34 protein-coding genes, 1 tRNA gene and 1 pseudogene (1 of these 36 cut by a window edge) are annotated in these 42,233 nt (G+C 65.4%); 12 read left to right on the top strand and 24 right to left on the bottom strand.

Translation table 11 applies throughout. From position 1 onward, the window contains the following. Nucleotides 1-77 precede the first annotated feature (77 nt). Nucleotides 78-200, top strand: a pseudogene (locus tag CFP68_RS18435) (hypothetical protein); the annotation flags it as partial. 243 nt (nucleotides 201-443) lie between these two features. Then, complete coding sequence (locus CFP68_RS08875) at nucleotides 444-2,009, top strand: type I restriction enzyme endonuclease domain-containing protein (protein WP_241524009.1); 1,566 nt, start codon at nucleotides 444-446, stop codon at nucleotides 2,007-2,009. A 279-nt stretch (nucleotides 2,010-2,288) separates the two neighbouring features. On the opposite strand, the gene CFP68_RS08870 is transcribed toward CFP68_RS08875, so the two are convergent. The 11 genes from CFP68_RS08870 to CFP68_RS08820 all read right to left on the bottom strand — a co-directional run bounded on the left by CFP68_RS08870 (nucleotide 2,289) and on the right by CFP68_RS08820 (nucleotide 14,456). After that, a tRNA-Ser gene (locus CFP68_RS08870) sits at nucleotides 2,289-2,378 on the bottom strand. A 189-nt stretch (nucleotides 2,379-2,567) separates the two neighbouring features. Continuing rightward, nucleotides 2,568-5,003, bottom strand: a complete 2,436-nt coding sequence (locus CFP68_RS08865; protein ID WP_099826546.1) for a DUF3772 domain-containing protein — start codon at nucleotides 5,001-5,003, stop codon at nucleotides 2,568-2,570. An 8-nt stretch (nucleotides 5,004-5,011) separates the two neighbouring features. Beyond that, nucleotides 5,012-6,037 (bottom strand): cysteine synthase A, encoded by a 1,026-nt coding sequence (locus CFP68_RS08860; RefSeq protein WP_099826545.1) that lies wholly within the window; start codon nucleotides 6,035-6,037, stop codon nucleotides 5,012-5,014. 57 nt (nucleotides 6,038-6,094) lie between these two features. Then, nucleotides 6,095-7,213 carry an NUDIX domain-containing protein gene (locus CFP68_RS08855; RefSeq protein WP_099826544.1) on the bottom strand — a complete coding sequence of 373 codons (1,119 nt, stop codon included), beginning with the start codon at nucleotides 7,211-7,213 and terminating at the stop codon, nucleotides 6,095-6,097. An 8-nt stretch (nucleotides 7,214-7,221) separates the two neighbouring features. Next, nucleotides 7,222-7,677: a TrgA family protein gene (locus CFP68_RS08850; protein WP_099826543.1), complete on the bottom strand. Its 456-nt coding sequence runs from the start codon at nucleotides 7,675-7,677 to the stop codon at nucleotides 7,222-7,224. A gap of 3 nt (nucleotides 7,678-7,680) precedes the next feature. Beyond that, nucleotides 7,681-8,895: an SAM-dependent methyltransferase gene (locus CFP68_RS08845; protein ID WP_099826542.1), complete on the bottom strand. Its 1,215-nt coding sequence runs from the start codon at nucleotides 8,893-8,895 to the stop codon at nucleotides 7,681-7,683. 160 nt (nucleotides 8,896-9,055) lie between these two features. Beyond that, nucleotides 9,056-10,477 carry a cryptochrome/photolyase family protein gene (locus CFP68_RS08840; protein ID WP_099826541.1) on the bottom strand — a complete coding sequence of 474 codons (1,422 nt, stop codon included), beginning with the start codon at nucleotides 10,475-10,477 and terminating at the stop codon, nucleotides 9,056-9,058. A gap of 133 nt (nucleotides 10,478-10,610) precedes the next feature. Further along, nucleotides 10,611-12,251 carry a BCCT family transporter gene (locus CFP68_RS08835; RefSeq protein WP_099826540.1) on the bottom strand — a complete coding sequence of 547 codons (1,641 nt, stop codon included), beginning with the start codon at nucleotides 12,249-12,251 and terminating at the stop codon, nucleotides 10,611-10,613. Between the two features lie 32 nt (nucleotides 12,252-12,283). After that, nucleotides 12,284-12,709 (bottom strand): universal stress protein, encoded by a 426-nt coding sequence (locus tag CFP68_RS08830; protein WP_099826539.1) that lies wholly within the window; start codon nucleotides 12,707-12,709, stop codon nucleotides 12,284-12,286. Nucleotides 12,710-12,871: 162 nt separating this feature from the next. Next, on the bottom strand, nucleotides 12,872-13,861 hold the full coding sequence (gene acuI / locus CFP68_RS08825; RefSeq protein WP_099826538.1) for an acrylyl-CoA reductase (NADPH): 990 nt from the start codon (nucleotides 13,859-13,861) through the stop codon (nucleotides 12,872-12,874). Nucleotides 13,862-13,934: 73 nt separating this feature from the next. Continuing rightward, a complete protein-coding gene (locus CFP68_RS08820) occupies nucleotides 13,935-14,456 on the bottom strand; it encodes a DinB family protein (RefSeq protein ID WP_099826537.1) in 522 nt (173 codons plus the stop codon). A gap of 422 nt (nucleotides 14,457-14,878) precedes the next feature. On the opposite strand from CFP68_RS08820, the gene CFP68_RS08815 reads away from it, so the two are divergent. Beyond that, nucleotides 14,879-15,928 carry a type 2 periplasmic-binding domain-containing protein gene (locus tag CFP68_RS08815; RefSeq protein ID WP_241524008.1) on the top strand — a complete coding sequence of 350 codons (1,050 nt, stop codon included), beginning with the start codon at nucleotides 14,879-14,881 and terminating at the stop codon, nucleotides 15,926-15,928. A gap of 103 nt (nucleotides 15,929-16,031) precedes the next feature. On the opposite strand, the gene yczE is transcribed toward CFP68_RS08815, so the two are convergent. Continuing rightward, nucleotides 16,032-16,649 carry a membrane protein YczE gene (gene yczE, locus CFP68_RS08810; protein WP_241524007.1) on the bottom strand — a complete coding sequence of 206 codons (618 nt, stop codon included), beginning with the start codon at nucleotides 16,647-16,649 and terminating at the stop codon, nucleotides 16,032-16,034. A 274-nt stretch (nucleotides 16,650-16,923) separates the two neighbouring features. On the opposite strand from yczE, the gene CFP68_RS08805 reads away from it, so the two are divergent. Continuing rightward, a complete protein-coding gene (locus tag CFP68_RS08805; RefSeq protein WP_099826534.1) occupies nucleotides 16,924-18,135 on the top strand; it encodes an MFS transporter in 1,212 nt (403 codons plus the stop codon). Here CFP68_RS08805 and CFP68_RS08800 read toward each other — a convergent pair. The 3 genes from CFP68_RS08800 to cysS form a co-directional block, all read right to left on the bottom strand. After that, entirely contained in the window at nucleotides 18,132-18,893 is a 762-nt protein-coding gene (locus CFP68_RS08800) for a squalene/phytoene synthase family protein (RefSeq protein WP_099826533.1), read from the bottom strand. The genes CFP68_RS08805 and CFP68_RS08800 overlap by 4 nt on opposite strands. After that, complete coding sequence (gene cimA / locus CFP68_RS08795) at nucleotides 18,890-20,509, bottom strand: citramalate synthase (protein ID WP_099826532.1); 1,620 nt, start codon at nucleotides 20,507-20,509, stop codon at nucleotides 18,890-18,892. The genes CFP68_RS08800 and cimA overlap by 4 nt, the downstream gene beginning before the upstream one ends. A 95-nt stretch (nucleotides 20,510-20,604) precedes the next feature. Continuing rightward, nucleotides 20,605-22,041, bottom strand: a complete 1,437-nt coding sequence (gene cysS / locus CFP68_RS08790) for a cysteine--tRNA ligase (RefSeq protein ID WP_099826531.1) — start codon at nucleotides 22,039-22,041, stop codon at nucleotides 20,605-20,607. Nucleotides 22,042-22,261: 220 nt separating this feature from the next. On the opposite strand from cysS, the gene CFP68_RS08785 reads away from it, so the two are divergent. The 4 genes from CFP68_RS08785 to CFP68_RS08770 all read left to right on the top strand — a co-directional run bounded on the left by CFP68_RS08785 (nucleotide 22,262) and on the right by CFP68_RS08770 (nucleotide 26,077). Continuing rightward, a complete protein-coding gene (locus tag CFP68_RS08785) occupies nucleotides 22,262-22,600 on the top strand; it encodes an MmcQ/YjbR family DNA-binding protein (RefSeq protein WP_099826530.1) in 339 nt (112 codons plus the stop codon). Nucleotides 22,601-22,706: 106 nt separating this feature from the next. Beyond that, nucleotides 22,707-23,876: a pyridoxal phosphate-dependent aminotransferase gene (locus CFP68_RS08780; protein ID WP_099826529.1), complete on the top strand. Its 1,170-nt coding sequence runs from the start codon at nucleotides 22,707-22,709 to the stop codon at nucleotides 23,874-23,876. After that, nucleotides 23,873-24,679 carry an isocitrate lyase/PEP mutase family protein gene (locus tag CFP68_RS08775; RefSeq protein WP_241524006.1) on the top strand — a complete coding sequence of 269 codons (807 nt, stop codon included), beginning with the start codon at nucleotides 23,873-23,875 and terminating at the stop codon, nucleotides 24,677-24,679. The genes CFP68_RS08780 and CFP68_RS08775 overlap by 4 nt, the downstream gene beginning before the upstream one ends. Before the next feature lie 9 nt (nucleotides 24,680-24,688). Next, nucleotides 24,689-26,077 (top strand): pyridoxal phosphate-dependent decarboxylase family protein, encoded by a 1,389-nt coding sequence (locus CFP68_RS08770; protein ID WP_099826527.1) that lies wholly within the window; start codon nucleotides 24,689-24,691, stop codon nucleotides 26,075-26,077. Nucleotides 26,078-26,152: 75 nt separating this feature from the next. Here the strand turns inward: CFP68_RS08770 and CFP68_RS08765 are convergent, their stop codons facing one another. Then, nucleotides 26,153-26,779, bottom strand: a complete 627-nt coding sequence (locus CFP68_RS08765; RefSeq protein ID WP_099826526.1) for an outer membrane protein — start codon at nucleotides 26,777-26,779, stop codon at nucleotides 26,153-26,155. A 247-nt stretch (nucleotides 26,780-27,026) separates the two neighbouring features. Between CFP68_RS08765 and CFP68_RS08760 the strand changes: the two genes are divergently transcribed. Further along, a complete protein-coding gene (locus tag CFP68_RS08760) occupies nucleotides 27,027-27,947 on the top strand; it encodes a DMT family transporter (protein WP_099826525.1) in 921 nt (306 codons plus the stop codon). A gap of 70 nt (nucleotides 27,948-28,017) precedes the next feature. Here CFP68_RS08760 and CFP68_RS08755 read toward each other — a convergent pair whose 3' ends face one another. Then, complete coding sequence (locus CFP68_RS08755; protein ID WP_099826524.1) at nucleotides 28,018-28,680, bottom strand: thiamine diphosphokinase; 663 nt, start codon at nucleotides 28,678-28,680, stop codon at nucleotides 28,018-28,020. Between the two features lie 141 nt (nucleotides 28,681-28,821). Between CFP68_RS08755 and CFP68_RS08750 the strand changes: the two genes are divergently transcribed. Then, nucleotides 28,822-31,152: a hypothetical protein gene (locus tag CFP68_RS08750; protein ID WP_145953421.1), complete on the top strand. Its 2,331-nt coding sequence runs from the start codon at nucleotides 28,822-28,824 to the stop codon at nucleotides 31,150-31,152. Nucleotides 31,153-31,257: 105 nt separating this feature from the next. Here the strand turns inward: CFP68_RS08750 and CFP68_RS08745 are convergent, their stop codons facing one another. Both CFP68_RS08745 and CFP68_RS08740 read right to left on the bottom strand, forming a co-directional pair. Next, complete coding sequence (locus tag CFP68_RS08745) at nucleotides 31,258-31,485, bottom strand: DUF2842 domain-containing protein (protein ID WP_099826522.1); 228 nt, start codon at nucleotides 31,483-31,485, stop codon at nucleotides 31,258-31,260. Between the two features lie 17 nt (nucleotides 31,486-31,502). Beyond that, nucleotides 31,503-32,795, bottom strand: coding sequence for an adenylosuccinate synthase (locus tag CFP68_RS08740; RefSeq protein WP_099826521.1), 1,293 nt, complete (start codon nucleotides 32,793-32,795; stop codon nucleotides 31,503-31,505). A 276-nt stretch (nucleotides 32,796-33,071) separates the two neighbouring features. Between CFP68_RS08740 and secG the strand changes: the two genes are divergently transcribed. Together secG and CFP68_RS08730 are read left to right on the top strand one after the other, a co-directional pair. After that, nucleotides 33,072-33,422 carry a preprotein translocase subunit SecG gene (gene secG, locus CFP68_RS08735; RefSeq protein WP_099826520.1) on the top strand — a complete coding sequence of 117 codons (351 nt, stop codon included), beginning with the start codon at nucleotides 33,072-33,074 and terminating at the stop codon, nucleotides 33,420-33,422. A gap of 169 nt (nucleotides 33,423-33,591) precedes the next feature. Next, nucleotides 33,592-35,235 carry a CTP synthase gene (locus tag CFP68_RS08730; RefSeq protein WP_099826519.1) on the top strand — a complete coding sequence of 548 codons (1,644 nt, stop codon included), beginning with the start codon at nucleotides 33,592-33,594 and terminating at the stop codon, nucleotides 35,233-35,235. A 6-nt stretch (nucleotides 35,236-35,241) separates the two neighbouring features. On the opposite strand, the gene CFP68_RS08725 is transcribed toward CFP68_RS08730, so the two are convergent. The 5 genes from CFP68_RS08725 to CFP68_RS08705 all read right to left on the bottom strand — a co-directional run. Then, a complete protein-coding gene (locus tag CFP68_RS08725) occupies nucleotides 35,242-35,931 on the bottom strand; it encodes an endonuclease/exonuclease/phosphatase family protein (RefSeq protein ID WP_099826518.1) in 690 nt (229 codons plus the stop codon). A gap of 207 nt (nucleotides 35,932-36,138) precedes the next feature. Then, nucleotides 36,139-39,273, bottom strand: coding sequence for an efflux RND transporter permease subunit (locus tag CFP68_RS08720; protein WP_099826517.1), 3,135 nt, complete (start codon nucleotides 39,271-39,273; stop codon nucleotides 36,139-36,141). Nucleotides 39,274-39,321: 48 nt separating this feature from the next. Then, nucleotides 39,322-40,503: an efflux RND transporter periplasmic adaptor subunit gene (locus CFP68_RS08715; RefSeq protein ID WP_420915818.1), complete on the bottom strand. Its 1,182-nt coding sequence runs from the start codon at nucleotides 40,501-40,503 to the stop codon at nucleotides 39,322-39,324. 161 nt (nucleotides 40,504-40,664) lie between these two features. After that, nucleotides 40,665-41,942, bottom strand: a complete 1,278-nt coding sequence (locus CFP68_RS08710; RefSeq protein WP_099826515.1) for a multidrug effflux MFS transporter — start codon at nucleotides 41,940-41,942, stop codon at nucleotides 40,665-40,667. Then, nucleotides 41,939-42,233: the 3' portion of a MarR family winged helix-turn-helix transcriptional regulator gene (locus CFP68_RS08705; protein ID WP_099826514.1), read on the bottom strand. The gene runs 179 nt beyond the window's last position; the window shows 295 of its 474 coding nt (coding positions 180-474); its start codon lies beyond the right edge, outside the window; it ends in the stop codon at nucleotides 41,939-41,941. The genes CFP68_RS08710 and CFP68_RS08705 overlap by 4 nt, the downstream gene beginning before the upstream one ends.

The following is a 42,233-nucleotide window of genomic DNA, read 5'->3' as shown; positions in this document are numbered from 1 at the left end:
GAACCCAACCCGATCACCAGGTGCAACGAGTAGCTTAATTTATGCCAGATCCTGTCCAATGATCGGGGAGTAGCTCACTGTTCAAACAGGACCAAATCACCAAGCGCATCTTCGGCGAATACGTCTCGCGCTACGACTTCAAGCGGTCCGAGGAGGACGGGGCCACCGTCAAGCTGGTCTACGAGAACCGAGGCGAGAAGCTGGGTGTCGCCAAGACGGATCTGAACGACCGGATCGCCGAGAAGATCGAGGAGGCGGAACTCGACCCGGATCAGGCGGCGCTCCTCGATAAGCTGCTCGGGAAGGACTACGAGGTCATCACCGCCGACGAGCGGCTCGACAAGATCGCAGCCGATTTCGTGGATCACTGCGCAACAAGGTGGGAATCCGGAAAATCCCTGTTTGTTTGCATCGACAAGATCACCTGCGCCCGGATGCACCAGATGATCGTCCCGCGATGGAGGGCGAAAGCCGCAGAAGTCAGGGCGGCGGCCGATGCCAAGAAATCCCAGGCGGATACCACGGCCGACAAAAGCATGCGCGCTGTCCTCGAGGAGGAAGCGCAAGAATTGGATGCGCAGGCAACGTGGCTCGAGGAAACCATAGTCGAGATCATTATCAGCGAAGCGCAGAACGAGGTCGCGGACTTCAAGAAGTGGGGATTCGACATCATCCCGCACCGTGCCCTGATGAAGCAGGGCTTCGATACTGGGAATGCCGAGCGCATCGATGTCGAGACGGCCTTCAAGAACCCCAAGCACCCGTTCCGCGTCGCAATCGTCTGTGCGATGTGGCTGACCGGCTTCGACGTGGAAAGTCTGTCGACGCTCTATATCGACAAGCCGATGAAGGCGCACACGCTGATGCAGGCCATAGCGCGTGCGAACAGGGTGTATCCTGGCAAGGACTTCGGCCTGATTGTCGACTACAATGGGATGCTCGCCAGCCTGCGAGCCGCGCTGGCTCAGTACGCGCTGGGCGATGATGGCACAGGCGGAGAAGAGATCATCGCCCCCATCGAAGAGAGGGTGCAGGCCCTGCTTGAAGCTATCGAGGCGACCGAGGCGCATTTGCGCGGCATCGGCTTCGATCCAAGTGTGCTACTCGGTTCGAAGGGCTTTGTGCGCATCAAGGGTTTGAAGGACGCCGTGGAAGCCGTTTATTCGACGGACGAGGCCAAGCGGCGCTTCGAGATTCTCGCACGGCAGGTGTTCATCCGCTTCAAGGCGCTGCTGATGGAGCCCAGCGCTTGGGCATACGCCGAACGACACGACAATATTGAGGCAATCTACAAAAAACTGACCGAGCGGCGCGACACGGCTGACGTTACCGAGCTGCTGAAGGAGTTGCACCGGATCGTCAACGAGGCCATCCGGACGCAGGCGCCAGGAGACGACCAAGCCGAGGGACTTACCTTCGACCTCAGTCAGATCGACCTTGAGAAGCTACGCGATGAATTCGCAAAGAAGGTCAGACGCAAAGCGACCGCGCTTCAGGACATCCGAGAAATCGTTGAACAGAAACTTGCCGAGATGCTGGCGCGCAATCCCGCAAGGATGGATTATCAGGTGAAGTACGAGGCAATCATCGCCGATTACAATCGGGAGAAAGACCGAACCACCATCGAGGAGACCTTCCGCCGACTGGTCGAGCTCGTGAACAGTCTGGACGAGGAACAGAAGCGCGCAACGAAGGAGGGGCTTGGTGAGGATGAGCTCGCGCTCTTCGACCTGCTGCTCAAGGATAACCTGGACAAGACGTCCCGTGAGCGGGTGAAGCAGGCAAGCCGTGACCTCCTGGCTTCCATAAAGACGCGCTTGGCTGAACTCGATCGCTTCTGGGAGAAGGAACAGACCAAGGCAGACGTCGAGGTCTTCATCTTGGACGAGGTCTTTGCAAGTCTACCGTCACCGCCGTTCACGCCCGATGAAAAGAAAGCACTTGCGGCAAGCGTCTACGCCCATGTGTGGCAACAGGCCGTGAATGGTGGCTTCGCGCAGGCGGCATAGGCTCGTTCGCTGATAGTTCGATCCAGGTTCCGGCAGCTTGGCGAACAGTACTGCAAACTGTGCGCAGTATTGGTGCAATTTAAATCTCATGATTTCAATAACATGGCGCTCTGAACCGGATTGCGTGCGGTTAACAGGTCCGGAGAATATCGGCCCTGAGAGACCGCTTCCGGGGCACTTGGCACCGGGGCCGGTTAGCGGCCCCTCCCGCATAACCCTCGAAAACAACGAGAAAATCCGGCCGCTGCCGGATGGGGAGAACGCTTTCGCTGGGGCAAGTGGCGGACAGACAGGGATTCGAACCCTGGAGACGGTCTCCCGCCTACACACTTTCCAGGCGTGCGCCTTCGACCACTCGGCCACCTGTCCGTGGGGTGTGATCTAGCAAGGAACGACCGGGGGGTGCAAGACGTCAATCGCGAATTGTCCTGAATTGCGGGTGCAAAGGGGTATGAGCGAGGGCAGAGCCGCCGTTCCCTCGCCTTTGTTGATCCGGAAAGGCGCGCCCTGCTCGATTACCACTGTGTTTTCGGCCGGAATATGCGTCCGTGGCCGCGGTCAGCGCCCGGCGCCATCAGCGTCGCCGTCGCCGTCACCTTCTGCATCGCCGATTTCACGGTGGCGGTTGGGTTCGGGCGTTTCCGGGGCCGGGCCCGGACCTTCGGCGACCGGCGCATCGGGGCGCAGCATTTCCGGATTGCGCAACCACAGATCGCGTTGCGGGAACGGCATTGCGATCCCCTCTTGGGCGAAGGCGGCCGTGATTGCGTGGTTCATGTCGGATTTCACCGACAGCACGAAGTTCACATCCCGCAGGATGGCGCGGATCTCGAAGTTCATGCGGTCGTGATCGAACCCCATGAAGATAATCCCGGGTTCGGGGTTCAGCACGACCATCGGATGATCCTCGGCGATGCGCATCAGCACCTTCTCGACCAGGCGCGTGTCGGTTCCGAAGGCCACCGACACCGGCACGATGACCCGCCCGACAAGGTTGCCGCGGGTCCAGTTGGTCACGACGCCGCTGACGAAATCGGCGTTCGGCACGATCACATCGGTGCGGTCGAAGGTCTCGATCCGGGTCGAACGCACAGAGATGTCGCGCACGTATCCCATCTGGCCCCCGACCTCGATCCAGTCGCCTTCGGAAATCGGCCGCTCGATCAGCAGGATGATCCCGGCGACGAAGTTCGACACGATGTTCTGAAGGCCAAAGCCGATACCGACCGACAACGCACCGGCAACCAGGGCAACGGACGACAGATCGATACCGGCTGATGAAATGGCCACGACACCGGCCAGGAAGATGCCGATATAGCCGACGCCCGAGGTGATCGCCGTGCGGCCGCCCACGTCGATCTTGGTGCGCGGCAGGACCGAGGATCTCAGCGTGCCCTGCAACAGGCGCGTCAGACCGAACAGCAGGGCGAACACCAGCGCGAAGGTCAGGAAATCCGTGGGCGAGATGCGGCTGTCGCCGATGGGAATGCCTTCCTGGAATCGCGCCCAGATCTCGACCAGGTCGGTGACCCGCATCCCCCAGATCAGCGCGAACAGCGGGATGGACGCGACATACAGCACGAACAGGATCAGCACCGGCGTCAGTGCCTCGCCAACCTCCTGGTCCGACTTCCGCGTGATCAGGCCATAGATGTCGCGCACGACGATGCGCAGCACGGCCAACAGCGCCAGCAAGCCAAGTGTCGCGGCACTGGGAAAGATCAGTTGCTGACCGGCGTTGCCGTATCCGATCGCGGCCACCAAGGGCGCGATCATACCGATCAGGATGTAAAGCTGACCCACCAGCCGCAGCAGGTTGTTGCCATAGCTGCCTTCGCTGGCATCGGTTTGCTCCTCGGCCTGGGCATCGTACAGGCGCAGCCGGTGCATCATCCGGCCAAGCCGCCACAACACCAAACCGCCGACCAGGGTCAGGGGAAAGAACAGCACGGCAACCGTCGCTTCGTCATAGCGGTCGAAGGCCGCGACCCGCGTGAGCAAGCCATGGGCGGCAATCAACAGCCCCATCAGGCCGAAGTAATACCGCCCCTCGCGGCGTTTTTCGGCCGCAATCTGAAACGGACCGACGATATGATCGCGCCACGGGAACACCCGCGATCCCAACCACAGCGACGCGAAGACGATGAAGCCCATGCGCGGCAAGGTTTCGGCAAAGATCTGACCGCGCAGCCCCAGGATGCCGCTGCTGTACAGCGCCTCGCGCAGCGCAAATAGGCCCAGCACCGGCACGACGACCTGCCCGATCGAGACGATGAAGGCGACGACCGGGTTCCCCTGGCCCGCGCTGCCGGTGTAGATCCGCAGCGTCAGCCACTCCATCCAGCTGCGTCCGCGCACCAGCAACGCCAGCGCAAGGGACAGATACAACAGGGTCGCCGGCAGGTTTTCGCGCAGATGCGCCCGTTCGCCCGGCCGCCCCAACCCGTCCCTCACCTCTTCGCCGGCACGCACCAGGCTTTCGGCAAGCGATGTCACCGCCTTGGGCCAGAGCGCGGGGTTCAGCGGCGTCGGCCCGAGTTTCAGGAACTCCTGGGTTTGGCGCTCGCGCAGAGTCGTGTCGATTTCCGAGATCAGCCCGTTGGCGCGGTTGAACGCCTCCTCGGCGCTGCGTCGCGGCGCGAGAATGGTCTGCAACTGCGTCGTCAGCTCGCTTCGCCGTGCGGCGATTTCCTCGGGTTCGGTTTCGCCTTCGGCGGGCGCCGGGCCAAGCGCGTCGATCTGCGCCTGGATGGTATCCACCCGCGCCTGTCCGGTGTTCTGCGCCCCGAGAAACTTCTCACGGTAACCGGCGATTTCGCTGCGCAACTGTTCCAGCGCCAGATCAGTCGCCTCGCCGTCGCTCAGCATGACCTCGGCGCGCGACGCCAGACGTTCCCAATCCTGGCTGGGCACCGTGCCCTGCGCCAGCGCGCCCAGCGCCAACGCCAGGACAACGACCAGCCCCAGGGCGGCCGCGCGGCAGATGCGAAGCATGCTCACCTTCAGCCCTCGAACACCGTCGGCAGGACGCGCCCCTGCTGATCAAGCCATTCCGGAACCGGCAGGCCCTTTTCGCGCAGAAAGGCCGGGTTGTAGATCTTCGACTGATAGCGCGTGCCGTAATCGCACAGGATGGTCACGATGGTGTGTCCCGGCCCCATCTTGCGGGCCATCCGGATGGCCCCGGCGACGTTGACACCGGTTGAGCCGCCCATGCACAGCCCTTCGTCGGTCAGCAGGTCGAACACGACCGGCAATGCCTCGGCGTCGGGAATGCGGAACGCCATGTCCGGCGTGAAACCTTCGAGGTTGGCCGTGATGCGCCCCTGCCCGATCCCTTCCGAAATCGAGTTTCCGGGATTTTCATCGCCGGTATAGATCTTGAACATGCCCGCGCCTTCGGGATCGGCCAGTGCCACCTTGACCCCCTTGGGTTGCAGCACGGCGCCGACACCGGCCAGCGTGCCGCCCGAGCCGACGGCGCAGATGAAGCCGTCGATCTTGCCGTCGGTCTGCGCCCAGATTTCGGGCCCGGTGCCGTCGATATGGGCCTGGCGGTTCGCCACGTTGTCGAACTGGTTCGCCCAGATCGCGCCATTCGGTTCGGTTTTGGCCAATTCTTCGGCCAACCGCCCGGAATAGCGGACATAATTGTTGGGGTTCTTGTAGGGCGCGGCCGGCACCTGGACCAACTCGGCCCCCGCCAGGCGCAGCATGTCCTTCTTTTCCTGGCTCTGGGTTTCCGGGATCACGATGACCGTGCGAAACCCCATCGAGGCGCCGACCAGCGCCAGACCGATGCCGGTATTGCCGGCCGTCCCTTCAACAATGGTGCCGCCGGGTTTCAGCAGGCCCTTTTCAACCGCGTCGCGGATGATGAACAGGGCCGCGCGGTCCTTGACCGACTGGCCGGGGTTCATGAATTCGGCCTTGCCCAGGATTTCACAACCCGTCGCATCGGACGGGCCGTTCAGCCGGATCAGGGGCGTGTTGCCGATGGCCGAGGCCAGATCACCGTGAATGGTCATGTGCTTGTCCTTTTCGCGCGGCTTTGGCCTTCTACCTAGGCCCCGGCGCGCGCGAACTCAAGCGGGGGCGAACGCGCCGCGCTCGCGCTGACGCTGCAACCAGAACACCGTCATCAGCAGCGGCGTATCGTCCGCCTCGCCGCTGTCCACCAGATCCATCAGCGTCGCGAAGGAAATGACATGGGTGCGGATATCCTCGCCCTCGCTGTCCAGCCCACCCCGCCCTTCGGACAGGTCGGGCAGATCGCACAATCCCACATAGCTGAACAGGTATTCGCTGACCGCGCCGGGGCTGGGATAGCTGTTGGCGACATGCAACAGGCGATGCAGGGTCAGTCCCGCCTCTTCGACAGTTTCACGGCGCGCGCAGGCTTCGGGGGATTCGCCGGGGTCGATCCGCCCGGCGACCGGCTCCAGGCTCCACGGCATCGGATCGCCGCGCATGAACGGGCCATAGCGGAACTGTTCGACCAACAGCACCCGGTCGCGCACCGGATCATAGGGCAGAACCGTCACCGCGTCGCCGCTGATCAGCCCGGCGCGGTTCAACACCTCCGAGCGTCCACCGTCGAACCGGGTATGGGTCAGGTCGGTTTCGGCCAAGGCGAAATAGTTGGTATAGGGCCGGCGCGCGTTGATCACCTGAACGTCGTCGCGGGTATGACGATGGCGCAACGACACCGGCGCCGGACAGGCCGCCGCCCGCACCCGCCCGTCGGCCCGCACCCGGATCATCGGCATGGCCCCCCGCAGTTCCTCACCGTCCAGCTTTCCGAACAGCGCCATGGCCTCCTGCGCCGCGAAGCGTGTCATCGCCGCCCAGTCGCGCTGCCAATCGGCCAACGACCATTCATCGTCCGACGGCGCCGCGGGTGTGCCCGGACGATACACCATCGCTTGCGTGCGCCCCTCGGGCGTCTCGACCTCGCAGTGATCGACGACATATCCAAAGCCCTGCTCGTAGAAATGCAGCCGCTTCAGCACGCCCTCGGGCAGATCGCGCAGCAGCAGGCCCGAGGCGGAACCACCGGCGGCGAGAACCGGGAAATCACCGTCGGCGGCACGCCGGACGCAGTGATCGGTCAGAAACGCCTCGGTTCCGTCGAACCGACCGCCGGTGACGATGGCGCGCAGCGCATCATCCATCAGGGTTCCGAACAGGAAAAGGTTGGTCATATCAAAGGTCAATCGAGCCTGTGTGCGGTTTTCTGCGCGACAAGTTCGGTCAGCGCACCACAGAACATCGCACCGATCGCCAGCGTCGGCAGAACGTTGTTGCCCAACAGGTAGGTGGAAAAATCGACCATGAGCCGGATCATCTCCTCAAGCGCCTCGGTCGGGTCACTGTAATAGAGATCCAGCGAACGTTCCAGCATCTCGCGCCCGGCCCAGAACAGCAGGCACCAGAACACGATCAGCACCGCCGCCGTGATCCCGTAGGTGACGCCGAAGGCATATCCCTCGCCGGCACGCCGCCCCACAAGGCGCCAGCCTACGAGAAACCCGATGGCAGCGTTGGTCACTCCGAAAGCCAGCGTCGGATTGCCATAGGGGATGTTGGGGATCACCATCCCGGTCACAAGAAACGCCAGCCCGGCAAAACAAAGCCCGGCGATCATCTTGGGTCCGGTGGGATACATGGGTTACGCGGGCCTTTGCACGGTGATCTGGGTCACGTCACAGTTTCCGCTGTGAAAGGTCGCGGCGCAAGAAATAAGATACATGTTCCACATCCGCCGGAACCTTTCGTCAAATCCCAGCGCCTTGACCTCGTCCCAGCGGCTGTTGAAGGTTTCGTGCCAGCGCAGCAGCGTCTGGGAATAGCTTTGCCCGAACTCGACCGATTTCAGCACCGACAGCCCCGCCTTCTCGACCTCGCTGCGCAGGATCTTGGGGCTGGGCAACATGCCGCCGGGAAAGATGTAGCGCTGGATGAAATCGATGGTATCGCGGTACACCTCCCAGCGTTTTTCCTGCACCGTGATGATCTGAAGCGTCGCATTGCCGCCGGGCTTCAGGCGATCGCGCAGGGTGTTGAAATACGCGGGCCAGTATTTCTGGCCGACCGCCTCGAACATCTCGATGCTGGCGATGCCGTCATAAAGGCCCTGTTCGTCGCGGTAATCCTGCAACTTGATCGTCACCCGGTCCGACAGGCCGGCGCGCGCGATCCGCTCCAGCGCATAGGCATATTGCGCCCGGCTGATCGTCAGGCAGGTCACGCGCAATCCCCGTTCGCGCGCCGCGTATTCCGCGAACCCGCCCCAGCCACAGCCGATTTCAAGAACATGGTCGCCGGGGCGCGCGCCCATCTCGTCAACCATCGAGGCATATTTCGCCGTCTGTGCCGCCTCCAGGCTTTCCTGGCCGGTGGTGAACTTGGCCGATGAATAGGTCATCGTGTCGTCCAGCCACAGGCCGTAGAACTCGTTGCCCAGATCGTAGTGCGAGGCGATGTTGCGCTTGGCTTGGCGGCGCGAATTGCCCTTCCACCAGAACCGCAGCCGTTCAAAGAAGCGCACCGCGCCCATGGCCGGGAAACTGTCGTAGACTTCCCAGTTGTCGGCATGGACCAGCGCCATGAACCCCTGAAGGTCCGGCGTGCTCCACCATTCGTCCAGATAGGCCTCGCAAAAACCAAGATCGCCCTCGCGGATCAGGCGGGCAAAAATCTCGGGGTTGTGGATCCGCAACTCGGCGATCGGCACCGCGCTTTTGGTGCCCGTGGCGCGGAAGGTCCGCCCGTCGGGCAGCACGAAATCCAGCCGCCCGTTGTCCATCTGACAGGCCATCTGGAAAACCTGCGCGAAATACCGCGGCAGATCCTTCTGGCCCGCGACGCTTGTCAATAGTGTCATCGTCTCTCCCACATCCCGGCGCTGAGGTTACCCACGGCGCATCGGTCGAACAAGTCCATGAAGGGCAGGCCGATGCCGCCCCATCCGAATGATATACGTGCCGTGGACGGCGCCGGTTTCACCACGCGTCGCCAAGGCCGTTCAACGGTGCGACGCAAGATCAGAAATCCCGGTCTTCATAGGCGGCCAGCGCCCGCTTGCGGCCATCGTCGGCGGTGACGATGGGATCGGGATAGGGATCGTCGGGCGCCATGGACCAGGAGCGAGGCATCGCTTCGAAATAGGCCAGCGCATCCTTGCCGGGCCGCTTCTGGCCTTCGGCGATCCAGCGGTCGACATAGGCATGGTCGGGGTCGAACTTGTCCAGTTGGGTGACCGGGTTGAAGACGCGGAAGAATGGTGTCGCATCCGGCCCCGACCCGGCCGACCATTGCCAGCCCATGGCGTTCGAGGCCGGATCCCAATCGATCAGGCAATGCTCGAACCACTTCTGCCCGATTCGCCAGTGACACATCAGGTGCTTGGTCAGATAGGACGCCACGATCATCCGGGCGCGGTTGTGCATGTGGCCGGTCACATACATCTCGCGCATGGCAGCATCGACAAATCGGATGCCGGTGCGCCCCTGTTTCCAGGCCTTGACCTCGGCGCGGCGCTCATCCTCGTTCCACGGAAAGGCCTGCCATTCCTCGCGCCAGTTGTCGGTGGCGATGCGCGGCGTGTGATAGATCAGGTGATAGGCGAACTCGCGCCAGACCAGCTCTTTCAGGAACGTCTCGGCGCCGGATTTCCCCTTTTCCAGCGCGCGGCGACCGGCATGCCAGCAGGCGCGCGGTGAAATCTCGCCATAGGTCAGGTTTTCCGACAGCTTCGAGGTGCCCTCCATGGCCGGGCGGTCGCGCGCGGCGTCATAATCATCGATCGCGTGGCCGATGAACGACGCCAGCCGCCCCTGTGCCGCGGGTTCACCGACGTTGGTGTGAGGCAGCACGACATCGGCGCCCCGGTCCATCGCCGCGCCCATGGCCCAGTCGTCGAGCTTATCGGACGCCGGCCATTCCGCCGGGGCGGAGATATTCGACGGTGCCGACAGGGTGTCGGCCACCGGGTGTTCGCGCGCGGTCCGCCAGAACGGCGTGTAGACCTTGTAATAATCGCCGGTCTTGGTCTCGATGTCCCAGGGTTCGAACAACAGATGGCCGCGAAAGCTCTGGGCGTCGATGCCGTCGTCCTTCAGGGCCTCTTTCACCCTGGTGTCACGTGCGATGGCATCGGGATCATAAAGGCGCGACCACCAGACGGCACCGGCGCCGGTTTCGCGCACCAGATCCTGCAGGCAGTCCAACGCATCGCCGCGGCGCAGGATCAGCCGCGATCCCTTGTCGCGCAGGGCCTCGTCCAATGCGCCGACCCCAAGGCCAAGCCGCCATGTCGGACACGCCCCCTGCCCCTGCACCACCTCATCCAGCAGGAAGACCGGGATCACCGGGCGTCCCGTATCACAGGCCGCGGCCAGCACGGGATGATCCGACAGGCGCAGATCGCGGCGAAACCAGAGGAGGATCGGAGTATCTGCGGACATGGACGGCCTTTCAGTCTGTAACGCTATCCCCCAGAGCTAGGGCCGCAGCGTCCCGGTCAAGTGTGCATCGCGCACGAAAAGGCCCGCGATCCGGGAACCGCGGGCCTTTCGTCGTCGTGTCAGGCGCAGCGCGTCACATCTTGGCGCGTTCCGATTGCAGCCCGCGGAAGATGCAATAGCACATCGCCAGCAGGACCACCGTGAACAGCAGACCCGTAGAGATCACCATCGACTGAAGCGCGGCCAGCCCGCCACCGATCAGCAGCGCGATCGCCACGGCGCCCTCGAATATGCACCAGAACACCCGCTGCGGCACCGGCGCGTCGACCTTGCCGCCCGCCGTGATCGTGTCGATCACCAGCGAACCGGAATCCGACGAGGTCACGAAGAACACGATGACCAGCACGATGCCGATGAACGACGTGATCGACGCCAGCGGCAATTCGCCCAGCATCTTGAACAGCTGCAGCGGCAGTTCCGCATCTTGCGCCCCGGTGAAGTTGTCGGTCAGCACCTGATGGATTGCGGTGCCGCCGAAGATCGACATCCACAGGACGCAGACCATCGAAGGGATCAACAGCACGCAGACCACGAATTCACGCACGGTGCGGCCCCGCGACACCCGGGCGATGAACATGCCGACGAAGGGTGACCAGCTGATCCACCAGGCCCAATAGAACGATGTCCAGCCCTGGCTGAAGTTCACGTCGTCGCGCCCGAACGGATTGGCCAGCGCCGGCAGGTATTCGACATAGGCGACAAGGCTTTGCAGGAAGAACGTCAGAAGAAAGACCGTCGGCCCGACAATCAGCGTGAACAGCGCCAGAAGACCGGCAAGACCCATGTTGAGTTCGGACAGCAGCTTTACCCCGCCGTCCAGACCGCGCAGCACCGAGATCAGCGCGACGGCAGTAATGGCGGTGATCAGGATCACTTCCGTCGTGTTCCCCATCGGGATGCCGAACAGCTCGTTCAGGCCCGCGTTGGCCTGCGTCGCGCCGAACCCCAGCGAGGTCGCGAGACCGAAGAGCGTCGCGAAAACGGCTACGGTATCGACGACATGCCCGCGCCAACCCCAGATCTTCTCGCCGAAGATCGGATAGAAGGCCGAACGGATCGTCAGCGGCAAACCCTTGTTATAGGTGAACAGCGCCAGCGCCAGCGCGACGGTGGCATAGATCGCCCAGGGGTGCAGACCCCAGTGAAAGATCGTCGCCGCCATGCCCAGGCGGACCGCGCCGTCCTGATCGCCCGTGGCCGCGGCCAGCGGCGCCCAATCGGTGCGCAAGCCGTTTTCGACAGCGGTTTCGCCCAACGAGGTCGAAAAATGGGTCAGCGGTTCGGACACGCCATAAAACATCAACCCGATGCCCATGCCGGCCGCAAACAGCATCGCGAACCAGCCGACATAGCTGTAATCGGGCGTCGCATCCGATCCGCCAAGCCGCACCGAGCCATATGGCGTGACGATCAGCAGCAGGGTGAACACCACCACCACGTCGGCCGCCAGGATCAGGAACCAGTCAAAGTTCTTGGTGGTGAAGTCGAACATCGCGGAAAACACCGACGCCGCCTGTTCGGGCAACGCGATGGTGTAAAACACGAAGGCAATGATCGAAAGACCCGAGATCATGAACACCGGGTTGTGGATGTCGAAATGCAGGCCCAGTGCGGACCCCTCGACGTTGCTCTGGCCGATTTCAAAATCGGTATCGATGACGGCACTCGTTCCCTCGGGATCAGGTATGCCCTGATTTGCTGTCTCGTCTGTCATGTCTTCATCCTACTTTCCCTTTTTCTTCCTGTTCAGGCTGGCGCGTCCCGCACGATCATCACCGATACTTTCGCATGTTCGGCGATGCGGCTGCCGTTGCTGGCCCAGATCCGGTCGGCCAGCCCCGGCACGTGGCTGGCCATCACCACGAGGTCGGCGCCGGTTTCGTCGATCGCCTTCAGCAATGTCGCTTCCAGATCCGTCGCCGGATCGTGGCTGATGCGGGCATGCGCCTCGGTTTCGATGCCGTGGGCGGCGCCCTGGGCGGCGGCGAATTCGCTCAGCCGTGTCTTGTATTCCGCCGGATTGTGCGCGACCGCCGTCGGCACCGATGCCGACACCCCGACATAGACCACCGGAACGCCATGCAGCCGTGCCAGATCGGCCGCGCATTGCAGGGCGCGGCCCAAGCGGTCCTTGTGGGCAAGGTCGACGGGGGTCAGGATCCTGGTGAACATCGGTTGCGCCTCTCCATTGCTCGGCCCGGCCGCGCAGCCGGGGGTTTCATGCCGGAACGTGCAGGCGTCCCCGGCGGGACACCTGCCTCCGACACGCCACCCTACATCGAAAACACCGCGAATCACAAATGACGCGGCTGCCGGGGGACGTGAATCGCGGGATCACGCGTTCACATCGACGACGATCCGGCCCTGCACCTGCCCCTTCAGGATGTCACGGCCCAACTTGGGCAGATCGCCCAGCCCGGCGGTGACGATCATCGAGTCGAGCTTGTCCATCGGCAGGTCCGACGCGATCCGCGCCCAGGCACGCTGGCGTTTGTCGAACGGTTGCATGACCGAATCGATGCCCAACAGGTTGACCCCCCGCAAAAGGAACGGGATCACCGTCGCAGGCAGCGATGAGCCGCCGGCCAACCCGACCGCCGCGACGCTGGCCGAATGCTTCATCTGGCCCAGCACACGGGCCAGCATCGCGCCGCCAACCGCATCGATGCAGCCGGCCCATGTCTCGCCCTCCAGCGGGCGCTTGACCGTCTCGGCCAGTTCGTCGCGCGGCACGATCCGGCTGGCGCCCAGCGACGTCAGATAATCGCCGGTCTCGGGGCGCCCGGTCACCGCCGCAACCTCGTATCCAAGGTTCGACAGGATCGCCACGGCGACCGATCCGACACCGCCCGACGCGCCGGTCACCAGGACCGGCCCCTGATCGGGGGTCAGTCCGTGGTCCTCCAGCGCCATGATCGCAAGCATCGCGGTAAAGCCCGCGGTGCCGACGGCCATGGCCCGCCGCGGATCCAGACCTTCAGGCAGGGGCACCAGCCAGTCGGCCTTGACCCGTGCCTTCTGGGCATAGCCGCCCCAATGGGTTTCACCCACGCGCCAGCCGGTCAGCACGACCTTGTCGCCGGGTCGGTAGCGGTCATCCTCGGACGCCTCGACCGTGCCGGCAAAGTCGATGCCGGGAACATGGGGATAGGTCCGCACCAAGCCCCCCCCCGGCCCGATGCACAACCCGTCCTTGTAGTTGAGCGTCGAATACGCGACCGCAACCGTCACGTCACCGTCCGGCAGCCGATCTTCGGACAGGTCCGTCACGGCCGCATGGGTTTTGCCGTCTTCGTCCTTCTGGACCAGCAGGGCCTTGAACATCGTCTCTCTCTCCTTCTGTGTCTTCGCAGCCCCGACGGGGGCGATTCAGTCTATGCCGGGCGCCGGTGGCGGATCACGCATCATCGGCCGGCATGGCGAACAGGTCGGTGTCACCCGGACCCGCCCCCGCCGCGGTCAGCATCGCATGCACCTGGCCGCGATGGTGTGTCTGATGGTTGAACATATGCAGCAGGCACAGTGCCTTGGGCCGCAGCACATCCCGCCCCAAGGCGCCGGAGAACCACGCAAGATCCCCGGCCAGGGCCGCATCATCCAGCGTATCCGCCCAGATCAGCATCTTGTCATCCATCACCCGGCGCGTCTGCGCCATCACGTCCCAGTCCGGCATGAAAGCCGCGCTTTCGCCCAGACCGACGTGCGGCTTTTCCCACCCTGCGAAACGCGCCATCCAGATCCGATCGCCCCACATCAGGTGCGACAGCGTGCCGTGGATCGAGCCGAAGAACGCGCCCCGATCCGCCCGACGGGCCGCGTCATCCAGCGCGCCTGCCGCCTCATACAGGCCGGCGTTCTGCCAACGGTTATACCGGGCCAGCGTGCGTGCGGTCGCGGATGTCAGGACTGGTTCGTTCATCGGCCTCTTTCCTGAACTCCGAATTGCACCGCGGGATCCGCATCGCACCCTGCGCGCGACTGTGGCACATGTTCAACCACCATGAACAGCGTCGCAAGCCCGCGGCGCACCAGCGCGCGCGATCGCGAGCCCGATCCATACCCATCCGCCACGCGACCGATCCGCCGATGCCGGGATCGGACGCCCTGCTTCTCATTGACACAAATACTCGAACACCCCCATCGCGGCGCCACCGTCCTGCCCGCCTGGCGTCGCCCTCGCGCGCCCGGATCGGGGCGGCTTGCCGGCACCGCTGCACCGCGCGATCGCGGTGGCGCAGAAAACTGCGCCAGAACGCCATGGGCGCCGTGAAACCTCTTGTGATCGTGCCGGACCGACCCTAGCGTCGGTGATTGAAAAACGACCGACAGCGAGGAAACAAGATGAAACTCAGAACCGCCATGACGTCTGCGACCGCCATGGTCCTGATTGCCTCGGGCGCCGCGCGGGCCCAGGACACCGATCTGCTGGTGTTCGATTATCCCGGCTTCGAACTGCCCGAATTCCATTCGACCTATGTCGACAAGCACGGCGCCTCGCCGACGTTCGCGTTCTTCGGCGACGAAGAGGAAGCGTTCCAGAAGCTGCGCTCGGGGTTTCGCGCCGATGTCAGCCACGCCTGTGCGGGGTCGGTGACCAAATGGGTCGAATCCGGGATCCTCGAACCCTGGGACACCGACAAGATCACCGCATTCGATGATCTGAACGCCGATCTGACCGGCACCGACGTCGCCGCCGCCGCATCGGACGTCTATTTCATCCCGACCGATTTCGGTTCGACCGCCGTGGCCTACAACACCGACGAAGTCCCCGCCGAAGACGTGGCATCCCTGAGCGTGTTCCAGAATCCGAAATACGATCAGCGCATGACCCTGCCCGACAACGTCGACGATACCTTCGCGCTGGCCTACCTGGCGACCGGGACCACCAACTGGACCAATGCGACCGACGAACAATTCGAGGCCGCGGCGCAGTGGTTGCGCGATGTCCATCCGTTCGTCCGGACCTATTGGACCGACCCCGCCGAACTGGCCCAGCTGATGGCCACCGGGGAAATTCTGGTTGCCTGGGCCTGGAACGAAACCTTGCCGACGATGGCCGAACAGGGGTTCCCCATCGGCTTTGCGCGCGACACCACCGAAGGCTCGTCGCTGTGGCTGTGCGGTTACGTCAACCTCAAGGACGGCGAAGGCTCCGAGGACAAGGCCTATGATTACCTGAATGCCTTCCTCGATCCGGCGGCGACCGAGGCCCTTCTTGACGCGGGATACGGCCAGTCGAACGCCAAGGCCATGGCGGCTTACGGCGAACAGGCGTTGACCGACGTCGGGCTCGGACCGGTCAGTTCACCCGTCCTGGCACAGCTGCCGATGGACAACGATCTGCGCCAGAAGCAATCCGAAGCCTTCGAGAAGATCAAGGCCGGCTTCTAAGCCGTTAATAAAAAGAAGAAATCGGCGCCAGAACGTTGGCGCCGATTTTTTTATGTCTGCACGTCGGTCACCGTTGCAGAACCGGCGACGTCCGTTTCCGCAATCACACGCGATTTGCCAACCGTGCCTGCCGCGCAAGGCTGCGTGCCTGAAGGATCTGCATGCCGATCGCCATGGATGGGCCGATCCCCAGCGCAAAGAACACGGTGCCCAACCCCAGCGTGCCCCCCAGCGCCCAGCCGATGGCGACGACCGTCAGTTCAAGAAAGGTGCGCACGCGGGCGATGGGCTGGCCGGTCACGGTCTGAAACCCCACCATCAGGCCATCGCGCGGACCCGGCCCGAGGTTGGCGATCAGGTAGATCGCCCCGCCGAAACCCGTCACGAAGACGCCGGTCAACGCAAGCGCGGCATTCGCCAGGTAGCTTTCGAAATGCGGCAGATAGGGCAAGGCGAATTCAAGCACCAGCGCCACGATGACCGCGTTCAGGATCGTTCCCATGCCCGGCACCTGCCTGAGCGGGATCCACAAGGCCAGGACCGAGACGCTGATCACGAAGGTCGCAAAGCCAAGGCTCCACCCCGTGACATTGGTGACACCTTCGGCGAACACGGTCCAGGGGCTGACGCCAACCCCGGCGGCAACCAACAGCGATTCGCCCAGGCCAAAGACCACCAGGCCGATGATCAGAAACAGCACCGACGCCAGGGGCGGCTTCATGGTGAACGCCTTGGGCGAGCTCCACCCGAGCTTCGGGACGGACGTGACCGAGAGAAAAGCCAAAGCGGAATCCACGACAAGATGACAGGTGATGAAATCTTGTGCCAGCTTGCGCCGAGAACGGCAAGGGCGGCGTCCCGAAGCCGATTGCGCAACCAGACCCCGGTGCAATCCGATTGCCGGCGAAGGACGTCGCCAAAGTGACCCGGCGATTGCTGACGGCGGGCGGAACAGCCACTTCCCATTTGCGAACGGCAGGCGTAGATCAGGACGCATGACCGACTCTGCCACCCTTCCCGCCAAGCGCAATGTCTGGATCCTGGTCGCGGCGCAGGCCTTCCTCGGCGCGCAAATGCCGATGATCTTCACCATCGGCGGGCTGGCGGGGCAATCCCTGGCCTCGAACCTGTGTTTCGCCACGCTGCCGATTTCGATGATCGTGCTGGGCAACATGCTCTGCGCCACGCCGATGTCGGCCCTGATGCAGAAATACGGGCGGCGTGCCGGGTTCTGGGCCGGCTGTCTGGGCGGATCGGCCGGTGCGGCCATCGGCGCCTGGGGGTTGGTGGTGGCCAGTTTCCCGATCTTCCTTCTCGGCTCGTTCGTCACCGGCATCTACATGTCGGCGCAGGGTTTCTACCGGTTCGCCGCATCCGACACCGCGTCGGATTCCTTCCGGCCCAAGGCGATTTCCTATGTCATGGCCGGTGGCCTGGTGTCGGCGGTGATCGGGCCGCAACTGGTCAAGGTGACGGCCGATGCCATGGTGGTGCCGTTCCTCGGCTCGTACATTGCCGTCATCGCGATCAACACCATCGGATCCCTGCTGTTCCTGGGCCTCGACATCCCGCGCCCGCCGGTCGCGAAACAAGGCGAATCCCTGGGGCGCACCCGGCTTGAGATGCTGAAAACGCCCCGGGTGGCGGTGGCCATCATTTGTGGCATGGTGTCCTATGCGCTGATGAACCTGGTGATGACCTCGACACCGCTGGCCGTGGTCGGTTGCGGCTTTACCCGCAACGATGCAGCCGACGTGGTGTCGCTGCACGTGCTGGCGATGTTCGTCCCCTCGTTCTTCACGGGTCACCTGATCGCCCGCTTCGGGGTCGAACGCATCCTCGCCCTTGGCCTTGTGATCCTTGCGGCTGCGGGGGTCGTGGGTCTGTCGGGTGTCCAACTGGGGCACTTCTATGTGGCACTGATCCTGATCGGGATCGGCTGGAACTTCGGCTTCATCGGCGCGACCTCGATGCTGGCCGGCGCCCATTCGCCGGCCGAACGCGGCCGGGTGCAGGGGATGAACGACATGATCGTGTTCGGCTGTGTCACGCTGGCGTCCCTCGCATCGGGCGGGTTGATGAACTGCTCGGGCGGCACCCCCGAGGCGGGCTGGAACGCGGTCAACTATGCCATGATCCCGTTCCTGGTGCTGGCCGGCGGGTCGCTGATCTGGCTGATGCTGCTGCCGAAACAGCAGGCCGCCTAGATCCCCAGGCGCGTGGCCGCCAGAAGGCTGGTGCGGCGCCTGAACTCCGACCCCGCCAGACGCCCTTCCAGAACCGCATCGGGATCTTCGGCGGCCCGGCGCAGGATCGCACGCGCGCGCCAGGCCGACAGCCACGCGCGGCGCAGCGCGGCCGACGCCTTGTTGCGCGCGCCCGCGTGCTGTTTCACGCGATCCAACTGTCGTTCGGCGAGGGTTCGGATGCAGTTTTGCGCATCGCCCACCAACGGCTGGCGCCCCTCGGCGATCAGTGCCGGCACCGCCATGAGGTAGTTTGCCGTCGCGCCGACCGTTCCGATGGTGGCGGCCCTGTCGGTGTCGGCACCACCCAGCGCCCGCGTCGCCACCGCCATCAACGTGCCGCCGGTGTCCGACAGGTATCGTTCCAGATCTTCCAGCCCGGCGAAGGGATCACGTTCGATGTCCCATTTGCGGGCCGTTATCAGCCGGTCCAGATCGGCCGCGTCCTTTGCGTCGATCACGCCCGCCAGCGGCACCACCACGTCATGGCGACGCACGATCCCGCCCGTCGCGATCTCGTCCAGGGCATCGCGCCACCATTGCAGGCGCATCTCGGCGATCAGCGGCTCGGCCGTCAGCCAGGGCGCGCGCGAGACTTCGACGTTGAAGGCATAGAGCGGAAACAGCACCGCCCGCGCCGCCGGAGGGGTCGCCATGGTGGCCAGGAAACGATCGGGATCGCCCCGCCGCACCAGATCCGCGCAGGCATCGACACTCACCGCGCCACCGCCCCGTCGCGCACCAGCTTCCAGGTGATCGCATCCAGCAGCGCCTCGAACGAGGCATCGACGATGTTGGGCGACACACCCACGGTCGACCAGCGGCGGCCCTGCGAATCCTCGCTGTCGATGATGACGCGGGTCACGGCCTCGGTGCCGCCCTGGGTGATGCGGACCTTGAAATCCACCAGTCGCAGATCGTCGATATAGGCCTGGTATGGCCCCAGATCCTTGGACAGGGCATTGGACAGGGCATGCACCGGCCCCCGGTCGCTGCCGGTCTCGTCCATGCTTTCGCTGACCGACAGGGTCTTTTGGCCGCCGATCTTCACCACGACGACCGCTTCCGACAGGCTGACCATCTGATCGTGCTTGTTCTTGCGCCGCTCGATGGTGACGCGATAGCGCTTGACCTCGAAGAACGCCGGCAACCGGTTCAGCACCCGCCGCGCCACCAGCTCGAAACTGGCCTGCGCCGTGTCATAGGAATAACCGGCCTCTTCGCGCGCCTTCACCTCGGTCAGGATCTCGCCCAGGCCCGGATCGTCCGGCGCGACCTCAAGATCCATGTCGGCCAGCCGCGCGCGCAGGTTGCTCTGCCCCGCCTGGTTCGACATCGGCACGATGCGCGCGTTGCCCACCGCCACCGGATCGATATGCTCATAGGTCGTCGGATCCTTCAGGATCGCGCTGGCGTGCAGCCCCGCCTTGTGCGCGAAGGCCGACGCCCCGACATAGGGGGCCGAGCGCAGCGGCACCCGGTTCAGGATATCGTCCAGCAGGCGCGCGCCCCGCGTCATGCCCGCCAGGGCGTCGCGTGTCACACCGATATCAAAGGCCGACGCATAGGGTTCCTTCAGCAACAGCGTCGGGATCAGCGTCGTGAGCGAGGCATTGCCACACCGTTCGCCCAACCCGTTCAGCGTGCCCTGGACCTGGCGCGCGCCCGCATCCACCGCCGCCAGCGACCCGGCGACGGCATTGCCGGTGTCGTCGTGGGTGTGGATGCCCAGCCGGTCGCCCGGGATCCCCGCCGCGATCACCGCGGCCACCACCCGCCCGATTTCGGCGGGCAGGGTGCCGCCGTTGGTATCGCACAGCACGATCCACCGCGCGCCCGCATCAAAGGCCGCACGCACGCAGGCCAGCGCATACTGCGGGTCCGCCCGATAGCCGTCGAAGAAATGTTCGGCATCGAACAGCGCCTCGCGCCCCTGCGCCACCAGGTGGGTGACCGAGGCGCGGATATTCTCGACGTTTTCATCCAGCGCCACGCCCAGCGCGGTCTTCACGTGGAACTCGTGGGTCTTGCCGACCAGACAGACGGCGGGGGTCTTGGCGTTCAGCACCGCCGACAGCACGTCGTCGTTCTCGGCCGACCGCCCCGACCGCTTGGTCATCCCGAACGCGGCAAAGGTCGCGCGCAGGCGCGGGGCTTCGTCGAAAAACGCCGAATCCGTCGGGTTCGCCCCCGGCCAGCCACCTTCGATGTAATCCACGCCCAGTGCGTCCAGCATCTTCGCGATCCGGTGCTTTTCCGCGGTGGAAAACTGCACCCCCTGGGTCTGTTGCCCGTCGCGCAGGGTGGTGTCGTAAAGATAAAGCCGCTCAGCCATCCCGACTCCCCATGTTTCTTACTGATGAAAATACTCTCGGGGGGCCCGGAGGGCGGGGGCGGACAGCCCCCTCATCCCGTGCCGCACGGACGCCCTCATCGATGGCGCTCCAGAACCGCCGGATCGAACGCGGGGCCCGGGGTCCATGACGCGGCGCCGCCCACGTCGCTGACCAGAACGCCGGCGGCGTTCAGAACATCGCGGATCCGGTCCGCCTCGGCCCAATCCTTGGCCGCGCGCGCCGCCTGCCGCTCCCCCAACAGCCGTTCGACCACCTCGCTCACCCATTCAGGGCCGGTCGCGGCATCCTCGACTCCGGCCAGATCGCCAAGGCGGTCCCAATCGGGCACCAGTCCCAACAGGTCCAGACCATGGGCAAACCCGGCCAGTGCGGGTGCGGTATGTCCCTTGGCCAGCACATGCAGACGCGCGATGGCGCCCGAGGTGTTCAGGTCGTTGGCCAGCACGCCCAGGAATTCTGCGTCGGCGTTCCACCCGCCCTGTGATTTCAGCATCTCGACCATGCGCGCGCAATACCCGTGGCGGTGCAGCACCCCGTACCAACGCTTCAGCGTGCCTTCCGCCTCGCTCCGTTTCGTGTCGGTCCAGTCCATCGGCTTGCCGTAATGAGTGGACAGGAAGACAAGCCGGATCACCTCGCCCGCCACACCCTGATCCAGCAGGTCGCGCACGGTAAAGAAGTTGCCCAGCGATTTGGACATCTTGCGCCCCTCGACCAGCAGCATCTCGTTATGCATCCAGATCTGCGCCATTTCGGCGTCTGGATGGGCACAGGCGCTCTGGGCGATCTCGTTCTCGTGGTGGGGGAACATCAGGTCATTGCCGCCGCCGTGGATATCGAAACTCTCACCCAGCAGTTTATCGGCCATGGCCGAGCATTCGATATGCCAGCCGGGTCGGCCCCGCCCCCAGGGCGAGTCCCACCCCGGTTGCCGGGCGTCCGACGGCTTCCACATCACGAAATCCATCGGGTTGCGCTTGTAGGGGGCCACCTCGACCCGCGCACCGGCGATCATGTCGTCGATGCTGCGCCCCGACAGCGCCCCATAGTCGGCATAGCTTTCGACGGCGAACAGCACATGACCGTCGGCCTCGTAGGCATGGCCGCTTTCGATCAGCCCTTCGATCATCGCGATCATCTCGGCGATATAGCCGGTCGCGCGGGGCATGTGCGTCGGCTCCAGATTGCCCAGCGCGGCCATGTCCTCCAGATACCATGCCGTCGTCTCGGCGGTGATGTCGGCGATGTCGCGGCCGGTCTGGGCGGCACGCGCGTTGATCTTGTCGTCCACGTCGGTGATGTTGCGCACATAGGTGACGTGATCGGCGCCGTAGATTTCGCGCAGCAGGCGGAACAGCACGTCGAACACGATGGCCGGGCGCGCGTTGCCCATGTGGGCGCGATCATACACCGTCGGCCCGCAGACATACATGCGCACGTTCGACGGATCCAGCGGCTCGAACGTCTCGCGGCGGCGGGTCTTGGTGTTGTGCAGGCGGATTTCGGTCATCTGTGGTCCTCGGCGTGGGGCGGCGCACGGGCATCCGGCGCACCTCGGCCCCGTGGCGGGCATACCGTCTTCGCGCGGAAATGAAAACAGACCAGTGTGCGGCAACAGGACATCCCGTCGCCCCCGACGGCAAGTCACATCGCGCGTCCCCGATCACGATGCCGCAGGCGGCGCAGGACGCGCTTGCCGGGGGGTCCGTTTCGCATGCACACTGGCGCCCATGAGCCGTGCAATCGTCAGATCCATCTGCGCCGCCCTGCCCGGCGCCGCGTGTTCCGACCCCTTCGGCGGTGGTCACGACTGCTGGAAGGTGGGCGGCAAGATCTTTGCGCTGGTGGGCGGCACCGACCATGGCGTGTCGGTGAAATGCCCCGACGTCGAAACGGCGACGATGCTGATCGAAGCCGGGGTGGGCGAACGCGCCCCCTATCTCCACCGCTCGTGGGTCCTGATCCCGTTCGACGGTGCGGCGCCGGATGAATTGCGCCACCGGATCGAAACCTCCTATGGCCTGATCCGCGCCAAGCTGCCCCGGAAGGTTCAGGCGAGCCTGGGTTGAGCGCGCCTGCGCATCAAGGATCGGCCCGTCGACCGAAGTGGCGCGCGGGGGTTTGACAAATCGCGCCCGTCCATGTCCCTTGCAGCCGCATCATATCGGAGGCCCCATGGAACTGTCCCGCCGCATCACCGGAATATTGCCCGAAGGCTCCGACGGGTGGGAGGTGTTCATCCGCGCCCGCGCCATGGCGGACGCCGGGCACGACATCACCGAACTGACCATCGGTGAACACGACATCGGCACCGATCCCGCGATCCTGTCGGCCATGGACCGCGCCGCGCGGGGGGGTGCCACGGGCTATGCCTCGGTTCCCGGCATCCCGGCGCTGCGCCGTGCCGTGGCCGACCGGGTCGCCGCCCGCACCGGCGTGCCCACCGGCCCGGAAAACGTGATGATCATGCCGGGCGGTCAGGCGGCGCTGTTTGCCAGCCATCTGGCCGTGGGCGATCCCGGTGACACGGCGCTTTATGTCGATCCGCATTACACCACCTATCCGGGCGTGATCCGGTCGCTTGGTCTGAACCCGGTGGCGATCCCCACCACCCCCGAGGATGATTTCCAGCCCCGCCGCGCCGCCATCGACGCGCGGGCGGACGGTGCGAAATCGCTGCTGATCAATTCGCCGAACAATCCTACCGGCTCGATCTATGGCCGCGACACGCTGGACGCGGTGGCGGGGGCGGTGCGCGACCACGACCTGTGGCTGATCTCGGACGAGGTTTACGACACCCAGGTCTGGTCGGGCGAACACATCTCGCCGCGCGCCCTGCCCGACATGGCGGCGCGCACCATGGTGATCGGGTCGATGTCGAAAAGCCACGCCATGACCGGCAGCCGCTGTGGCTGGATCGTGGCCGAGCCTGACGTGATCGGCCACCTCATCAACCTTGCCACGAACACCACCTATGGCGTGCCCGGCTTCATCCAGGAGGCGGCGGTGTTCGCGCTGGCCCAAGGCGCCGACCTTGAGGACAAGGTGGCCGAGCCGTTCCGCCGCCGCCGCGGGCTGGTTCAGGACATCCTGAAGGGTCAGAACGCGGTGCGCGCGATTCCGGCCCGCGGCGCGATGTACGTGATGCTGGACGTCCGCTCGACCGGGCTCAGCGGGCGGGCATTTGCCGACCGCCTGCTGGACACCCACGCCATCGCCGTGATGCCCGGCGAAAGCTATGGCAAATGCGCCGCCGGTCACGTCCGGGTCGCCATGACGGCCGAGGACGACCGGTTCGCCGCCGCCCTGAAGACCCTTGTCGCATTCGCCGGAGAGCTGTCGTGACTCGCGATCCCGGTGCCGCATTCCGCGCGCTGCACGTGCCGGGCGATCCGTTCATCCTGGCCAACGCCTGGGATCTGGGCAGCGCCAAGATGCTGGTCGGCCTGGGGGCAAGGGCGATTGCGACGTCCTCGGCCGCCCATGGCTTCACCCTCGGGCGCCCCGACGGGCAGGTGAGCCGGGACGAGGCGCTGGCCCATGCCGAAACGCTGGTGGCCACGGTGGATGTCCCGGTCTCGGGCGATTTCGAGAACGGCTGGGGCGACACGCCGGACGATGCCGCCGAAACCGTGCGCCTGGCCGGCGAAATCGGGTTGGCGGGCTGTTCGATCGAGGATGTGACGGCGGGCGGCGCAGCGGTCTATGACTTCGATCTGGCCGTGGAAAAGATCGCGGCGGCGGTGGCGGCGGCGCGCGCCCTGCCCCGCGACTTCGTGCTGTGCGCCCGGGCCGACGGCGTGATGACCGGCGCCTATGACCTGCCCGAGGCGCTGCGCCGCATCCGCGCCTTTGCCGATGCCGGGGCCGATTGCCTGTATGTGCCGATTCCCGGCGATCTGGCGGCGCTGGCCCAGGTCTGCGCCGCGACGGACCGGCCGGTGAACGCGCTGGCCGCCGGTCCGCTGATGCAGGCGTCGCGCGCCGACATGGCGGCGGCGGGGGTGGCGCGCATCTCGCTCGGCTCGTCGCTGGCCCGCGCCACCCACCGGGTGATCGAGGACGCGGGCCGCGCCATGTTTCAACGCGGCGATTTCTCGGCGATGAAGGTGATGGGTGGCGCCGACGTCGACCGCTATCTGGGCTGAGCGGAGCGCATGGATCACGAAGACCTGAACATCTGGGCGAAACGGGCCGCCGACTGGGCCACCGCATACCACGCCGGGTTGCGCGACCGGCCCGTGCGCCCGTCCGTGGCGCCGGGCGATGTCGCCGCCCGCCTGCCCGCATCGGCCCCCGAAACCGCTGAACCGTTGGACGATATCTTCGCCGATTTCGAGGCGATCGTACCGGGCGCCACGACCCATTGGCAGCATCCCCGCTTCTTCGCGTATTTCCCCGCCAACGCCTCGCCGGCGTCGATGCTGGCCGAGCAACTGGCCAATGCGATGGCCGGGCAAGGGATGCTGTGGCAGACAGCGCCCGCCGCGACCGAGATCGAAAGCGTCATGGTCGGCTGGCTGCGCGACGCGCTTGGCCTGCCTGCCGGGTTCACCGGCACGATCCACGACAGCGCCACCACCGCCACCCTGTCGGCCATCCTGACCATGCGCGAGGCGGCGCTGGACTGGGACGGCAACGCGCGGGGGTTGGCGGGGCAAAAGCGGCTGCGCCTCTATGCCAGCGCGCAGACCCATTCATCGGTGGACAAGGCCGTGCGGATCGCAGGGATCGGTCAGGCCAACCTGGTCAAGGTGCCGCTGGACGCGGAGTTCGCCATGGATCCCGCCGCGCTGGACGCCGCGATCCGCGCCGATCTGGCGCGCGGCGATCTGCCCGCGGGCGTCGTGCTGTGTGTCGGTGGCACGGGCATCGGCGCGTCCGATCCCATCGCCGCCTGCATCGCGGTGGCGAAATCCCACGGCCTGCCCGTGCATGTCGATGCCGCCTGGGCCGGATCGGCGATGATCTGCCCCGAGTTCCGCCATCTGTGGGCAGGGATCGAAGGCGCGGACAGCGTGGTGTTCAACCCGCACAAGTGGCTGGGCGTCCAGTTCGATTGCGCGGTCCAATTCCTGGCCGATCCCGCCGACCAGCTTCGCACCCTGACGATCAAGCCCGATTATCTGGAAACCCGCGGCGTGGGGCCGGTCACCGATTACAGCGACTGGACCGTGCCCCTGGGCCGGCGATTCCGGGCGCTGAAGATCTGGTTCACCCTGCGTGCCTATGGGCTGGAGGGGTTGCGCGCCCGCATCCGCAACCACGTGCGCTGGGCCGAGGATCTGGCCCGCGCATTGGCGACCCTTCCGGGGATCGAGATCGCGACCGCCCCCCGCCTGTCGCTGTTCACGTTCCGCTGCGCGACGGATGCGCAGACCGAGGCACTGCTGGATCGGATCGACAAGGACGGCCGCATCTACCTGACACAGACGCGCCATGGCGGCCGCGTGGTGATCCGCGTTGCCGTCGGGCAGTTCGACTGTACGCGCGATGACGTGATGATGGTGGCCGAGGTGGTGCGCGCGCTGAACGCCGATCGATGAAAAATGCCGCCATCGCTGTGGCGGCATTTCCGTTTTTCAGTCACCGGGGTCGAACCCGGCGATCCGAACCGGGTCTCAGAACCGGTAGGCGACGTTGGCACCGATGGTGGTCGTGTCAAAGTCGATGCCGGTGTTGTCGAAGTCGTCGAACTTGTTGTAGGTGACTTCGGTACCGATCGATACACGGTCGTTCACCATATAATCGATGCCGGCGCCGATCTCGTAACCGAAATCATCGGCGCTGCGCCCGGCGATGTCGCCCTTGGCATAGGCTGCGCCGATGGTGCCGTAGACCAGCGTGCGCTGGGTGCCGTAACCGGCCTTGAACTTCAGCTGATGCAGCTGGTCGATCGAGCCCAGGTTGTTGTCGAAATCCAGGTTCGCGGCGTTCAGGCTCAGTTCGCCACCATAGACGAAGTTGCCCTGCTGATACAGATAACCGCCATAAACACCGCCGAGGGCACCATCGCCGTCGCTGTCGAACACGCGATTGTTGCCGCCGACATTGGCCAGGCCATCACCGTTCAGGTTGCCATATCCCAGTTGCGCACCGACATAACCGCCGGTCCAGTCGCCCGTGTTCATGACAGGCGCCAGAACGGGCTGTTGGATCACCGGATCGGGCTGGGGTGTGTTCAGCCCGCCAGCCAAGGCCGGAAAGCCGATCAGGGTTGCGATGGCAGTTGTTGCGAAAATCTTCATGTCTCTGCTCCGTAATCGTTAACCGCGCCGCTGCAGTGCGACGTCTCGGGGGACATATGCCCGCAGAGCGCAAAGTGTTCCCCCTTGTTCGGTCACGAAAATTTGCCCGGCCGGAAGCCGCCGACCCGAGCTGGCGACCCGGCGGGGTTTTGCGGATGCCCACCGTGCGCGACTGTGTGATGGAACCTTTCGACGGCGTCGGACGGGCGAGATTGCCAATCCAGTCGCCACGGCCTAGCGTCTGGCCATGAACCAGGATCGCCCCCTTCTCGGCATCGCATTGATGACCGGTTTCACCCTGACGGCTCCCTTGATGGACGCCTTCGCAAAACTGTCGTCGGCCGAGATTCCGGTGGGACAGATCGTCGCCACGCGCTTTGCCATCCAGGCCATGATCCTGTTGCCGATCGCCTGGGCCCTGTCCGACCTCAGCCGCCCGTCGCTGCGCGATATGGGCCTGCATCTGTTGCGCGCGGCGCTGATCCTGACGGCGACGATGGCGTTCTTCGGCGCGTTGCAGTTCATGCCCATCGCCGATGCCATCGCGATCTTTTTCGTCGAACCGTTCATCCTGACGCTGCTTGGCGCGCTGTTCCTGGGCGAACAGATCGGCTGGCGGCGCCTGGCCGCCTGCGCGGTCGGCTTTGCCGGGGCGTTGCTGATCATCCGGCCATCGTTTTCCGTCTTCGGCCCGGTCGCCCTGCTGCCGTTGCTGACGGCGCTTTGCTTTGCGTTGTACATGGTGACGACCCGCCAGATTGCCCGCCGCCTTTCGGCCGTTGCCCTGCAAAGCTGGACGGCCCTTGCCGCCTGCATCCTGGTCGCGCCGCTGCTGGCCTTGGGCACGCTGGGTGGCGCCGATTTCCTCACGCCGGTCATGCCGCAGGGGCGGTTCTGGCTGTTCCTGCTTGCCGTCGGCCTGATCGCCAGCGCATCGCATTTGATGATCAGCGCCGCCTTGGGGTTCGCGCCGGCCGCCACCCTTGCGCCGCTGCAATACCTCGAAATCGTGACCGCAACGCTGTTCGGCTATCTGATCTTCAACGACTTGCCCGACAGCCAGACCTTCGCCGGAATCGCCCTGATCGCCGCGTCGGGCTTTTACGTGTTCCTGCGCGAACGCCGGCTTGAACGCGAATCGCTGCCCGCCCCGCCGCCGCCCGCGTGATGGTACGGCCTGTCCACATCGTGCTCAGCCGATGCTGCCGGGCGTCATACCGTCTGACGAGAACGGGGCATCAGGCCACGGCCAGCGCCGCCAGCACCGCCGACAACTCTGCCCGCGGCAGGATAAGAACCATCCCGGCGCCATCCATCGACAGATCGACCGCGCCGGTCGCCCGGTTAGACGTGCCGATCTGCCCGCCGGGCGCAAAGTGCAACCCGTCGATGTTCCATTCCAGGCCGCGCGACCGGCCGGTCACGCGGCGCAGCGGAAACAGCGACACGCGCGTCCCGGGCGCCAGGTCGAGCGTCAGGCGGAGCGGCAGGTGCACACAGATGTCATGGGCGCCGATCAGCACGATCCAGCCCGCCGGTTCGCGCACCAGCGTGTTGAACGCCGCCAGCTGGTGATCCACCCGCTTGCCCAGAAACCCGACCGCGAGGATCCGCGGCGCATCGATCCGCGCGACGCATTTGTCGAAATCGGTCGAGTTCGGGTCGGTGTCGCGCACCACCCGCCCGGGTGCCAGCGCATCGCACGTTTCCGCCGACAGCGAATCGAGGTCGCCGATGGCCCAGTCGGGGCGATGGCCCAGCGCCAGCGCAGCGTCTGCTCCGCCATCTGCGGCCACCAGAATTGCCGATTCGCGGGCCGCGGCCGCGATGTCCGCCGCCGCGACGGATCCGCCGCCAACCAACGCAACGGGCCGCGATGATCGTATTTTGCCCTCAATCATGGCAACATTAACCCTATATCAGGAGAACGGTCACATTCTGGCCCGGAAAAGATACCGCAAAATCCGCAGTTCCGTTCGGATTCCAGAACCAATGCATGGTAAACATACCCTTGCTGGATCGGGGGAGAAAGCGAGTTACCGATGGTAGGGTCAAGCAAGATTCTTACTGTTTCATACGGCACGTTCTCGTGCACTCTGGAAGGGTTCGATCAACCTTTCGAGACGATGAAATCCATCGCGGAATATTTCCGCGACCTTGCCGCCGATGACCGCTACTTCGGCGCCGAACCTCCGCAACCCGACGCACAGATGCTGCACCAGATCGCAGAACGCGAGGTGCGTCGGCGGGTCGAGACGCGGGTCGAATCAAACGGTGTTGTGCTGCGACAGACGGCCGAGGCGATGCCGCCCAGGGACGCCGCGACGTCCGGCACATCCACAAGACACGGCGCGTCCCAGGGCGACGACCGCTGCCCGTCGGAAACATCACCCCAATCGAACGCACCCTTCGACGTCGACATCGACGGTGACAGCGTTGCCGCCAAACTGTCGCGCATCCGTGCCGTGGTTGCCCGCGCCCGCGCCACCCGCGAGGCCGACATCGCCTATGCGGAAGACGAGCCGGTGGAAGACTATCTCTCGCACGCGCCCAGCGACGGCTTTGAAGACACCGCCGGCTCCGAGGACGAGACCGACGATTTCGAAACCGAAACCGTGTCGGACGACGACAGCGAACCCGACACCACCGCTGCGTCGATAATGGACGCCCTCAACGCCAGCGACGACGAAGCCGAGGCCAGCGCGCAAGCCGAAGAACAGGCATGTGCGGAAGCAGAGGCCGCCGAGCAGGCAGAAGCCGAGGCACGGGCGCAAGCCGAAGAACAGGCACGTGCGGAAGCGGAAGCCGCCGAGCAGGCGGAAGCCGAGGCACGGGCACAAGCCGAAGAACAGGCGCGTGCGGAAGCAGAGGCCGCCGAGCAGGCCGAAGCCGAGGCACGGGCACAAGCCGAAGAACAGGCGCGCGCGGAAGCGGAAGCCGCCGAGCAGGCGGAAGCCGAGGCACGTGCACAGGCCGAAGAACAGGCGCGCGCGGAAGCGGAAGCCGCCGAGCAGGCCGAGCAGGTGGAAGCTGAGCGCGTGGCACCGACCCGCGTGATGCCGCAGCGGCCCCATGCCCGGGTCATCAAGCTGAAACGGACCGAGTTCGAGGCCGCCCTCGCAGCCGGCGAGATCGAAGAGGTGGAAGACGACGACGAAGACGATGATACCATTGCGGAAATCGACGTCGAAGACGACGAGGCGCTGGCCCCGGAAACCGCAGAGGGTGCGCTTGACACCATCGGTGCCGCCGACACACTCGCCGCCATCCTGACGGCAGATGTGGCCCAATCGCGCACGGATCAGGACGCCCTGGCGGATTTCAGCGACGACGATACCTTCACGACCGACGAGGATGACCACGACAACCTGTTCGATCCCTCCGATGCAGACGACCAGAGGGCCGAGGACGACGACGAAGCCCTGACCGCCGGCATCCGCAACCTGATCGGTGAAACCTCGCTGGACGACAGCGACGAGGAAGAGCTGGCGGCGGAACTGGCAGATGTCGAACGGGATGCCTCGGCCGCCAGCCGCGAGACCGAACAGCTGCGCCAGCGTTTTTCCGACATGGTCGAGGACGACGCCGAAGATACCGTTGCGGCGGCCGCACCGGGCGATGCCGAGGATCCCGCCGATCAGGACGAGCGCGCGCTGAGCCGCCTGCTGGACGAAACCAACGCCAAGATGAGCGACAGCGAAGGCACCCGCCGCCGTTCGGCCATCGCGCACCTGAAGGCGGCCGTCGCCGCGACCCGCGCCGACATCAAGGCCCGGGGCGGACGGCCGGATCCGGAAAAGGACGACAGCCTCAGCCGCTATCGTGACGATCTGCAAAAGGTGGTGCGACCGCGCCGGCCCGGTGTGGCCGCCGCCGATGGCGACGCGTCGCCGCGCGTGCGCCCGGCGTCCGACGCGATCAGCGATCGTCCGGCGCCCCTGATGCTGGTGTCCGAGTTGCGCGTCGATCGTCAGGATGCACCGACCCGCCCGGCCGGCCCCGTGCGCCCACGGCGTGTCGCCCGCAAACCCCAAGGCGATGACCCGAGCCGCGCACAAGACAAGCAGCGGATCAGCTTCCGCGACTTCGTGGCGGCACGCGGTGCGACCGATCTTGACGACGTGCTGGAAGCTGCCGCGCTGTATACCGCCGAGGTCGAGGGCCAGGAGACAATGTCGCGCCCGCAACTTCTGCGCCGCGCGGCCAGCCTGGATCCGAAGCGTGACATCGGCCGCGAACAGGGGCTGAAAAGCTTTGGCGCCCTGCTGCGCAGCGGTCGGATCCGCAAGCTGGGCAAGGGTCAGTTCGGCTTGGCTGCAACCTCGGACGACGACGCGGAACAGGGACAGCCCCATCGCTATGTCGGCGAGTGATCACACACTGCTGGCAGGATCCGAACAGGAAAAGGGGCGGCGCGGATCATCCGCGCCGCCCCTTTCGTTCCTTCCGCACGCGCCCGGCGATACGGCCCTGCAGGATCAATCGCGGCGCGGCGCGTCCGGATCGACCTGGCCGATCCCCTTGAAAATCGCCTTGAGCGGGATCGCCCAGATCACGCCAAGCACGACGTAGATCAACAGTTCGACCAGGACCGAGGGGCGTTCAAGCAGGGTAACGGCCCAACTGGCGACGAGGATATAGACCGGCAGGGCGACCACCAGGATCAGCAGGGCCCAGCGACGGCGCGCCTTGTAACTCAGGGCCATTCAGGCTCCTTTCCGGATCAGTCGGCGAACGGGTCGGTGACAAGGATCGTGTCGTCACGTTCGGGCGATGTCGAAAGCAGCGCCACGGAACAGCCGATCAGCTCTTCCACACGACGGACGTATTTGATCGCATTCGCGGGCAGGTCGGCCCAGGTGCGCGCGCCTTCGGTGGATTCGCTCCAGCCGGGCAGTTCCTCATAGATCGGTGTGCAGCGCGCCTGATGATCGGCGGCCGTGGGAAGATAATCCAGGGTTTCGCCGTCCAGCTCGTAACCGGTGCAGATCTTCAGCGTCTCGAACCCGTCCAGCACGTCCAGCTTGGTCAGCGCGATGCCGTTGACCCCGGACGTCGCGCAGGTCTGGCGCACCAGCACCGCATCGAACCAGCCACACCGCCGCTTGCGCCCCGTCACGGTGCCGAATTCGTGCCCCCGTTCGCCCAGCCGCTGGCCCACATCGTCGGTCAGTTCGGCCGGAAACGGCCCCTCGCCCACCCGCGTCGTATAGGCCTTGACGATGCCCAGCACGAAGTCGATGGCGCCGGGCCCGATGCCGGTGCCCGTCGCCGCCTGCCCCGCGATCACGTTGGACGAGGTGACATAGGGATAGGTGCCGAAGTCGATGTCCAGCAGCGCGCCCTGGGCTCCTTCGAACAGGATCCGCTTGCCGGCACGGCGCTGATCGTTCAGCACCTTCCAGACGGGCGCCGCGTATTCCAGGACTTTCGGAGCGATCTCGCGCAGTTGTGCCAGCAATGCGTCACGGTCGATCGGTTCGAGCCCAAGCCCGCGGCGCAGCGCGTCATGATGCACCAGCGCGCGATCGACCCGCAGCTCCAGCGTGGCGTCATCGGCCAAGTCCGCGACGCGGACCGACCGACGGCCGACCTTGTCCTCATAGGCGGGGCCGATCCCGCGGCCGGTGGTTCCGATCTTGGCCATCGATGCGGCGGATTCACGGGCGCGATCCAGTTCGCCGTGGATCGGCAGGATCAGCGCCGCGTTTTCGGCGATCATCAGCGTTTCGGGCGTAATCGTCACCCCCTGATCGCGCAGCTTGTCGATCTCGCCGACCAGGTGCCACGGATCCAGCACCACGCCGTTGCCGATCACCGAAAGCTTGCCCTGGCGCACGATTCCCGACGGCAACAGCGACAGCTTGTAGACCACGCCATCGATCACCAGCGTATGACCGGCGTTGTGGCCACCCTGAAAGCGCGCGATGACATCGGCGCGTTCGCTCAGCCAATCGACGATCTTGCCTTTTCCTTCATCGCCCCATTGGGCTCCGACGACGACGACATTGGCCATGTTCGATCCTTTCAAATCCAGTCGGCACCGCCCGTGGCTATCCTGCGGCCCGCGCCCGTATACGCCGCTGCCGGTCGCCCCGCAAACGCAAATGCGCCCGCGGCCCGCGACCATCCACGCCCGGCCGGCCCATCCGTGCGTGAAACCGGTGTCAGGCGGAAAACGGCAGACCGGCACGGCCCGCCTGCGGCGCAATCCCGCAACGCCGTGAAAGGGGTTGCAGCCATGGATTGAGGCTTCTAGATACCCTCGAGTCGCAACGCCGAAAGCTGCACCATGGAAAACATCGTTCTTGTCGTTCATTTGATATTGGCACTCTGCCTCATCGGTGTTGTGCTTTTGCAGCGCAGCGAAGGTGGCGGCCTTGGCATGGGCGGTGCGGGCGGTGCCGTCTCCAGCCGTGGTGTGGCGACGGCCCTGACCAAGCTGACGTGGGCCTTCGCCGTCTGCTTCATCGGCACGTCGATCTTCCTGACCGTCATCGCGGCGCAGAATTCCGTCGGAACCTCGGTTGTCGATCGCATCGGCGTGACGCCTGCCGAAACCGAAACCGCACCGGCGACACCGTCGGGCGCGGATCTGTTGCCGCCGGGCGCGACCGACGCGACACCGCCGCGCGCCGACTGATCCGCCAGCCGCCTGTTTCAACCATTTCGCGGTCTGCATGGGATGGACCGCACCACCGGCGCACCTGTTGCGCGTTCCACGGGATCCGACTATAGGTCAAATCCCGTGATCAGGCGGATTCGGTCAATCGACTGGCGCCTGCCCAATCAGACTTTCGCGGGAGCCCACCATGGCAAGATATGTGTTCATCACCGGCGGTGTGGTTTCGTCGCTTGGCAAGGGGTTGGCGTCGGCGGCCCTGGGTGCCCTGCTTCAGGCGCGCGGCTTTTCGGTGCGGCTGCGCAAGCTTGATCCCTATCTCAACGTCGATCCCGGCACGATGAGCCCGTTCGAGCACGGCGAGGTGTTCGTCACCGACGATGGTGCCGAAACCGATCTGGACCTGGGGCATTACGAACGCTTTACCGGCGTTGCCGCACGCAACACCGATTCAGTGTCGTCGGGCCGCATCTATTCCACCGTGCTGGAAAAGGAACGGCGCGGCGATTACCTGGGCAAGACGATTCAGGTGATCCCCCATGTCACAAATGAAATCAAGGACTTCCTGAGTGTCGGCGCGGACGAGGTCGACTTCATGCTGTGCGAGATCGGCGGCACCGTCGGCGATATCGAGGGCTTGCCGTTCTTCGAGGCGATCCGCCAGTTCGGGCAGGACCGGCCGCGCGGCGAAACGATCTATATGCACCTGACCCTGCTGCCCTGGCTGACCGCCAGCGGTGAGTTGAAGACCAAGCCGACCCAGCACAGCGTCAAGGAGTTGCGCTCGATCGGCATCGCCCCCGACATCCTTGTGTGCCGCTCCGAAAAGATGATCCCGCAGAAGGAACGCGAGAAACTGGCGCTGTTCTGCAACGTGCGCCCCGACAGCGTGATCGCGGCCTATGACCTCAAATCCATCTACGAGGCACCGCTGGCCTATCACCGCGAGGGGCTGGATCAGGCGGTTCTGGACGCCTTCCAGATCTCGCCCGCGCCCCGGCCGGTGCTGACCCGCTGGGAAGACGTGTCGGACCGGATCTTCAATTACGAAGGCGAAGTGAAGATCGCCATCGTCGGCAAGTACACCCAACTGGAAGACGCTTATAAATCCATCGCCGAGGCGCTGACCCACGGCGGCATGGCCAACCGTGTCAAGGTGCGGATCGAATGGGTCGATGCCGAATTGTTCGAACATCAGGATCCGGCGCCGTTCCTCGAAGGCTATCACGCGATCCTGGTGCCGGGTGGCTTTGGCGAACGCGGCACCGAAGGCAAGATCCGCGCCGCCGAATACGCCCGCACCCGCAAGATCCCGTATCTGGGGATCTGTCTGGGCATGCAGATGGCGGTGATCGAGGCGGCGCGCAACCTGGCCGGTCTGGAAACCGCCGGATCCGAGGAGTTCGACCACGAGGCGGGCGCAAAGCGGTTTGAGCCCGTGGTCTATCACCTCAAGGAATGGGTGCAGGGCAACCACACGATCGCGCGCCGGGTCGATGACGACAAGGGCGGCACGATGCGCCTGGGCGCCTATACCGCCACCTTGGCCGAAGGATCGAAGGTGGCCGAGATCTATGGCACCACGACCATCGAGGAACGCCACCGCCACCGTTACGAGGTCGACATCAAGTATCGCGAGGCCCTTGAATCCAAGGGCGTGATCTTCTCCGGCATGTCGCCCGACGGACGGCTGCCCGAGATCATCGAGATCAAGGATCATCCGTGGTTCATCGGGGTTCAGTTCCACCCCGAGCTGAAATCCAAACCCTTTGAGCCCGCCCCCCTGTTTCGCGATTTCGTACGCGCGGCCAAGGACGTCTCGCGCCTGGTCTGAGCCGGCTCAGGCTCCGATGCACAGCCGGATCGGCAGATGGTCCGACGCGCGATAGGCATCGGAGCGGGGTAGAACATCGGACGATCTGACCGGCACATCGCCACTGACCAGGAACCGGTCCAGCCGCAGCATTGGCCGGGTGGCGTGGAACGATGCCCCCGGCGCGATATCCTGCCACCCCTGGGGAAGGTCGAACGGCCCGGGATGGCGCCATTCATTGGTGTCACCGGCCAGAACCGTCGGGCCGCCAAACCCTTCGGCCTCGGCGATCACGCGCGCGATCTGCTGGCGCCGGTCGCTGCGCCGCAGGCCCAGGTGCAGACCGCCAACCGTCAGCGCGCCGAACGACCCCTCGATCCGGGCCAGGACCGCACCACGCGGCTCAAGTCCCGGCAGATCGATGCCCAGGATACGCTCGATATGCAGGCCGTGCCGCAACAGCACCGCGTTGCCGTGATGGCCGATGGAGGGGGTGGCCGGATCGGCGTTGATCGCGGTCCACCCTGCCCGGTCCACCATGTCCAGCGGCAGCGCCGGATGGCGCGGCGCCAGCCGCTTGTCGGCCTCCTGCAACAACACGATATCGGGGTCCAGCGTCGCCAGCACATGCAACACCCGGTCGGGATCGCGCCGCCAGTCCAGCCCCACCGCCTTGCGGATGTTCCAGCTTACAATCGTCAGGGGGGTCCGGATCATGGAAGGTGCCTTGGTGTCGGGGTTAACTCTCGGCCGGCGTGACCGGTTGGCCTTGACGCGCGCCACTGGCCGCCGCGCGCCCGCCGTTACGGGATCAGGGGAATACGGCGGCCTTGCGCACGGTCAGATGTCACGCGCGCGACATGGGCCCGGCGGCGTCCGGGCCTGCCCCCGTAAGCGCCCGCCGGTTGCATTGGTTCCGTTCGGTCATGCCTTCGCCTTGGCCTCGTCGCGGATCGAGTCGCGCGCCGCCCGGCTGGTGAGGCGGGCAATGATCACGAAGAACAGCGGCACGAACAGCACCCCCAGAACGGTGGCCGTCAACGTGCCACCCAACACGCCCGACCCGATCGCCGTGCGCCCGCCCGAACCCGCCCCCGTGCTGAGAACCAGAGGCAGCACGCCCAGCGAGAACGCCATGGACGTCATGATGATCGGGCGGAACCGCTGTTTCGCGGCCTCGGTCGCCGCCTGGAACAGCGGCACGCCGGCCTCGCGCTGTTCGCGGGCGAACTCGACGATCAGGATCGCGTTCTTGCCGGTCAGACCGATCACGGTCAGCAATCCGACCTGGAAGAACACGCCGTTCTCGAAGCTGCCCAACCATGCCGCCAGAAGCGTGCCAAGCACACCGATGGGCATGGCCAGCATCACCGCGAAGGGGATCGACCAGCTTTCGTAAAGGGCGGCAAGGGCAAGGAACACCGCCGCCAGCGACAGCGCATAAAGCAGCGGCGCCTGGTTGCCGCTTTCGCGTTCCTCCAGTGACAGACCGGTCCAGGCGGCGGCGAACCCCGGCGGCAGTTGCGTCACCAGACGCTCGATCTCGGCCAGGGCTTCGCCGGTCGACACACCCGGCGCGGGCGAGCCCTGGATCTGCATCGCCGATACCCCGTTATAACGGTTGACCCCCTGGGGGCCGTACGTCCACGAGGCATCCGCGAAATTCGAGAACGGCACCAACCCGCCGGTCTTGTTGCGCACGCGCCACTTGCCCAGGTCCGACGGGGTGGCACGGGCTTCGGCCTCGCCCTGCACATAGACCCGCTTGATGCGGCCGCGATCGATGTAATCGTTCACGTACCGCCCGGCCCAGCCGATCGACAGCAGGTTGCCGACATCGGTGGCCGACACGCCCATGGCCCCGGCCTTGCGCCAGTCGATATCCAGGTTGAACTGGGCCGCATCCTCAAGCCCGCTGGGACGCGCCGACGCGATCAGCGGGCTTTGCGCCGCCATCCCCAGAAGCTGATTGCGGGCATCCAGCAATTCCTGATGGCTCTGGCCGCCGCGGGCCTGGAGGAAGAAATCGAAGCCCGAGACGTTGCCCAACTCGATCACCGAGGGCGGCACGATGGGAAACACCATGGCATCCTGGATCTGGCTGAGCGCGCCGAATGCCCGCCCGGCCAGCGCCTGAATGCTTTGGCCGGGTTCCGTGCGTTCGGACCAATCCTTCAGCCGCACGAAGGCCAGGCCCTGGTTCTGCCCCTGCCCGCCGAAACTGAATCCGACGACACCGAAGGCGGATTCCACCACGTCGCTTTCCTGGGTCAGGAAATAATCCTCGACCTGCTTCACCACCTCAAGGGTGCGATCCGCCGTCGCCCCTGTCGGGGTCTGGATCAAGGTGAACAGGATGCCCTGATCCTCGGCCGGAAGAAAGCCGCCCGGTGTTCGCATGAACATGAACACGGCCGCGACGATGATCATCAGGTAGAGAAGGCCGACCCGGAACGGACGGCGCACGATCCACGCGATCGACGCGGTATACCCCTTCAGCGTTGCCCCGAAACCGCTGTTGAACCAGCCGAACGGGCCGCGCGTGCCGGCGCCTTCCTTCTTGGGTTTCAACATCGTGGCGCACAGCGCCGGCGTCAGCGTCAGCGCCAGCACGACCGACAGCACCATGGCGGAAATGATCGTGATCGAGAATTGCTTGTAGATGACACCGGTCGAGCCGGGAAAGAATGCCATGGGCACGAATACGGCCGACAGGACCACGGCGATGCCGATCAGCGCGCCGGTGATCTCGCCCATGGATTTGCGCGTGGCTTCGCGTGGCGAAAGCCCCTCCTGCTCCATGATCCGTTCGACGTTTTCGACCACCACGATGGCGTCGTCCACCAACAGACCGATGGCCAGCACCATCGCCAGCATGGTCAGCGAGTTTATCGAGAAGCCGAACGCCGCCAGCACCCCGAAGGTGCCGAGCAGAACCACCGGCACCACCAGAGTCGGGATCAGCGTCGCGCGCAGGTTCTGCAGGAACAGCAGCATCACCAAGAAGACAAGGATGATCGCCTCGATCAGGGTTTTGACGACCTCTTCGATGGAGATGACGACGAACGGCGTCGTGTCATAGGGGATGACATAGCGCACGCCCTCGGGGAAGAATTCGGCCAGCTCGTTCAGCCGCTCCTCGACCGCGGCGCCGGTGTCCAGCGCGTTAGCGCCCGGCGCAAGCGAGATCGCCATGCCGCTGGACGGCGCCCGGTTGAACCGCGAGATGGTGGCATAGTTTTCGGCCCCCACCTCGACCCGCGCGACATCGTTTAGCAGGACAAGACCGCCGTCGGTTTCGGCCCGCACGACGATCTGGCGGAAATCCTCGGGGGTGCGCAACAGGGACTGCGCCGTGATCGTCGCGTTCAGTTGCTGGCCTTCCACCGCCGGGCGCGATCCGAAGGCACCGGCCGACACCTGCGCGTTCTCGGACGACACCGCCGCCACGATATCGCCCGGCGTCAGGTTGAACGCGGCCAGCTTCGACGGGTCCAGCCAGATCCGCATGGCGTATTGCGCGCCGAACACCTGCACGCTGCCCACGCCGTCGACGCGGCTGATGTCGTTCACGAGGTTGGTGTTCAGGTAATCCGCAAGATCGGTCGCGTCATTTGCATCCGTGTCCGAGATCAGCGCCACGACCATCAGGAAGCCGGCGGATGACTTTCGCACCGTAACACCTTGGCGTTGCACGATTTCGGGCAAAAGCGCCGTCGCCTGCGACAGCTTGTTCTGCACCTGCACCTGGGCGATGTCGGGATCGGTTCCCGTCTCGAACGTCAGGGTGATCGACGCGCCGCCCGCCGACGACGAACTGGACGAGATATAGCGCATGCCGTCGAGGCCGGTCATCTGCTGTTCGATCACCTGCGTCACGGTGTTGGCGACGGTTTCCGCCGACGCGCCGGGATACGACGCATTGATGCTGACCGAGGGCGACGCGATCTGTGGATATTGCGCGATCGGCAGGATCAGGATCGCCAGCACGCCGATGCCCGAGATGAACAGGGAAATCACCCAGGCAAAGATCGGTCGGTCGATGAAAAAGCGGGCCATGGCGGATCTTTCCGTTGAAATCGTCGTATCAGGTGGGGCTGGCGCGGATCACTCGGCCGCGGCAGGCGCCGGTGCGGCGGGGTCGTCCGCCATGGCGGTCTTGACGGCACGTTCCTCGGGGGCGACGGTCGCGCCCGGCGCCACCTTCTGCAAGCCGGCGACGATCACCTTGTCACCGTCGGACAGACCCTCCGTCACGATCCAGCCCGCGCCCTGGTCCTGCAACACCGTCAGCGTGCGCTGCTCGACCTTGTTTTCGGCCCCGACGACCATGGCGGTCGCATTGCCGCGCCGGTCACGGCTTACCGCCTCTTGCGGCACGACAAGCGCGCCCTTGACGGTGCGCGTCGGCATCGCGACCTGAACATACATGCCCGGCAGCAACAGCTTGTCGGGGTTGTCGAATTCCATCCGCAAGACGACGACGCCGGTCTGCGGATCGACCTCGGGTTCGGCGGCGGTCAGGCTGCCGGTTTCGCTGAAGATCGATCCGTCGGGCAGTTCCAGCGTCACCGTGGGGTCGAAGGATTCGATACCCGCCGCCCCCTGCCCGCGCCGCCAGTCCAGCAGTTCGGCGGCCGATTGCGTCACGTCCACATAGACCGGGTCGATGGTGCGGATCACGGCCAGGGGTTCGCCCTGGCTGGCCGTGACCAGCGCGCCGCGGCTAGTCAGCGACCGGCCGATCTCGCCCGACAGGCGGGCGCGGATCGTGGTGCGGTCACGTTCGATCCGCGCCGACGTCAATTGGGCCTGCGCGACCTGGAGATTGGCCTCGGCGCCTTCGCGTTCGGCATCGGCGTTGTCCTTGGCCTGTTCGCTGGCGACGTTGCGCGATGTCAACTCGTCAATCCGCTCGGCCGACTTGCGCGCCGCGTTCAGCTGCGCCTGTGCCTGTGCGACGGCGGCTTCGGCGACCGCGACGGCGGCATCGTAACTGGCCGGGTCGATCTGATACAGCGGATCGCCCGCCTTGACCGGGCCACCCTCGCGGAACATCCGTTCGGTGATGATCCCGGCCACCTGCGGGCGCACCTCGGCGCGCGCCGACGCCACGACGCGCCCTGGCAGGGTGGTGGTCAGCGTCACGTCCTGCGCCTTGAGGGTCACGACCGTCACGGCGGCGGGCGGGCGTTCGCCCCCCTGCCCCTGGGCCAGGACGGGCGCGGTCAGCATCAGCAGGGTGGCCAGGGTCGTCGCGATACGGCGCATGGGCGCGGTTCGGTGCATGTTACGATACCTTTCGTTCGATCCGGCGGTCGGTCGGGACATAATGCGCGGTCCGGCGGGGACCATGATATTGCACGGCGGCGGGTCATGTCGGAGGGCGTTTCGGCCCGATGGCGCGGTGTGTGCCCAATTTTCGCATCCGCCGCCAGCCTTCAGCGGGCTCATCGGCGGGGTCGTTCGTCAATGTTGCGTGCCAGAACCACCCGCCCCGTGGGTGCGGCAACCATCACCTTGGGGTCGGGATCGGGTTCCAACAGGTGCGGGCGCCGCCGATACAACGCGTATGCGCCACAGGCAAGCGCCCCCATCAGCGGGATCAGCAGGCCCATGGCGAACACCGCGTCCCCCATGAAGGCGCCCAGCGTGCCCACCAACAGGCCCGATCCCATCTGCAAGAACCCCAGCAGCGACGACGCCGCCCCCGCGTTGCGCCCGAACGGCGCCAGCGCGGCGGTCGACATCGCAGGCATCACGAAGGCGATCCCGAAGGCATAGACCGCAACCGGCACCATGACGTGCAGGAAAGATGGCGGCCAGATCAACAGCGTCGCCGTGCCGGTGCTGCCGGCGGCAATGAACACCAGGCCGACGGGCACAAGGGCATAGGCGCCGAACCGCGGCATCAGCACGCGCACGGCCAGCGAGCCGGCAAAGAAGAACCCCGATTGCATCAGCATCCCCACCCCGAACTGCGTCGGTGACAGGCCCACTTCGTCCATCAGGATGAACGGCAGGAACGTCGCCTGCGCATAGAGCGCGCCCAGCGCACCCGCCATGACCGTCGATGTGGTCAGGAAATGTCCGTTGGTCAGCAACATCCCATAGCTGCGCAGCAACGCGCCCGGCTTCAGGCGGCTGCGATCCGGCACCACGGTTTCGCGCATCGACACCAGCGTCACGACGATCACCGCGGCGCCCATCACCACCATCAACGCGAAGATCGCGCGCCAGCCGGCCAAGGCCAGGGTCAGACCGCCGATGGTCGGCGCCAGGGCCGGGCCAAGCGCCAGGATGATGCCGATCAGGTTCATGATCCGCGACGACCGCTCGCCGGTGAACAGGTCTCGCACGATGGCGCGCGAAATCGCGATGCCGGCCGAGGCGCCGACCCCCTGGAGAAACCGCGCGACGATCAGAACACCGATGGTCGGCGCGAACAGCGCCAACAGGCTGGCCGCGCAATAGATCGCCATGAAGGCCACGGTGACCGGGCGCCGCCCCAAGGCATCCGACAGGGGGCCTGCGATCAGCTGGGCAAAGGCGAAGCCGCCGAAATAAAGGGTCAGCGTCAGCTTGACCACCGACTCGTCGGATCCGAACGCATCGACCAGCGCCGGCATCGCGGGCGTGTAAAGCGCCATGGACACCGGTCCGATGGCCACCAGCAACGCACCGATCATGCTGACGCGCCGTTCGCTCATCCTCGCAGGCAGGGTCATGACCGCCCTCCCGGGGTGCGCGGGCCGCGCAGGGATTCGAGGTTGCGGCGCACCTGGCGGGCGGTTTCGATGAACGCCGCCTGCGCGGCCGGTTCGATCCCCGCCAGCGCCGCGTCGTTCAACCCCTGGCCGATCCCGGCGATCTGGCGCAGCACCGGTTCGGACGCGCGCGTCAGGCTGACGATCTTGGCGCGCCGGTCGCCCGGATCGGGCGCGCGACGCACCAGACCCGCGGTTTCCAGCCGGTCGAGGAACACTGACAGGCTCATCGGGGCGACGCCCAGCAGATCG

Origin of the sequence: Oceaniglobus indicus, assembly GCF_002751875.1 — a bacterium.
Classification (GTDB): Bacteria; Pseudomonadota; Alphaproteobacteria; order Rhodobacterales; family Rhodobacteraceae; genus Oceaniglobus; species Oceaniglobus indicus.
The sequence above is the reverse complement of the archived record's forward strand: the minus strand, read 5'-3'. Positions and strand labels throughout refer to the sequence as shown.

What these genes read in the sequence shown, in the direction of transcription:
- CFP68_RS08805 (WP_099826534.1), top strand. Translation starts at nt 16,924, where the DNA reads ATGACCGACTCTGCCACCCTTCCCGCCAAGCGCAATGTCTGGATCCTG.
- CFP68_RS08875 (WP_241524009.1), top strand. Translation starts at nt 444, where the DNA reads ATGATCGTCCCGCGATGGAGGGCGAAAGCCGCAGAAGTCAGGGCGGCG.
- yczE (WP_241524007.1), bottom strand. Translation starts at nt 16,649, where the DNA reads ATGAAGCCGCCCCTGGCGTCGGTGCTGTTTCTGATCATCGGCCTGGTG.
- CFP68_RS08760 (WP_099826525.1), top strand. Translation starts at nt 27,027, where the DNA reads ATGAACCAGGATCGCCCCCTTCTCGGCATCGCATTGATGACCGGTTTC.
- cysS (WP_099826531.1), bottom strand. Translation starts at nt 22,041, where the DNA reads ATGACCGAAATCCGCCTGCACAACACCAAGACCCGCCGCCGCGAGACG.
- CFP68_RS08725 (WP_099826518.1), bottom strand. Translation starts at nt 35,931, where the DNA reads ATGATCCGGACCCCCCTGACGATTGTAAGCTGGAACATCCGCAAGGCG.
- CFP68_RS08745 (WP_099826522.1), bottom strand. Translation starts at nt 31,485, where the DNA reads ATGGCCCTGAGTTACAAGGCGCGCCGTCGCTGGGCCCTGCTGATCCTG.
- acuI (WP_099826538.1), bottom strand. Translation starts at nt 13,861, where the DNA reads ATGTTCAAGGCCCTGCTGGTCCAGAAGGACGAAGACGGCAAAACCCAT.
- secG (WP_099826520.1), top strand. Translation starts at nt 33,072, where the DNA reads ATGGAAAACATCGTTCTTGTCGTTCATTTGATATTGGCACTCTGCCTC.
- CFP68_RS08750 (WP_145953421.1), top strand. Translation starts at nt 28,822, where the DNA reads ATGGTAGGGTCAAGCAAGATTCTTACTGTTTCATACGGCACGTTCTCG.
- cimA (WP_099826532.1), bottom strand. Translation starts at nt 20,509, where the DNA reads ATGGCTGAGCGGCTTTATCTTTACGACACCACCCTGCGCGACGGGCAA.
- CFP68_RS08855 (WP_099826544.1), bottom strand. Translation starts at nt 7,213, where the DNA reads ATGACCAACCTTTTCCTGTTCGGAACCCTGATGGATGATGCGCTGCGC.
- CFP68_RS08730 (WP_099826519.1), top strand. Translation starts at nt 33,592, where the DNA reads ATGGCAAGATATGTGTTCATCACCGGCGGTGTGGTTTCGTCGCTTGGC.
- CFP68_RS08865 (WP_099826546.1), bottom strand. Translation starts at nt 5,003, where the DNA reads ATGCTTCGCATCTGCCGCGCGGCCGCCCTGGGGCTGGTCGTTGTCCTG.
- CFP68_RS08780 (WP_099826529.1), top strand. Translation starts at nt 22,707, where the DNA reads ATGGAACTGTCCCGCCGCATCACCGGAATATTGCCCGAAGGCTCCGAC.
- CFP68_RS08860 (WP_099826545.1), bottom strand. Translation starts at nt 6,037, where the DNA reads ATGACCATTCACGGTGATCTGGCCTCGGCCATCGGCAACACGCCCCTG.
- CFP68_RS08770 (WP_099826527.1), top strand. Translation starts at nt 24,689, where the DNA reads ATGGATCACGAAGACCTGAACATCTGGGCGAAACGGGCCGCCGACTGG.
- CFP68_RS08785 (WP_099826530.1), top strand. Translation starts at nt 22,262, where the DNA reads ATGAGCCGTGCAATCGTCAGATCCATCTGCGCCGCCCTGCCCGGCGCC.
- CFP68_RS08820 (WP_099826537.1), bottom strand. Translation starts at nt 14,456, where the DNA reads ATGAACGAACCAGTCCTGACATCCGCGACCGCACGCACGCTGGCCCGG.
- CFP68_RS08815 (WP_241524008.1), top strand. Translation starts at nt 14,879, where the DNA reads ATGAAACTCAGAACCGCCATGACGTCTGCGACCGCCATGGTCCTGATT.
- CFP68_RS08720 (WP_099826517.1), bottom strand. Translation starts at nt 39,273, where the DNA reads ATGGCCCGCTTTTTCATCGACCGACCGATCTTTGCCTGGGTGATTTCC.
- CFP68_RS08850 (WP_099826543.1), bottom strand. Translation starts at nt 7,677, where the DNA reads ATGTATCCCACCGGACCCAAGATGATCGCCGGGCTTTGTTTTGCCGGG.
- CFP68_RS08715 (WP_420915818.1), bottom strand. Translation starts at nt 40,503, where the DNA reads ATGCACCGAACCGCGCCCATGCGCCGTATCGCGACGACCCTGGCCACC.
- CFP68_RS08740 (WP_099826521.1), bottom strand. Translation starts at nt 32,795, where the DNA reads ATGGCCAATGTCGTCGTCGTCGGAGCCCAATGGGGCGATGAAGGAAAA.
- CFP68_RS08710 (WP_099826515.1), bottom strand. Translation starts at nt 41,942, where the DNA reads ATGACCCTGCCTGCGAGGATGAGCGAACGGCGCGTCAGCATGATCGGT.
- CFP68_RS08840 (WP_099826541.1), bottom strand. Translation starts at nt 10,477, where the DNA reads ATGTCCGCAGATACTCCGATCCTCCTCTGGTTTCGCCGCGATCTGCGC.
- CFP68_RS08835 (WP_099826540.1), bottom strand. Translation starts at nt 12,251, where the DNA reads ATGACAGACGAGACAGCAAATCAGGGCATACCTGATCCCGAGGGAACG.
- CFP68_RS08765 (WP_099826526.1), bottom strand. Translation starts at nt 26,779, where the DNA reads ATGAAGATTTTCGCAACAACTGCCATCGCAACCCTGATCGGCTTTCCG.
- CFP68_RS08845 (WP_099826542.1), bottom strand. Translation starts at nt 8,895, where the DNA reads ATGACACTATTGACAAGCGTCGCGGGCCAGAAGGATCTGCCGCGGTAT.
- CFP68_RS08830 (WP_099826539.1), bottom strand. Translation starts at nt 12,709, where the DNA reads ATGTTCACCAGGATCCTGACCCCCGTCGACCTTGCCCACAAGGACCGC.
- CFP68_RS08755 (WP_099826524.1), bottom strand. Translation starts at nt 28,680, where the DNA reads ATGATTGAGGGCAAAATACGATCATCGCGGCCCGTTGCGTTGGTTGGC.